Genomic DNA, 57,671 nt, shown 5'->3' with positions numbered 1-57,671 from the left:
GAACCGTTTTAGTTCGTCGATACATTCCGTACTGAACCCGCGCAGGCCCGCGAAGTCCAGCAGGACACGACTGTCGTTCACGACGGAATCTGCCAGATGCGAGAAATCAGAGCGGAGTTCAATAGAGAGCTGCGAGTCTAAGCATTCTTTCCGCTTGAACTTGACGTGGATCATTTTCGCACTTCGTGAAGCGACCAAATGCTGGAACGTCCACGACTTTGGATCATCAGATTCAACCTCGTGACGAGTCGACCTGGAAGACAGCGCACACGCCGCTTCCTCAAGAAAGTCAAACATTTCAAAAGTTCTATGGCGGTATTTTGCCATCTTGCGCTGTCTCGATTCTCGAGGAATTCAATAACGGCAATGGGGAATAGCTCCGACTATCTCACCATACGCCCAAGAGAATGGCGTCCGATCTCTTAAAGAATCGTTGCACGCGTGATTTCGGCACGCTGAAAACGAGACTCCGACCGCTCGATGCCCCGCCGATCTAGTTGACACGGTGCAGAGACAAGGTCCAAAGATAAGTTCAGTCTACGCATAAAAGAACATCCTACAAGTGCTCAAGCACGTGCCAGCCGGACCGCAACGCTCTTTTGCTGCGCCTGCGAACTCGAATCCATGGGGGAAATAGGCTTCCTCCCGGACGATTGTGGCTTACCCCGTTCGCCGTTTTTGTAGAATGCACAACAAGAATCGGGGAACGCTGGTCACCTTTCGCCCACCTTTCGCTCGACGAGCCCGCAGCGAATGCATTGATTAATGCATGAATCACATAGCGATTGCATGAAAACACAGGGTGAAATTGAAGCCGCGGTCTGCAAAGGACTGTCCCATTTCGAGCAGGATTACATGGGGCGGGGCCCGAAGGATATACGGGCTCATTTAATTGACGACTTGCTAGTGGTTCGATTGCAGGGCGTCTTGACGGCGGCCGAGCAGCATCTGGTAACAACTTTCCCCGCAGAGAAAGGGCGAGACCTGCTGAAACAGGTTCGGACCCAACTGATCGAAACCGCTCGTCCAGCGTTGGAGACATTGATTCAGGATATCACTGAAATCAAGGTTCGCAGCCTACACCACGATATCAGTACCCACACGGGTGAAGAAGTCGTCATTTTTACGCTCGAAGAGGCCCCCACATACCGCGATTCAAAGAAGAAATAGGCATTCAGCGTTTCGCATCGAAATACAAAACGTCTAACGGCCCCACCATCACGATCCACAATTCTTCGCCACATAGTCCACGTTATCGGACGCTGAAGCATGACGCAGCCGGTAAGATCGATATGTCCGTTTAATTTGAGGCAGGATTTCAATCCGCGGAATGCTATCAGCTCGATTAGCTGGCACGATTCGATGACTAGCAATCTCTCTGGAATAGGCCTGCGTCACGCATGCGTTCAAAGTGCATGGTCAGTTTTTCTGCCAGAGCGTGTTGCTCGATACGCAGGCCGACTTCGATGTTTCTCTGCTGGCCGGCTTCTGTGAAATTGGCCGAAGAAACGAAGACTTGCTCTCGATCGACGACGACACATTTTGCGTGGAGCGATGATCTAACGGGGGCATCGTCGGCAACACTTCTCGGATCGAAGTAGATCTCTGGAAGACAACAGCCTGATGGCCACTTCTTGGACTTGAATCGCTGAATAAATCGCGAGACAAGGATATCCGATTTGTTCCGATCACGATCTGGACGGGCGATGTTCAAGAAGAACCTGACGTCCAAATCGGGATTTGATTCCATGCGATTCGCGAGTGCTTCAAATACCTGTTGTCCCTGAAATACAGCGTAGCCAACCACCAAGACGGACTCGCGTGCGTGCGCGAACATTTCCCTCACAACGACGGCCGTTTCCCGATTGGTGATTCCTGCAGCCTCCGGGCCCGAAGTGACCAACTCGAGTTCAACTTCTCGGCTCTTGCGATGATTGCGATCTGCTCGAATCAATTCCAATGTGGCGACCAAATGCTCTGATTTGAAACCAAGTGAATGCTGAGAATTGATCGCGTCTACGACGCGATCGACCAAGCCCGTCGAGATCAATCGGCTGATCTGCAAGCTGTTCGTAGGCAAAGTAACACGACGAGCCTCTAGCCCATCGATCAGGCTTTTCAGATCACTGTCTCTCAGTAGAACGAGATCGTTGAACAATGGGATGGCTCCGATTCTTAGCTGCGACCGAAGAACTCGATGCCAAGGCTGTCGACAGTGGGAACCACGAGTGCCCGATCAAGAAACTCCTTGTGCTGTTCACAGGATGTTTCCGAGATCAACAAGCATCCGTGACAAGCCGCTCCATGAAGATAGCGTCGTTCGTGCTGGTTCGCTGGATCATGCTGAGCACAAACGGGATCGTTGGAACACAGTTCCCCCATGTTTAGTGCCGTGCGGATGTGTTCGTGAATGCGACGCCCAACTTGTACAAGTCCACCAAGGGTGCCCTCCGCGTCCGACGTGCCCGTGAACAGCAAGACGCCATAACCTACATCAGGGATTGCATAGATGCGTTCACGGATCGAACTCGCGGGATATCCGCATTCGAGCGAAACCGATGTGACCAGCAAGTGTGCAAAGGAGTGCAACATGACATATGGCAGCAGCCCACCTTCCTCAACAAATTTCTTCTGAGCTCCGTTTCGTTCCGCTTTCCAAGCTTCGTAGCCGCCGAGAAGCTTGAGTCCATGTTCCTGAACATCAGGGCGTGCTGCCCAATTCTCAATTGCTTCTGTGTCAAACTGAATGAAAACACCTTCGCCGCGATGATCGCCCAGCCAAGGCCAACGGAAAAGAAGTTAACAGCCAGCGAGACTTACCTACCCGGTTCACGCCCGGGGCCACGAATGAAACCCATTGCGCTACAATGTAATACCGGGGAAAAAAACCGTTAGTGCAGCATCCATCATGGAAGACCATCCAGATCGAATTCCAATCGAACAATGTCGCCACGGGCGGCTTTATCGACTCTATTCGCGAAATCTCAATCTTGGCGTTTACCGGGAGGACGATCACGGGTTCATCGGTATTCGCCACAAGATGGGAACGCGATTCCTGTTCACTGAATTCCATTGGGATACCGGACCACCGCATGGAACGGCCAACCCGCTCGAAGCATTATGCGAATGCCCGATCGAGCGAATAGATGAGTATTTGGAACGGGACGAACAACGAACTTACGAGGACAACACGGCGCTCTTCGCATGGATCGAGGAGCAAGGTACAAGGCTCGGAATCAATCCGGAAAGTTGCTGAGAACTGCTAGGGTTACATTCGGCCCGTCGAAAGAGATCAGCCTGTGAACCATTTGTCTCTGTTAATCAGAGAGAGTGAGAGGTTTTGTAGCTTTCTCTCGGGGTGCGGGTGTGAACTTGGGGGTCACAAGGTTCTCTCGAACGAGACGGGTTCGAACCCGAGAGCTTTTGGCGGCGGGAGAGAGATCGCGGCAGGCCGAGAAAAACGGGGCCAAAACGAGAAAACGCCCGGCGGCCTGATCTTGGCTCCCGGGCGTTAAGTGGACGGTTGCTAGTTCCGTAGTTTTTTAATCAGCTCCCCGTACAAAACCAATTCGGAGAGACTCAGCAGATATTGCGACCTTTATCACGCTGAATCCCCCTTTTGCAATGCGGTTGCCGTCCCTTTCGATTGGTCCTCTGTTGACGCAAATCCGAAGTTTATGGGGGACGTTGCTGTTAACCGACGCTGCTGTTTCTCGTATGTCTGCGAGTGGTTAACAGGGAGAGAGGATGTCGCCCAAAACGACTTCACGACTGGCAGTTTGTGCTGGTTACTCTGATCGACGCAACGACAATCTGACTGGCCCGACACGGATCAAGACTGGGCCATTGCGGCGGACGAATCGTTCAGTGGGCTCGTCGTTTCAGCGGGGTAAAAAATGATGCCACCCCGATTATTTCAGGAACTGCAAGGGAATCGGCAGCACGAATGGCCGCGTTGTTCACCCGCTTTTGACACTGCTCGCATCGCTAACTTGGCAGGAATTAGCCCAGCAAGTGACGTAGTTGAAAGCGGAGAATGCAATCCTTGGGAGTAAGTTACCCGATCGGATAACCCGGAACAAACAGGAACGCCGCCGATTGGTTGCTGACCCGAAAAGCACTGACTGCAAACCCATGATTCGTTTGATCAATATCACCTTGGCACTGATGGCGTTATACGGCGTCTTCATTGCCTTCCGAGAAGCACGTCTTAATGAACGATTAGCCGAGCAGCATCGAGTACTCGCTGCCGAAAACAGGGCAAATGGAACATCATCGCTTTATTGGATGACACTCCTGTGATTGAAATCACCGAACCCGTCGATTGGAATCCCGGCCATGGCGGTGTTGGTGGCGGTGCGTGGGAACGACCCCACAAGCCGAGAAACATTGCATGGCCCGTCGAACTGTGCCGCGTTGTCTTCTCCGTGGACAAACCGAACCAGGGATTTGCTTTGCCAGAAGGACCTTCCAATGGTGTTGTGTTATGGTTGCAGCCAATGACAAACAATGAAACGGCTGGAGGTGAAAGCGATGATTCAAGAATACGATGAAGGTTTTATGAAGCAACCGCTGTCTCGCGCCCGCGAACCCTTTTGCCCGCGGATAATCCAGCTAGCGGGTGAAATCCCTTCTGGAATCCGAACCCCAGATGCGCGTCCTTGAACACCAGAATTCCAACAGAGGTACGAAGATGAGAATTGCGTCTACCGTGATGGCCCTTTTTCTACTCCCAATCACCGCATTTGCGGATGGGCGCGACCTTCCGGCAATCTCTAGCACGTGTGTCGTTCGATCTAGCCCAGGCGGTCGGGACGGATCAACAGTCGAATACACTTGGAAGATCATGGCCAAAGCGAGGGAACGGCGCGTGATGTCGGTCGTGCAGTTGCGTCGCTCGGTCCTGGAGAACCTTGGTGACGAGCCCTGGATGAAGGGGTGGGAAAAGGTCCTCTGGTGCGATCCGGGTTCAACACAGCAAAAAGAGATTACGCTCGAGATCGACCAGGCCCCCGATGGTGGAGAGCGGGCATTCTGGTTCGAAGGGTTTGTCGTCCAGCGGAACGAAGACCAAGCACTCCCCAAGTCCGCCAGCGTGTCCGTGACGACTCGGGAAGTCCACGATGAGGAAGAGCCAGGTCAATTGGTCGATATCACGGTGTCGGGCGAGCATGGACGAGAAATCAGTCGGCATTTTGTTTTCATCCGCTATGCCAGCCCGGCGGATTACCCGGAGTTCGCCAAGAAAGCGGACGTGGACCCCACCAAGCAGATGAAAGCGACCGTCTGGCAAGATTTCATGGATCCAACGGAAGTTAAACGGGCGTTTCGGCGGTATGAGTCGCTCAGCAAAACCGGCTCGGATTCGTAGGGACTTTTGCGCCTCGAGGACGCTTGGTGAAGCAAACACGCCTGGACGCACTTTCGGAGACTCACCTGATGAAATCGAAGAAGACGGTTGTCGTCCTTGTGGTAGCGATCACGGCAATTCTATTTTGCGCAGCGCTGACCAACATGCACTACATTTCGACGCCACGTTTGGTGATTCGATTCGAAGGCAAACCCGCAAGCAACGTGACACTGATTCTGCCCGACGGTGGCGCTGGCTCGTACCAACTGGACGGGGACGGAAGCATCACGGCCCGAGAGATCGGCTGGACGGAATCACTCATCCTGCTTCCTAAGCTGGACGGAGGTGGCGTTTCCGTAGGCTTTCCGCAGCATGGAACGAAAGTGATCGATTTCCAAGGCCGCATGACCACGACCACGATCGTCCAATACTTTGGCTTGGTGTCGGAACAATTTGAATCGTTTTCTCTGACCGACGCAGACATCGCGGACATCGAAAGCGGCCAGAAGTCGTCGGCCGAGATTGTAGAAGAAATCCGGCGAGCTAATTGATTAGTTGGCTTTCGCAAATAGTCCCTAACGAACGGTGAAATTCAATGAGCAAAACTGTGTCTTCAAGACCATCTGCGATTGCGTGCACAGTGGTTTGTGTTGTGTCGGCAGTGGCTATCGGTACCGGAGCATCCCCGGAAAGCTCTCTGGCACAGGAAAAGCGGAACGGCTCTTCCGACGCAAAAGTTGAGCTATCCGACTTTGGAAAAGCTATGGGTAATGCAAAATGAGTTGGCTAAGAAATCTTCTAGTATTCCCCGACGACGTTTGGGAAGAGGCGGCACGCGAGCTAGGCGGCGATTTTGTGAAAGGGAGGTGGCTTGCCAACAGCAAAATCAAGCTCTTGCATCGCGAACATCCCATCACGCTCGAGGTTGGATTCGGTACGGGTGACGATGGCACACGGTACACTAGGGCGATTCCAGGGGCATCTTTGCGTCCTGAGGTAAAGCTTCAACTCACTCCGAAATGGAAGGGAGTCTTGGGGTCGCTGGCCGGTGGGCTACTAGCGAGAAGCGGCAAGGCGAAGGCGATCGATCTTCCTGTTCTGGATGACGATTTCACCGTGTTTGGCAACAAGGCAGAGCTTGCCAACGGACTATTCGGCCAACCCGATTTCGTGTCGGCCTTGAGGCGCGTATCGCCAAAGCCCACAGTTAGGGTCGGAATGAGCATGAGTGTCGACGAGGACGAAGAAAAATTCTGCGTATTCGTCCCCCAGGTGTTGAAGAATGTTCATGAGTTGATTGCCATAACCGACCTAACCAAGGTTCTACTGGATCTGCTGGAAGAGAACCGTTGCGTGGAATAGATGCTCGGACGCGCTGGCCACAGCTACCTGGTCCCAAGCCAATGCAATTTCTTCATCAGTTGCAACCTGGGTTGGCCCAGACGTGCGAAGCCAAGACATCGCATGTTCGTGGACATGCTGTACGTCGATGCGTTCCATTTCATCGCCACAGAGCGTTTCAAGCACTGACTTTACATTCTCTGCCAGGTTCTTTGTGAAGGTAGTGAAAAGGACACGCATGTCAGACTGGATGCTCGATGCAAGCTTTCGAGCCCGATGCATCGCGACAATGGTTTTTCCAGTTCCGGCTCCCCCAAGTACCAGGGTAGGACCAGAAAATGACTGCTGCGTCATCTGCTTCTGCAGCGGGTGCAGAAAGACACGCCATTGCTCCAGCGGGGCAGACAGAATTCGATCCAACTCGTCGTCGCTATCGACACGGCTAAATCTTCTCGCCGACTGGTTCTCTGCAATTGAAGTGTCTTCTTGACTGAGCTCCGCAGAGGCTAATTTACTTTCTTGCTCGGCGAGCATCCCAACGTACTGCCTGACGTCTTCAACCGACTCTCCCTCTGCTAGCCATACGAGAGCCTCGTACGCTTCTATGGGCAGTACGCCCTCGAGTTCAGATAGTTGAACCTTTGTTCGCAATTGACGGACCGCGGGCAGTAGGACGGCTGGAACACCAAACGACAAGATCGTGTCGTCGTCATTGGCAAATAACGATTTCACCGGTGGTGGCGCAGCTTTCGCCTGATCAACCGCTCGCTGTACTTGTTCGACGTTCAGTATCTGCAAAGACTGAGTCTCTGGATGCACCTCAAAGGTTCGGTTCCTCGCCCAGTCCATTGCCTCATCATGGTTGTCAACCCATACAAGCACATAGGTGTTGCCTGTGTCGGGGTGCAAGACAACGGCGCGATACTTCTGGTCGATCCGCACAGTCCGAACACGATCGTCGGCCATGTTGTGGATCTTCTCATAATTGATCGCGGAAGATTTCGGATCGGCCCGGAACTTTTTTGCAAATTCCTGTACCTTCTTGCGTTGAGATTTCGGAAGCTTTGCCAATGCCTCCATAAACTCATTGCTTATTGCCAGCTGCGGACCGCTCATGAAGGGTTACTCCCGCCGGCGGAGTCGCTCCCTTCAATTGCCTTTCGGATGGCGGCGAGATCCGCACTCAAGTCCTGGCCAACGATTACAGTCCATTCACGCTCCTTGAATTGATCTGCGGATGATTGATCGCCTTCGCGAAAATAGGCCACAGAGAGATCGGGCCATGCCAGTTCACATTCTGCGATGGTCACGCCATCTTCGTCGTCAAGTGGATACCCAGGCTCGGGAACAGCAATGCCTTCCGCAGCAAGCTGGGAAACCAATTGACTAACTTCACCACCAACGAGTTCCAGCACTTCTTCATACTCAGAAGACACCTTTGCTTTGGGGCTCTTTTTTTCGACTGGCACCGGAGTTGGTTGCGGTCGGTTCTGTGATGATTGCCCCAAAGCGGCATTCAGATCATTGTTGTCATCCAGTGATTTCGCAAACTCTTTTCCAACGAGTATTCGGCCAAGCTTCTTCAGATATCGCCGCATTGCTCCGCTATCATCCAGATCAACGCGAGTGATCTCTATAACGTTGTATCCTTTGCTCCGTAGCCACGACCTAATTTCATTGTCCTGAGCAGCGGTCCTGGCATTTCCATGAATGTGATCACTCATGCCATCCAAATAGATACACACCCCCATGTCATCAGGATCATCTGGGTCGGGATCAAAAAAGACGTCCGGTGTTGTACTACTCAGGTTTGGGCTGGGTCTAAATTCATACTGAAATCGGATCTGCTGTTGAAAGCTGCCAGTAGAAAACCCTGCCATCGCCAAAAGGTGCTTCAGTTTGGCCTCTGCGTCGTTAACCTCTCCGGCTGGCGAAATCGGGTTGTTCTCGGGCGAAGGCTGCAACGACGGAATATCATGTTCTTCTGCTAGTCGGTTTCCGGCTCGCTCGAAAAACTCGAGCCCGGCATGACGATCCAGGTATCTGTGGTAGTAAGCATTGCGGAAGGTTTGAAGGCAATGGTTACAAGAGCTTCCACAGTCCATCGGGCAGCCAGCCAGCATTTCTGCTGCAGTTGAAATGATGGTCGGGAAGTTGTTTAGCATTTGAGTCAGCAAACCTGAACCGCCAGGCATGGGGTCCCACAGATTGCCGTCGACCTCGTCACGATCAACGTGTCCGACAATTAGCACTTGCAAGTCATCAAGGTGCATATCCAAAACTGACGCAGCCGCTTGCCGGATCGATTCAAGGACTGTGTATGCGGTCGTTTTGTCCTGCATATTCACCATCGTGATCGCATCAGCAACCACATCCGCGTAGAAGCCAACGTTGGCCGGTTCTTGCCCGCACCATTCCTGATGTTTGTCTCGGAAGTTCTGAATCTGACGAACCGAAGCCAGTGGCGAAACGCTCTGGCCGCAGATTTGGCACACTGGATAACCCATCTCAGGTGGCGTTCGGTCGACCAGAGAGGAAGCACCGACGTTGACCATGCGGTAGTGCACTCCGCGGCGAAAGTGCAAAGGACTTCCGCCCCAACCAAAAGCTTGTCCACCATTGTGTCGCCCCTGTTCTCGACCATAGGTGGCCACGGACAGCTGAAATCGATTTTCCTCTTCATCCGATATCTGTGACATGTGCACGAGATCAACATCGCACACAGGAATTGCCGTAAGCTCGATATCGCTCAAACTGCTAGAGGTGCTGCTACGATCGCTCTCGATGATCGCCTCACGATCGATATTTACAGCAAAAACGGGCGTGTCGACTTCGTCCATCTCAGCTTCACGATGAAATCGTCTGGCTACGAATCTATGCCCATTTGCATAAATCAGATTTCCAGGAACATACGCAGCATCAAATCGGCTTGCAGCACAGCGAAAATTCGACGCCCAAACGAAATTTCGCCAGTAAGGGGCGACAGGCTTCAACGCTCGCTCCAATCGAGTCGGAAGCAATCGCGGATGCCCAGCCCCGAGCCTGTCGCTGGTCGCCGCTGATTGATCCGACAAGGAGGTCCCCAATGGAACCTGCACGCAAGTTATCCCTCTCACACCAGCGTCAACGATTGATCGAAACGCTGCAACGCATCAACTTCGGCAAGATCGAACGCATTCCATTTCGTGACGGCCAACCGGAACTGAGCGACGCGTCAAAGGTCTTTCGCGAACACAAATTCCGAAGCGAGAGCGGACCCAACAGGCATCTCGCGACCGAAGATTTCGCCATCAAACGACAGTTGGTGGAGCTGTTCCACTACTTCGATGAGCAAGTCGACGGAGAGATCGAATTGTTGGAAGTCCAAAACGGCCTGCCTTTCCGCATGACCGTCATCGAATCCGCGGCGTAGCACACCCTAAACACTTCATCACTCTTCATTTACCTGACATTCGGCCGGCCGCAAAGCGGAGGCGATTGTGGGCGACACCAAGTTCTCTTGGTTCGACACAGTTGCCTCCGCTTTTTCATTGGCTCGTCGTCCGTCGTCCACGCCTCAGCAAGTCTCCGGCCAAGGAGACTCCCATGACTCAGACGACGATCAAATTCAATCCTTACGAAGACTCGTTTACTCGCAAATTCGTCGAAAAGAAGACCAACGGCCTCATCGGTAAGTACGGCTACCAAGAAGTCGATCGAGACGATCGGTGTCGGATTCGTTTTCAGTGCTGGCGACACGCCGCGCCCCCGGACCTTTGCGATTGAAGGATATGGCCAGTTCGATCTTGATCTCATCACTCATTCGGGCGTCTCCGCCAGAAGCCGTGATTCAATCGACTTGATGCCCGCCATGTGAAAGGTGATGGCAATCCTCTCGCTCATGCCGTCATACTCGATCTGGCGGATCAACATCTGCAGCGTCTCGGCTTGCTCTCGTGGAACAAGCGTGTCCCACAATTCATCGAAGGACGCGAGTGCCTCAGCAGCTTCGTCGGGATCGACCATGGTCTTCCGCAAACCATCGGAGTCGATACGAATCTCCGAAAGACGCTTTTCGTTCTCGCGTATTCGATCCTGCAAGTCGGCCAAGATTCCAAGCAGGACGGAATCCTCATCTCCGGCCGGCAACTTACGAATCACATCGGCGAGTTGGTTCTGCCACTGAGCTAAATTGCGTTGGATGAGGAGTTCTTCGGTGGCTAGTGCAGCGATTTGTTCACGCACTGATGCCGAAGCTTTCTCGATTGACTCCCGTGCTAGCAAACGGTCGCGGCCAATCGCACGGACTTGTTCGACAACAAAGCGTTCAATCTCGCCAGCTGGGACAGACTTCGTCGGACATTTATCCCAACCTCGCTTTTGTGCCTGAAGGCAGACGTAGTAGCGATAGCGTTTATTGCCAGCCTTCGTCGAATGGGATGGCGTCATCGAGCAATCGCAGGCTTTGCAACGCAGGATTCCCTTGAGGAGTGCGCCATGCTTGTTTCTAACTTCGCTCCCGCCTGAGCGACCATTTCGATTCAGTCTCGCTTGGACCTTTTCAAAAACGTCGGGATCGACAATGCCATCCTGCTCACCCTCGTGTACCTCATCCTTGTAACGAAGCTTTCCGATATACGTGACGTTGGTCAGCAAGCGATGCAGACTGGTCTTGTTGAAGGGCTTTCCGCCGCGATGCGTTCCCTTCTTGGTTGTCCACTGTTTTGTCACCCAGGCTCGATGGTCCAATTCATCTACGACGGAGCTCCCTGTACACAACCAATCCGGAGAGAGTCAGTGGATTTTGCAGGCTCTTTCTGCTTTAGGCGGCTGTTTTGACGCGATTCCCGTCTCTTTCGATTGGTCCAGCGACGAATCAAATGCGAAAGCTGTTGGTTGCTTCGCTGTTAACCAAAGCTGCTTGTTCTCGCAGTTCTGCGAGTGGTTAACAGGGGGAGAGAATGTGCCCGCAAATTAGCTCCACCAGTGGTAGTCTGTGCCGGTTACTTTGATCGAAGCAGCGACAATCTGACTGGCCCGACTCGGTTCAAGCCTACGGCCATTGCGGCGGGCGAATCGTTCCGTAGGCTCGTCGTTTCAGCGGGGTAAAAAAATGATGCCACCCCGATTATTTCAGGAATTGCAAGGAACTCGGCAGCACGAATGGCCGCGATTGTTCACCCACTTTTGACACTGCTCGCGTCGCTAACTCGGCAGGAACTAGCCCAGCAAGTGACGTATTTGAGAGCGGAAAATGCAATCCTTCGGAGCAAGTTACCCGATCGGATCACGCTGAACAATCAGGAACGCCGCCGATTGGTTCGCCACGGCAAAAAGCTTGGCCCGCGGATCAAAGAGCTAATCTCGATTGTCAGCTACTCGACCTTCCGCCGCTGGATCCGAAAGATGGAGGACGGGCCGACGAAAAGGCCGAAATCCAAGTCGGAGGGCAAACCTGGCCGGCCAAAGATCGACGAGAGCATTGCCGATACGATCATCCGAATTCGGAAGGAGACTGGCTGGGGTTACACCAAGATCGTTCAAGCGATGCGCCGGCTGGGTCATCGGATCTCACGCCAAACGGTCAAGAACATCCTGGTCGAAGCCGGCCTTGGTCCCGATCCTAGCGACCATCCCGACACGTGGTCGGACTTCCTGAAACGCCATGCCGCGACCATGTGGCAGTGTGACTTTGCGTCGAAACGGAAGTGGACGGTCAAGGGCATGGTCGATCTCTACTTCCTCGTCTTCATCCATGTTGAGACGCGGCGCATTTGGATATCGCCATGCACAGCCAATCCGACTGGTGAATGGACGACGCAGCAAGCGCGCAACTTCGACATGTTCCTTCAAGACGAGGGACTGCCGTGTGCGATACTGCAGCGAGACCAAGACTCAAAGTACGTCGACTCGTTTGACGAAGTCTTTCGTTCATCTGGCTGTGATATTAAGAAGACGCCAGCGCGATCGCCGAATTTGCAAGCATTTGTCGAGCGAGTCATTCAAACGCTCAAGCACGAAGTGCTGAACGCGTTCTGCGTGGTCAGCGAGCAGCACATGGACTACATCCTTCGTGTGTCAGAAGACTGGTACAATCACCGACGTGGACATTCGAATCGAGATCATCTGCCACCAGTTCGCGACAATGACGCGCTGCCGACGGTTGATTTGAAGTCGAACCGCATCGTTTGCCACATTGAACTCGGCGGACATCTTAAGTCTTACCGTGCCGCTGCGTAGCTATCGAATCTTATCGCCCGTTAAACGGCCATATGCTTAGAGCTGCGTGCTCTAAACTCTCAAATTGGCGATCATGCCCAGATCGATAGCGAAATCCTAACGATGTGCAATGCCAAGCCTTACGCCGACTGGAACCCGCGATGCACCGAAAATCAAGACGTGTCAAAATGGTGACATTCTTGTACCGCGCGAGTTGGCTCAGCAAGTGTCAACTCAAAACGGAAAGTGCAAGAACGAGCATGCCCAGCGTCCGATAGCCCAGCAAACACAATAGGATCGCACCAATTATTTTTCCAATCTCGCGTAATCGTTCCAGTGTTTCTGGATCATGTTCGCTTCGGTTGCGTTCGATGTCACTAGGTAGCGGTAGCGGGAAACGTATTGCTTTCCTGGCTCGATTTTGAATGCACCCTCAACCATCGGAGCAAAGCAGAAATAAGGTTTGTTTGGATGGATCCGTACGGGCTGTGGCGCTCGGAAGTTCTTCGGACTGCAAAACACGGCAGCGGATACGTCCTGGTCATCGATCTTGCCGGAGAATGCGACCCAGTTGGGGCGAGTGTGATTGCCTTCCCAGCGATCGTAGCCTTCACTCGTTAGAAACTTCAGCTCGCCCGGATCGATGCTGTGATCTTCCTTTTCCTTCAGCCACTGATAGTTACCGCGAATGGCCATGCCGCCGTAGTGATACTCCGCCAAGCCCAGCGGTTTGTCGGACGCACATTGCTGAACGCTGACGATGTCGAAAAGAAAATGATCCGCCGGCGTCTGGTGAACGGTGACGGTCCAAGTCTCGTGGAGTGCATCGATCCACTTGTCACCGTCCTTTACCATGAACGCGTGCTTGACGGTGAAGGCGACCTTTCGCTCCTCTCGACGCAGATTCACCACTTCGCGAAATTCGATTCTGCCAAGATCCTTTGCCTGATTCCAAAAGTCTACCTTCTGACCGTTAAACTTGCTCTTCACCCAAGCGAAAAACAGAGCGTGTTGATGCGCATGATCTGCCGGATAATCGCCAGTGAGTTCCTGACCCGTCGGCGTGTAGACCGGATGAATGTAGCCGCTACGCTTAAAGTACTCCGGAGTCCCTTCGGGAACTGGCTGCGCTTTCTTGATGTACTGGAGAACTGGTTTTCCGCGCAGCATGACGCGGATCGTATCATCCGTCTCGGTCAGTTTTAGGTCATCGCCAGCGGTTGCCTGCGTGGTAACACTGAATGCAGACAGCAGAAAGAACAGAGCGATTGATGTTTGCTTCATTATGGCACGGCTTTCATTGTTGTCAAAACTTCAAAGGCTTCTTCTTTTTGGGTCCCGAACAGGCGGGAATTTGCGCACGTGTGGCTACCGTTCATCTTCTTCCAGTGGCCGACTCCCTTTGAAGGCTCCCCAGTCTTTTCGCTTTCGGTAGTCTTTGTCCTGCTCATAAACCTTCAGGTCAGCACCAGGGTTCAGCTTGGGGATTCTGGCTCCGACCTTTTCAAAGTAGGTCATCATATCAGTGTAGAGCTTCTGGTGTTTGTCCGGATGCCGCGCGGCGATATTGGTCACCTCGCCCATGTCGGTGGACAAGTCAAACAGCATCGGAATTTCAGGGCGATCGTAGAAATGAAGCACTTTAAGATCGCCGGACACGACGGCGGAGTGAGGCATGCTCGATCGGTAGTGCGGGTAGTGGAAATAGAGATTCCGCTTGAGAAAGACTTCCGTCGGGGGCCGCCCTTTCATGTAGGAAGCGAGACTTACGCCGTCGATGTTCTTCAGTGCGGTCGGATCGCCGCCGGCCCAGTCGACGAATGTCGGCAGGAAGTCGTAGTTGACGACATTGCCCGTGAAGTCAGAACCTGCCTTGATGCCGGGACCTCGGACGATCATCGGGACGCGGATGCCACCCTGCCAGACCCACCACTTGGCGGCATGGTGTGGCTGAGTCAGCCCCTCCGTCAACTGAAGTTCTTTGTGTCGGTACCCATTGTCCGACACCAGTACGACATACGTGTTGTCCTCGATCCCCAATTCGCTGATGCGCTGGAGCACGGCTCCGATGCGTCCGTCGAGATCGTCGCCCATGCCCAGCCAGATCGCTGGATCTTCCTTGCGTTTTACGGTTTCGGCTGTCTTCCCGATCTTCTGGTAGTAAGCCTGCACGAGAGGGTGTCGCGTGTATTTCTCGCGTGTTGCCGGCAGACACTCACGACCTTCGTGCATCGCATAGTGGGAGATCTGCAGATAGAACGGCTGGCCGGCTTGTGCCTGCTCGGTCATGAAACCGAGCGCTTTCTCAGTGACGCTGAACATCAGCTTGGGATCGGTCAGGTCGTCGGGCAGGCGTTGGTTTGCGCCAGCGGGCAGCGTATTGCCTGGCTTGTTGCTGGTGTCACCGTCGTGCAGCACGTAGCTTTCGTCCGCCGGATCACCTCGCATGTGCCACTTACCAATGTGCGCACTGACATAACCCAGCGGCTTCAACGCTTCCGGGATCGTCACCGCGTCTGCGTCGATCGTCATGTCCGAGATACAGGGAACGACGGGGAAATTGGGATACCCCTTTTCGTCAAAGTAGTCCTGTCCGCGGTCATTCATGAACACGGTGAAGCCGTTCCGCGGGGAGGATTGTCCGGTCTGCACGCAGACTCGCGACGGAGAACACTGCGGCGAAGCATACGCGTTTGTGAACTTCATACCCTCACGAGCCAGCCGCTCGACATTCGGCATCTGCAAGATCGGCATACGCGAGTTTTCCATACCGTCGCGCATCGGAATTGGCGTACCGTTCCACGCCCAATCGTCGATGAAAAGGAGCACGATGTTTGGCTTCTCTGCGGCAACACAGTTGCCGGCCAACAACCATCCAACGCATAAGAGCAAAACTGCTGGGGTGATTCTGGTACTACTCATTGCGGCTTCCTGACTGGTGCTGTGTGCAAGGCTATTTTCATGGTTGGTGATATTCACTCGTTTGGATTGTCGCTCGCGATTATTTCTTCTCGATCCGACGGACGCGAATCGACCGAAACGAAACGTGGCGTGCTGTCTCCGGTGACTTCTTGACACCGTGTACCTGCAGTGCGATCACACCCGAGGGATACTTCGCGTAGGCTTCGGAATCAGTGACATCCCCCACCTGTTTGCCATTGATCCATGTTTGAATTCGCGGCCCTTTGGCCAAGACTCGAAGTGTGTTCCAGTGGCCGTTCACCATCGCTTCATTGCGAATCAGTTCTTCTTTCGGCGTTATCCATGCGCCGTTTCCCTGGTCGAAAATGTAGCCACTGCGCCCGGGAGATTTTCCAATATCCACCTGTGGTCCGTGCATGGATGCACGAACTTTTCCGTTATCGCCCGTTCGCGTCAGTTGAGTCCGAATTTGAATGCCTGAATTAAGGTCCGTGTCGTGGAGTTTGACTTCCAATTCGAGTTCAAAGTCGCCGTACGATTCAACGGTGTGCAAGAACTGAGTCTGGCTGGAGCTGGTGCCAACAATGACTCCGTCGGACAACGCGAATTGTGTGTTGTCACGTGATGGTTTCCAACCTTCGAGGCTCTTGCCATCGAACAAGGTCACCCAATCACCAGCGAACGCGGAGCCACTGCAGAACGAGCTCACAAGAAGTACGAGGATGGAGATATGGCGTTGCGTCGTTGAACGAACAGAGCGCCCCAGTAAATCTGCAGTCATTTGAATTCCTGTTGTTAAACACTAGGGAGAGAAAATTCAGGACGTCGTTCCTTGGTCAATATTGCATTGGCTGCCTTATCGCCGATGATCTGCTCGTTGTCCGCGTCCCAATTGATCGTGCGACCGGTAATCCGACAGATATTGATCAGGTGCGCGACGCTGCTAATCAGATGGCCGACTTCCACCGGTGCATTGGGCTGTTCACGGGTTTCGATGCAGTCCAGCCAGTTTGCGACGTGCGATTCCGTTTGTGACCCGGTGAATGGAGCGAGTAAGTCCTTCGGATTGCACGCAAAGCGTCCTCGATTGATTTCGAGTTTGCCCTGCTGGCCGATGAATATGCCGCCGAACGCGGGACCATCCGTACTTTCCAGCCGAATGACAGTGCCGTCGGGATAGTACAGTCGAACCCCACGATCCCAGTAACTCTTCGCTTCGGTGGTGGGTTCGATCCGCGTTGGCGCGACGTTCTCCCACCCCATGGCAAGGTGAACCATGTCCAGTGCGTGCGAACCACGATCGCAAATGGGGCCGCCTGTGAATGCGTCGTAACTCCGCCACCTACGATGAAGTCGTTCGTGATAGTCAAGCAGCTTCGCTTGGTCACAAAAAAGATTCCAATCCATGCCTTCGGGAATGGATTGCTGCTCGAGACCCGTCGCAGGTTGAGAGCCCGAGTAATTTTTGACGAGGATCGTATTGACGTTTCCGAGTCCACCTTCGCGGACGAATTTGCAGGCATACTGGTTGATCGGCGTGCTGCGTTGTTGCGTACCAACCTGCAGCACACGTTTGTGTTTTCGCACTGCTTCAACCAGTGCGCGACCTTCCGGAATGCTGAAGCTGAGTGGCTTTTCCGCGTAGATATCCAGCCCCTTGGCACAAGCGATAATGGCCGCACGCACGCGCACGTGATCGGGCGTCGCGATCATCACCGCGTCGAGTTCTTCAGAATCGAACAACTGCTCGTAGTTCTGATAGCGTTTCCAGGAATCACCGGCCCGCGGATCGTTTTTGTTGTCAGCCGCAAGGGCATCGATCTGCGGCAGGTAGCAATCGCAGACGGCAACCAATTTGGCTCGATGGGATTCGCGACCCAAGGCACGCGTCAGCCATTTGGCTCGCCCTCCGGCGCCAATTAGTCCGACACGTAACTTGTCGCTGCCGGATGTTGACGGTGCGGCATAGATCATTGATGGCACCAGACCGGACGCAGCCAGCGTGGTGGTCGCGCCGATCGATTTCAACGCCGTTCGACGTGAAGCGTGATAAGGAGGTGAAGGGTTCATGTTTGATCCTGTTTCTTCCGCTTGTTTTTATGATGTGAAAGGACTGGATTATTTCGCCTTCGCTCTTCGAGACTCCCTGCGCTTCTTGGTCAGGGCGGAGGGAAGGGGGTGAGCGGCCTCGGCGAAACTAGGGACCAGGCCGCGAAGTTTCTTGATGGTGGCGGCGTAGTCCGGGTTGACGATCTGGTTGGTCCATTCGTGAGGATCCTTGGTCGTGTCGTAGAATTCCTCTTCTTTCGCCCCGTAGCGGGAGTAGCGTCCGAGTTCATTGCGGATGCTGATGTAGGCCAGGTCCGTTTTGCTTTTGTCGCATAGACCGGTGATGGCGGTGCTTTCCCACGGGGCCTTTGGGTCCTTGAGCAGCGGAACTAACGAGCGTCCATCGATGTACGCGGGCGGCGTGAGGCCGCAGAGTTCCGCAAGAGTCGGATAGATGTCCATCAGGGAAACGAACCGTTCAGACAGACCCCCGGCTTCGGTGACTCCCGGCGCGCGAAACATCAATAAGACGTGCGTTCCCTCCTCCCAAAGAGTTGTCTTTTGCCAGTGATGTTTTTCACCGAGGTGAAACCCGTGATCGGTGAGAAAGACCACAATGGTGTTGTCCTTATAGGGGCTCCCTTCGAGGGCATCGAGGACACGTCCGATCTGCGTGTCGACATAAGTGGTCGTCGCGAGGTAAGCCTGCACGGCCTCTTTGTGTTTGCCGGACTCGATCACCTTGTCGGCGAAGCTCCCAATCCCATCGCTCACCGCTTTGGCCAGCGGAGGAAGGTCATCCAGGTCATCCTCCTTGAGTTCGGGAAGGACAATCTGGTCCAGGGGGTACATGTCGAAATACTTTTGCGGCACATACCAGGGCATGTGAGGATTGAACGTGCCGTACGCCAGAAAGAATGGCTTGTCGTGTTGTTTCTCCAAGACCGCGATGGCCTTGTTGGCCCCGCCGGTGTCATTCATTTGCTCTTCAGTGAGATGGATTGTTCCCCAATCCTGTTCACCGCCACTGAGTCCTGCCAGAGGCGCGCCGGGAGGAGCCGGGTCCCTTTTGTGGCCGACTTTATCGTCCCAGTGTTCTTTCTGGTCCCAGCCGTGAGTGATTTTGCCGTACCCGAAGGTGTTGTAACCGTCGCTCTTGAACAGCCCGGCCAGCGACAGTACGTCATCCCGGTTCACCACCTCACTTTTGTTGATCGTCTGCGCGTTGTTGTAGATACCCGATTTCCAGGGCGCTACGCCAGAAAAGAACGCGGTGCGAGAAGGCGAACAAACCGGCGCTGCGGTGTAGGCTCGCGTGAAGTTAACACCACTGGCGGCAAACTTTCGCAGATTGGGGGCAACGACTTTGCCCGCGTAGCGATCGGCATCATCCAGCAGCCAACTGTTCAAATCATCGGCAACCAGAAACAGCACGTTCATCGGCTTGTCCGGCTCAGCCGCATCGCAGGCCGAATGTGTGGAAAGCGACATGATCGCGCTGGCGAAGATTGATAATACGAGCGTGAAACGCATTTAATGTTTAATCCTTTTCTTGACGTTGTTCTTTGTTTCGGGAACTGGTGCACCCGGGAGTCTGCCGATCGGTCGGCTGTTGGCTTCCAGTTCCCTGACCGCTGCGTCCATCCGACGACGCAGGTCTGCGACGATTTCGGGATGGTCGGCTGAGACGTCTCGCGTCTCACCTGGATCGTCCTGCAGGTTGAATAGTGATCCTGCCGGAGCTGATGGTCGCTTTCCCTCGCGTCCACTTTTGCCTCCTGGCTTCAATTCTCGAACAAGCAGCTTCCACTTACCGTGACGAATCACCGAGCCGGGGACGACGAATGATTCGTGAATCGGCTTCTCAACCTGTTCACCCCTCAGGTAAGGCAGAATGTTTCGGCCGTCGATCACACGGTCGCCCGGCGCGGCGACGCCAGCGATCGCACAGAACGTCGGCAGCAGGTCGATGATCCCCGTGATCTGACGGTTCGTCGAACCTGGCGCGATCGTACCCGGCCAGCGCATAATGCACGGGACACGAATGCCACCCTCGAAATCGGTCCACTTGCCGTCGCGAAGCGGGCCAGCATCGCCGCCGTCGATCCCGAGCACTGGGCCGTTGTCCGACGCGAAGATGAACAAGGTGTTCTCAGCAATACCCTGCTCGTCGAGAACTTTCATCAGTTCACCGACCTGCCAGTCGATTTCGCGAATCACGTCACCGTAGGTGCCTCGCCGCGACGTACCTCTGAAACGCTCATTGGGAATCCACGGCGTGTGCGGTAGCGGCGATGCGCAGTAGAGAAAGAACGGGTGTTCTTTGTTTTGCTTGATGAAGCCAACCGCGGCGTCGAGCAGTTTCGGCGAATGCTGTCCGTCGGTCTTTCGCTTGATCGACTCAATCCGCTCGAGGTTACGATAAATGCCCGTGCCCTGATCGAGATCGATCATGAAGCCGTAGAAGAAATCGAATCCGTGCCGAGTCGGGTTAAATGCGTCCCATTCACCAAGATGCCACTTGCCGACGATCCCCGTGGTGTAGCCGGCTGTTTTCAGAAGCTCGGGCGTCGTGACTTCATCGGAGTGAATTCCGATGCGGTCTCTGTTGTAGATGACTTTGGTGCAACCAGCACGATGCGCGTGCGAACCCGTCATGAACGCCAGACGAGTCGGCGAGCACCGCTGATGCACATAGAAGTCCGTGAACATCATGCCTTGCTGACACAGCCGATCGATGTTCGGCGTTTCAAGCGAATCGGAGCCGTAGCAGCCCAGGTCACCGTAACCCTGATCGTCGGTCAGAAAGACAACGATGTTCGGCTTATCAGCAGCTTCGACAAGCCCCGGGAATGCCAGAACAACGGAGCAAATCACGTGTTTGGAAATGCCAATATTCATTATTCGCTCGCTACTCCCGCCGGACGTAAGTTCTTTCTGAGATCTGTCTCGAAGGTTGAAAGCTGTCGTTTCAAACGCTGGGCGATCTCGGGATGCTTATCGAGAAGGTTCGTCTGCTCGCCGAGGTCGTTGCTCAGGTTAAAGAGTGTCTCGACGTTGATCTTCTTCGGCTTGGTGTCGCTGGCGGCCTTTCGTTCTGATTTCTCATCTTTCGGCGACTTCTCAGTAGCAATGCGATACTTCCAGCTGCCAATACGGATCGCCTGAACTCCTCGACCTCGCAGATAGTAGACGGCCTCGTGAGGCGACTTCGCGTCAGGCTTGGCGGCGAGCAGCGGCCAGATGTCTTTTCCGTCAATCACTCGGTCGTTTGGAACGTCGCCGCCCGCGAGTCTGGTCAGCGTCGGCAGCAGGTCCATGCCGGTGATGGGTTCATCGGATTCAGTGCCTGCGGGAATTGCCTCCGGCCAGCGAGCGACGAACGGGACTCGGACGCCTCCTTCGAGTGTGGAACCTTTGCCGCCTTTCAGCGGTCCGGCGCTGCCGCCTTTGCCCGTGTTGGGGCCGTTATCCGATGTGAAGATGACCAGCGTGTCGTTGTCGAGCCCCAGTTCTTTCAGAGACCGCAGAATCTCTCCGGTGCTCCAGTCGAGTTCCTGGATCGTGTCGCCGTAGATGCCTCGCTTGCTGCTGCCTATAAACTTTTCGGAAGCATGTAGCGGGATGTGCGGCGTGTTATGGGCCAGGTAGACAAAGAACGGTTTGTCCTTGTTTCGGGTGATGAAGCGTATCGTCTCCCGCGTGTACCGTTGAGTGAACTGCATCTGGTCGGCGGGAACTTCGATGACGACGTTGTCGCGAATTAGTGGACATGCAGCCGTTTCTCGCTTAAGTATCCCATCACACGAATAGCCTTCACGATATTTGCAGTCCAACGCATACGTCTTGGTATTTGGATAGTAGAACTGGTTGTTGGAGGCGGGGGTTCCATACCAATAATCAAATCCGTGCTTAAGCGGCTGAAACATGTCTTGGTTGCCGAGATGCCACTTGCCAATGATGGCCGTCGCATAGCCCTGATCCTTCAGCAACTCCGGAAGCGTGATCTCGTCAGGATTCAATCCGTGGTTGTTCCGAGGAAACATGACACCACCGATGCCAACGCGAGTCGAATGGCTCCCAGTCATCAGCGCCGCGCGTGTCGGAGAACAAACGGGTGAAACATAAAAGCTGTTAAACTTCGCTCCCTCAGCCGCCATGCGATCAATACTTGGCGTGGCGATATCGTCGGCCCCATAGCACGAAAGATCACCATAGCCGAGATCATCAGCGAGAATCACGATGACATTGGGTTTCTGCGATTCGGATTGAGCATGCGAATGCGCGGCCGCCAAGCAAAGTACGGCAACTGCTGAAAGAATTCGATTCATTTGTCTTGTTGTTCTGTACCAATTGTGTTCGCGTTGACTCATCGCTTCCGGTTCAGTCGTCTGAATGTGTCACAACTAAGCGGGAAAACGAAACCCGAGCACCTTCGCTCACTTCTCCTGCGTTGTCCTGAGGGTAGGCGCCGGCTTTGAAGTAGAAAGTCAGGTCTGCCCAGGCCCTGTCGTTTTCCAAAACGTTCTCTTCCTGTGTTGTGCCATTGACGGTGATGGCAAGCACACCGCCTTGAAGCCTGATTGTCCAATCGATGTCGCTGCCTCGCTCAACATCAGGAAACGTGAGCTTTTTGTCTTTACCATTGGTCGGGCTTTCCTTCACCAGAGCTTCGATGCGGCCTTTGTAGTACTGAAGCTTGACGAGTGGTTTTGACTTGCCCGTGTAGCTGTGGATTTGGCCGATGACCACCTTGGGATCGCTGGGAATCTCAAGCACCCGACAGCGCGCGGTCATTTCGTGCGAACCTGTGAACGACCAGTTATTGCGCGGGTTACCTGGCTGGAGCATTTCACGCAGCTCGCTTCTGGGAAACTGCGTGCCTTCTGTCGTTGCCCCAACGACGGGGCACCAAAAGACCATCGCTCCGCTTGAATCCGTGTAGAAGTGGGGGTCTTTAAAACTATCGCTGAGTGCTGCTGCGGAAATCTCCTTCGGATGTCCACCGTAAGTGTTGTCTGCACTGGTCGGCAAAGTCAGTTTCCAATGGCTCAGATCGAATCGGCTGCCGGGATGCGGCCCTGTCACGTTCGTGGTCGGCGCTTCGATGACTGGTCGATTTGCCTCGGTCGTGGCTGCGTCCTCGTCTGTTTTGTTTGCCACCTTTTTCATGGCCTTTTCCTTTTCTTTGGCCGCCTTCTTTGCAGCTTGCTTCTCTTCGCGGATTCGCGCACGTTCGATTTCACGCGGCGTCATGTTCTTGTTCTGGGCGGCAACATCGGCTGGCTTCTGGATCCCATCCTTGCGTTTGGGACCGCCTTTGATTGGATTCGCCATTTTTTTAAGCCATTGGTCAAACGCGAGGCTCAGTTCTTTCACCTTCTCAGGATTGCTGTCAGCCAGGTTCTCTCGCTCCGAAGGATCTCTCGCGAGATTGACGAGTTCCAGACGGCTCTTGATCCAGTGCAGTTTCCAGTCGCCTCGGCGGACGGCCCATTCGTTGTCCGGTCCGATGCCCCAGAACAGCGTGTCGTGGTGCAGTGTCGATTCGCCGGTCAACAGCGGCAGAATGCTCTTTCCCGCGAAGTCGTGTGTGACCGGCCTCGACCCAACCGCATCGAGGGCCGTGGGAAGAATGTCGAAGGAAATGATCGGTGTATCCACCGTTCGACCACCACTGAACCTGTCGGGCCACGAGACGATAAAAGGAGTGCGAATCCCGCCTTCATCGAGTGTTTGCTTGAAACCACGCAGCGGCGTGTTGTCAGCGCTCATTGATTTTGATCCGCCGTTGTCGGTCAGGAAGAACAGGAGCGTGTTGTCAAAGATGCCCTTGCGTTTCAATTTGGCGACCACTTCGCCGACACCGTCGTCAAGATGCTTGAGCATGGCCATTAGGACGGCGCGTTCCTTGCTAAGCTGCGGGAACTTTGACTGAAAGGCCTTGATGTCTTCCTCCGGTGCTTCGGCGGGAGCGTGCACGGCGTTGTAGGCGAGGTACAGGAAGAACGGTTTCTCCTTATTCCGGTCGATGAACGCGACCGCCTCTTCCGTCAACCGAGTTGTCATGTAGCCTTCATCATTGATCCGCTCTTTGTTGCGGTAGATCGGTCCCATGAACTTACCGTCGACATCGCTCCTCAGATTGAAGTAACTGTGACCGCCCCGGCCCATGAACTTGTAACATTCATCAAAGCCTCGATTCAACGCGTGCCATTTCAATTCGGGATAGTCATCATCAACCCCCAGATGCCACTTGCCGATCGCCGACGAGACGTAATCATCGGGCAAGTATCCAGGGAAGATCTTTTTCTTCGGATCGAATCCAGCCCCACCGTCTGAAGCTGTATAAACACCAACACTCTGCGAGTAGCCGCCGATCGTGATTCCGGCTCGAGTCGGCGAGCAAACAGGGCCGCCTGTATAGCCTTGGGAAAAGACGACACCGTCTTGCGCCAAAGCATCCATATTCGGTGTGGAAACTTCCGCTGCGTGATGCGGATTCAGGCTGATGTCCGCGTATCCCTGATCGTCAGTCAGGATGACGACAATGTTGGGACGTTCGGCAGCCGTTGATTTCGCATGACTCAATGTGAATGCGAAGGCGAACAGTAAGAAGCAGCAAGTGTATCTCATGATTGGTTTTCGATGGTTTTGAAAATTCATCGGTAGTGGACGAGGTTACGAGTCCTCGCCATGGCTCTTCGCGAAAGGGACTCGTGACCTCGTCCACTACGATGGGAAAGCCTTGAGCCCCGCGCCTGCATGCTTTCGCAGGTACTCAACACTCTTGAGGAATTCGTTTTGCTGGTGCTGTTGGTCGAATTTCTTTTGATCCATCCCGGGCTCAGGCTTGTCGATCTCGATTTTGTGACCGCGACGCACAAGCTTCAGGAAATCGACGATGTCGGCGGCAGCCAGTTCTGGATAGCCCTGCCAGTGTTCGTCGGTGAGAAACGGAATCGGGCGTGCTGAGTTGGAAATCGACTCGACGAATATCGGCATCCCTGGATTTGCCTTTGCCAAAGTTTGCACGTACGACGGAACATCCATGAGACCTTCACCGACGGCCGTCCATTGGAAAGTTGCTCCCTCTTCCGATTCCCAGACCATATAGTCTCTCAGGCTGTTGCAGACGACGTGCGGCACGAGTGCTTCCAAATGCACCATCGGATCTTCCATGGCCCAGAGGCCGTTGCCAGGATCAAGCATTTCCCCACACACCTCAGTCCCGATCTCCTCGATCAGCTCAAGCAATTCATCAGATCGCAGGTCTGCGGCGTGATTCTCGAAACCGAACGTCAATCCTGCGTCCATCGCACGTTCTTTTGAGGCCTTCAGGACTCGTACGGCTTCGTCGATGCGCGGCTGAATGCCGCCTTCCAAAAATCGATCGTCAATGCTGCCGATTCGCACATTCACATTGGGTGACCCGAGCGCTGATGCGACTTCGATTGCCTTCGCAACAAGGGCTTCGGCATCACCGTACTTGTCAGAGAACTTCGCAGCGTTGGCACAAATACCACCAGCACCGATGTAGATCGCAATTTCGTGCTGCCCGGCCAAATCCCTCAGCTTCCGAAGATGCGACGTTTCCAGGCTCTCGAAGTAGTTCAGGTTGTTTAACAGCACGGCGTCGAGCCGCTGTTCGGCTGCGAATTCGATCAGCCGCGTTGCCTTCCACTTCATCCCACGTAGGGAATGGCCATCCAACCCGAGTGGAATCCGATTCGCAGATTTGCTGTCGTCGGCCATCAGTGACTGCGAACAGATACTGGCTGCGACAAGGCTGGAACCTGCAGTCGAAAGAAAGTCACGTCTTCCCAGTGTATTGTTTCCCAGCGTCTTGTGATCATGGTTGGTCGGGTTCGGCATGAGGGTCATCCTTATGGGCAATCAGCGTTGGTCAAGTGAGTCGACAAAGGCTCTGTACTTCTTGCGAAGGTCCGAAACAACTTTTGGATGGTCTTCCGTCACATCATCTTCTTCCACGCGATCTACGGAGAGATTGAATAGCGGTGTTTGATTCTTGAATCGCTTCGGCACGACTCCCGGATACTGCATTGAAGTCGGCTGTTCCGTCTGGGCAATAATCGTCGTGCCGTTTGGCGTCTTGGGGTCGACGTAGTCTGGATTAAGATCGCGGGCGGAAAGGTATTTGGGCCTGGTCAGGTAGAGTTTCCATTTTCCATCTCGGATCGTCATGATCTTTTCATCGTGACAGGTGACGATAGGAGCATGCTCTCGAGATTGTCCCTTAAGCACGGCGGTGATGTCCTGGCCGTCAATCAATCGGTCTTTGGGTGCATCAAGCCCGCACAACGCGAGCAAAGTGGGAAACAAATCGAGCGACCAGATAGGCACATCAATCACGCTCTGCTGAGGAAATGCATCCGGATAGCGGATGATGAAGGGCACGCGAGTTCCACCTTCCCATGGCGTTGCCTTCTTACCCTTCAGTCCGCCGGTGCTTCCGCCATAGTGAGGTCCATTGTCCGATGTAAAAATCAGGATCGTGTTATCAAGAATTTTACGGGCTTCGAGGGCCTGACGCACTTTTGCGACGGACCAGTCCAGTTCTCGAATCACGTCCGCGTAGAGGTCATCCGGAGTATCAGGCGTATAGTACTTGTCGGAAACCGCGAGTGGCTTGTGCGGCATCGCGTGAGGGAAATAGAGGAAGAACGGCTGGTCTTCACTCGTGTTGATAAACTCGATTGCCTTTTGGGTGTACTTTGTCGTGAGCGTTCTCTGGTCAACTGGGTTCTCAACAACCTTTTCGTCTTCAAGAATCTGAACGGGCAGCATGTCGTTGGAGTAGAGAATTCCGTAGTAGGAATCGAAGCCGTGCCGCGTCGGATAGAAATGCTCCTTGTGACCGAGATGCCACTTGCCAATACAAGCCGTTCGGTAGCCTGCTTGCTGGAACGCTTCGCCTAGCGTGCGTTCGGACGGATCGAGTCCGACGACATCCGCCTCAGGAGTCGTGTCCGGGTGCGGATTTCTAGTGACTCCATTTCGTAGTGGAAATCGCCCGGTTAGCATCGCTGCACGAGAAGGCGCACAGTAGGGAACTGGCACATAAAAGTCGGTCGCCTTGATGCCCTCAGCTGCGAGGCGATCGATCGCGGGAGTGCGATAAGACTGCTGTCCGTAGCACGACAGGTCCCCATATCCCAAATCGTCCGCCAGTATCAGAACGACGTTGGGTCTCTCGCCCGAAGCAATCGCGCCGAAAATGAACAACGTGCAGAAGAAGGCTGACGCAGCACACATCATTTTTCGCTGCAAGGAATCTCGAAAGTAATTCGTCATGGTGATTTGGCAATTTCTTCGTGTACCGGCAGTGACTTTCAAAAGAATGCCGATCGCCTGCTGATATCGTTAACGAGAAAATCAGGAAAAGACTTTCATTGCAATGTCCCCGGCCTTCCAGCCCCCATGACGTCGGCCGAGCGCCAAAACGAAAGAATAACAATTACTGCGACGCAACTCTTATCTAATGCATTCCACACAATGACCGATGGGTGGTTTCGATGGTTATGATGAAATTTAAAGAATGCGGACGTGTACTGAGTAGGCTTCCCCTGTGGTTCAGCACATTAATCGACAAGCCGTATTGCTTTTTCGGCCAGTCGTTTTCCGAATTCTACGTAACCAGCTCTGGTGTAGTGGACTCCGTTGTTCTCTCCGTTCACGTCATCCGTATTAACCCATTCCCAATCAGGATTCGCTTCGCAGAGGCTCTGTTGAATTCTACGGATTTCTACCCAACCAGCGCTTTCCATTTTGGCGTCGCTTAGGCGGCCAATGACAACGTTCACTTTTCCAAGCTTTAGGTCTTCCTCTAGCTGCTGAACCAGTCCTTTGAGGCACTTTTCGTAAACAACATAGTGCTTCCCTGAATCCGCTTCACCCTGCATCCAAACAAACGTGACTGTCTTGATGGTCTTCCCGGTGATTTCCGCATCGACCTTCTTCATGAGCCTGTCATAGAGATCGCCGATGGTCGATGGGTCAGCACTTGTATCAGGCTTCATGCCCCTGTAGTTCTTCACATCCTTCCACTTCTTGTACCAGCGTCTGATCGATTGCCCACCCTCGGCATCCTTGACCACGATGACACCGCCTTCGCCGAATGCTTTTCGGACCGCTGGCGAGAATGACGCTTCCGGATCCAACCGCTTCATGTTGGATTGGCCTGACAAAATGAAGAGGTGCTTCTCTTGCGCATAGACGCTCGATGCAGTACTGAGCGCTAATAGTGTCAACATAAGGCGGTTCATGGGGTGTATTCCGATTAGGTTTCTGTTGCTTCGGGATAACTTGATCTGGTAGGGGACGAGACCATGAGTCCCGGTGAGGCTGCGGCGAAGATCTGCTTCCCGCCCTTGGTTTTGGAGTATTCCCTGGGGCAGGGCCGTTACTCAAGTTCTTGACTTTTCTGGAAAGTGCGTTCGGAGGTTGCGAGCTCGTCACCTCGGCGGTGGGCTACTGCTGCTCGGGGTCAGTTTGTTCGCATCTTTATTCACCGAGCTGAGCCATGCGTCGAGCGCGGTTGATAAACGCTGCTTTTTGTTTTCATCCTTCAGCGAATCTTCACCAGCCAACTCCGTTGGGTTCGTCGCGAGGTCGACGAAGTTGTGAGGAGGGATGGATTTGCCGTCGACTGACTTGACGGGCTTACCATTTCGAATTTCTTTCAGTGTTCCCCGACGTACGGCGTTGAAATTCCCACGCCAGGACCAGTAAAGCGTCTCGTTGGGGCACTCAGCTTTGCCTGTCAGCCATGGCAAAAGGTTCTTGCCGTCCAAAAGAGGATGCTCAGCACGCTTGCCAGCCACCGCCGTAAACGTCGGCAGCAGATCAAGCGAGATGACAGGTCCGGAGACGACTTTGCCCTCGGCGAGTGTACCGGGCCAGGATGCAATCATCGGCACCCGGACGCCTCCTTCAAAGACATCGCCTTTCACGCCGGAAAACGGGTCGTTGCGAGATTTGTTCTTACTTGTCGGTCCGCCATTGTCGCTGAGGAAAACGACCAGAGTGTTTTCACGAAGGCCCCGCTGATCGAGATGCCCCAGCAGCCGCCCGATGTTGTGATCCAAACAGGTCATCATCCCGGCAAAGATACGCCGGTTTGGATCTTTGATATGTGTGTTTGCTGCAATGTCCTTTTGTTTGGCCTGCAGCGGAGTGTGAGGCGCGGTATAGGCGAGATAAAGAAACCAAGGCTTGTTGTCCGTGCTCTTGATGAAGGCAATCGCCGCGTCGGTGAGGAAATCGGTCTTGAAGGCGTTGGCCTCACGCTTGTAGCTTTCAGGTTGCTGAGCAGTGCCGTTGAACGTGAAGTAGTTGGAGCTCGGATTGTTTACATGTCTTTCGCGGAAAGGAAAGTAGTGGCCGCCGCCGCCGACAAAAAATAACCCTTCATCGAATCCTCGTTTCCAGGGCTCGGCGGCCTCAACGCGTTTTGGCGAGAAAGCGTCCGTCTTCCGAACCTTGCGATATTCGTCTCTCTGTGTCTTGCTCAGCATCGATTCGGTGCCCTGACCGAGATGCCACTTTCCGACGAGACCGGTCCGGTACCCCGCCTGTTTCAGATATTCGGGCATCAAGGGAAGGATGTGCGGATCAGGAAGTCCATGGTTGTTTTCATTGTCCACGTAGCCAAAGCGGGACTGGTGAACTCCGGTCATGATCCCGGCTCGCGACGGACCGCATTGCGGAGCAGTGACATAAGCATCGGTGAAGCGAAGGCCTGAAGCTGCAAGCCGGTCGATGTGAGGCGTGCGAATCTCCTTGCTGCCCTGACAGCCCAGGTCTGCATACCCAAGGTCATCCACCAGAATGAAAAGTATGTTGGGGGGGCTTTCTTCTGTTGCCGACACAAGTGACGACAGTAAGCAGCCGATGAGGGCAAAGAATGTTAAAGATTTCAGCATATTCGATTTCCGTTGATGGATCTCTTTTTCGTTGTGGGCGAGATCTGAATCCCGCTTTTGCGTTCGTGCCTTACCGGGCATCCGTTGAAAAATCCCACTGGACCGGTTTCCCGTCCTGGGCTTTCCAGCGGATCGAGCGGATGTCGAGACCGTCAGTGGCTGGGACATACAGACGAAGCAACTGACTTCGTCCCTCGACAGGCACTTGCACTGTGATGTCTTGCCAGGTTGTCGACTCAGGAACTTCGAAGTCCACCGTCTGGCCGGTTGCAGGAAACTCAGTCTGTTTTTGGGTTCGCCACTGAACACGTCCCGTCCCGCTCTTGCCATCGACGCCCCGAGCTTGCAGGCGCAGCGTGATCGGTCCGTCCAGTTTCACTTGGGCCGTTCCCAGGAAGGGATTCTTCCCCTGGGCAATCACGCGTATGCCGCCGTCGATCGACTCGAGCTCGCATTGCTTGGGAACCAGCCCGTGCGTCGGGATTCTCGAACCTACGGATGTGGTCGTTCTCGGTTGAAAGTCTGGATTGAGTTTCGGGGGAAGGCCGCCGGTGCGTTCAAAGTGCGTTTTGATGAACTGATCAAGCTCGGCCACTTTCTCCGGCATTTCGGCAGCGAGATTCTTCGATTCGGCGAGGTCATCCTTGAGATTGAATAGTTCGACGAGGCCATCGTAGCTGTCCGGTTTGCGGGTGTAACGCCTGATGAATTTCCAATCGCCGTCACGCACCGAGATGCCTCCGCCGTGATACGGAAAATAGCTGACGCTCGTTTGGTCCGTTGCCTCAACGCCCTCTGTGAGCACCTTCGCGAAGGACTTCCCATCGATGACATGATTCTCAGGTTCGGCCTGGCCGGTCAGTTCAAGCAGCGTGGGATACAGGTCGATATTATTGACGATTGTCTCGCTGACCGAGCCCGCAGGAATGTGTTCGGGCCACCGAACCATCAGAGGAACACGTTCGCCGCCCTCATAAAGCGATCCTTTTCCATCGCGGAGACCGAGATTCTTCGTCGGATACTGCAGACCAGCGTAGTCGTTGTAAATCTTCGTGTAGCCATACGTCTTGCTCTTCGGATTGGCCATCTTCCGCTTCTGTTCGCTCGCACTCATGCTGTGGGTGTTGCCGCCGTTGTCGGAAAAGAAAACAACAATGGTGTTGTCGGCGATACCGAGTTCATCGAGCGCCGTCATGACTCGTCCGAAGTTGTCGTCCATCGTCTTCAGCATGGCGGCGTAGACCGGGTTCGTATGACCGTCGGGCTCAGACTCCTTCCTGGCGAACTTCTGAATGAGATCCTGTTTCGCTTCCCAAGGGCCGTGACAGTCATACATCCACAGATTTAGGTAGACTGGTTCGTCCTTATGTTCGGTGATGTACTTGATTGCCTCGGTACCGAGCCGGTCGTCGATGTGTTCGCCTTCTGGTCCGTCGACAATATTGCCGACTCGACGTGCCGCACCAGGCTCACCGTCAGCGTGAACTCCGTGCGGTGAGAAATAGGTGCTGCCGGGAGGTCCGGGATCTGGTGCGGAGTGAAACGTGACCTCGAAGCCGTGCTGGTCCGGCCAATGCTCTTGAGTCAAGCCCAGGTGCCATTTGCCCATGTGAGCCGTGCGGTAGCCGGCACCGAGAAAAGCTTCGGCCAGCGTCGTGGCATCCGGATCCAGGTAACGGCGACTCTTGGTGAGCAGGTATTCGTCTGTTGGTGTAGCAGCCTGATAGACCTGCGCGCCCCACGGCTCTGGCTCCTGATGTCCGTGGGCGGAAAGGATGCCGTGGCGAGATTCCTCCTGCCCGGTCAAGATCGAGGCCCGACTGGGCGAGCACAGCGGATGCGCATAGGCGTTGGTGAAACGCATCGCTTGTTTGGCAAAGGCATCGATGTTCGGCGTCTCGTAGTATTCGCTGCCGAAGACACCCCCGTCCGTCCAACCCATGTCGTCGACCAGAAAGAGAATGACGTTCGGCGGTCGTCCCGGTTCGCCATTCGCCTTAGCTGACAGGCAAACAAGACCAACGATCGGCAAGAGGAGCAAGGCGTGATGAAGTTTCATAGATTTTCGTCTTTACGGTTCGTCGTTTCTAAATTTAGGCAAGCTGCTTCGTAGTGGACGAGCTTTACCTGCTTCTCACATCTTTCTTGGAGTATTCCGTGGGCAGCGTGGCGGCCCAGGCTTTGACTTTTCTGGAAAGCGTTTTCACGACGTCTGGATGCTGCTCAGCGACGTTGTGACTCTCGCTGGGGTCAATCGACAGGTCGTAAAGTTCTGGTTCACCGCGTTGTTTGCGTGGCAGATGCAACTTCCAGTTGCCCTCCCGCATCGCTGGCGTCGCGCCGACTGCACTTGTCTTCCAGAATAGTGGCTTTGTTCGCTCACGATCGGTACCGAACCAGATATCGGAGATATCTTCGCCGTCAATTGGCTTCGGTAATCCGTCGACTCCGGCAATCGCACACAGCGTCGGCAGCCAGTCGATGAACGAGCAGACGTTTTGCGTATCGACTCGACCGGCTTCGACTTTGCCCGGCCAACGGACGATAAACGGGACGCGCGTGCCGCCTTCGTATTGTTCGTGTTTGCCGCCACGAAATTCGCCCGCGTAGCCGAGCATGTTGTTCGAGTATTTCCGAGGTTCCTGCTTGCTGAGAATCACCGGCGCTGGCCCATGGTCGCTGGAGAAGACAACGATCGTGTTGTCGCTCAGTCCCAGTTCGTCGAGCGTCTTCAACAGGCGATCGACGTTGCGATCGATCTGATATACGTCGCCGAGGTACTGCCGCATCGACTCGTCCAGATCGCCGCTGATCTTCTGGCTCTCATCGAACTTGTGCTGCATTGTTGGTGAGAAGTCGTTGCGGTCTACGGTGACATCGTTGAACTCAGCGACGAGTCCTTCAGCCGTGTTGACGGGAAAATGTGTCGCGTGTCCCCACACGTTGACGTAGAACGGCTCGTCTTTGTTTTTCTTGATGAAGTCGATCGCCGCCGAATACAGGTCGTCGTCGCGTCCGGCGTCACCAGTCGTCTTGTCGCGGCTCTTGCCGATCACTTTCACGGTGTCGATGCCGTACGTGCCGTTCTTTTCATCCGGACCGATATGCCACTTGCCGAAGTGGCCCGTCCGATAGCCGCGTTCCTTTAGCAACTCGGTGATCGTCAAACGCTCACCAAAACCAAAATCGGCTGCGTACTTTGGGAATCGTGCGGGGAACAGGCCTGTCATCAGCCCCGTACGGCTCGGATTACAGGTCACGCCCGTCACATAATATTGCGTGAATCGCGTTCCTTCTTTAGCCAATTGGTCAAGCGCAGGCGTCTTTGCATACGGATGCCCGTAGCAGCCGAGGTCGCCGTAACCAAGATCATCAGCGAACATGAAAACGATGTTCGGCCGCCGATCATCCGCTGCCTGAGTTCCTGCGGAAAAGGCAATCACCAGCAGGAATGCGAGGAGCAGTTGTGATATGAATGAAAGCAGGTGCTTGTTCATTTGGTGTTTTCTCGTTGAGACGTTCGCGTTGATGACCTTCCTTCGTTGCGCAGCTGCTCAAGTAAACTTGCCAACCGGTTCGCGGCATCAGGATATTCGTTGATAACGTTATGTTTCTCGCCCGGGTCGTCCTGCAGGTTGTAGAGCTGAGCGTGAAGCTCGTCTCGCCGCGGGATGCGTTTCAATGTCGGGCTCGGTTTGCCTTCAATGTACTTCCACGGGCCACAACGGATTGCAAAGTTGCCGTTGGGGCTGTGAACAATCATCGACGGCCGAAGCGGTTCCTGGTGTAGCGTGCCGAGCATTGCCGGCAGCACATTGAAGCTGTCTTCGGCGATGTCCTCGTCCAGTCGAAGCGGCTGATCGATCACCGCGGCAAGCGTGGCGTAGATGTCGACGAGGTTGATCGTTTCGTCACAAACGGATCCCGGCTGAACATGTCCCGGCCAGCGAACAAGAAACGGAATTCGAAAACCACCCTCGTAAATGCTGTGCTTGCGACCGCGCAAGTGGCCGTTGCAGCGTAGCCCCGCTCGATACGCTTCCGCCTCGGGACGTGTCCCTTCGGTCATCAGTACGCCGCCATTGTCGCTGGTGAAGATGACCAGCGTCTCTTCGGTCGCCTTCATTTGCTCGATGGCGTCGAGAATCCGACCGACGGACTGATCCAACTCATGAATCCAGTCACCATAGAGACCGGTTCCACTTTTGCCCTTTGTCTTGGCTGACGGCGTGTAGGGAAAATGGATCGCAACGGGCGCAAAGTACAAAAAGAAAGGCGTATCGGCCGTCTGCTTGTCGAGCCACCTGACGGCATCGGTCGTCAGCTCATCCATCACGTTTTCATCGACGCGTTGAGGGGCATCGAGGCCCATAAAGTCTCGACCGTAGGGTGACTTGCCGACGGGAACATTGCGATCTGAACGCAAGCCGACGACTTGCCGATTGCGGACGTAAACTCCCGAAGCGTCGCCGTGGTTCTGCGGCACGGCAAAGTGATAGTCGAAGCCAATGTCCAGCGGTCCTGGTGTCAGCGGTTTCGTGAAGTCCGCCTTCGTTGTGCCGTACCCGAGGTGCCACTTCCCGATCGCGGCCGTGCGATATCCAGCAGACTTCAGAAGCGACGCGATTGTTGAACGTGATGTGTCGATATGCAGCGGGTCGGTCGTGTTGACAACGCCGTGCTTCTGATTCGTCCGCCAGTCGTATCGCCCTGTCAGCAGCCCGTAGCGAGTTGGCGAGCACACCGAGGAAGGAGTGTTCGCGTCGGTGAATCGTCGGCCCTGCTTTGCCAGCCGGTCGATGTTAGGCGTTGCTATGAGCGACTCATCCGCGTCGTAGCTGTTAAGGCTTCCGTACCCAAGGTCATCCGCAAGGATGATCACAATGTTGGGCCGGTCGGCCGCCACCAGCAACGACGCACCAATGACCGGCAACACACAAAGCGCGGCTGCCAAAGCTCGCGCCAGAAGCTGAGGCCATGGCTGTTTCCGGTGATTCGTCATCATGTTCTGGCAATCTCCTCTTGGGCGGTGCGATAGAGCGCCGCGACTTCTTCTTCAGTAAGTGCCCGGTTGAACAACGCCACCTCGTCGAGCCGACCGTCCCATACCCGCGTCGCTTCGGCGTCCGTTCCGAACCAGAACGTCTCGGAGTCGCTGGCTGCCATTGCCGCACAAGGTGTGGACGCAACAAGCTTTCCGTCTTCGTAGAGCTGCAAGTATTGACCGTCAACGGTCACGACAACGTGTCGCCATGTCTTTTGCGGTAAGACTGATCCGCGCGCGATGGTCGATGCCGCTCCATCGTTGCTCCTAATGGTTGCCTTCAGCACTGCGTTCTCATCGATCGACACGTCGAAGTTTCCACGCTCTCCTTCTAGATTCGTGGCGACCGATGCGTTTCGCGTGGGCGGTTCCAGATACACGAACGCGGTCAGCGAGAAGCGTCCGGTGCTCAATCGCGGTGGCGAATCAACGCGTCCACCCCGACCGCTTGAGTCGACTCCAACTCTCAAAGAACCGCCGGCGAATACACCCTTGGCATGCGGAGGACGTTTGCCTTCACCGGTTAAAACCACACCGGAGTATTCGGGCGGTTCAGAAACCAGCCCTCGGTCGCGGATTGGCATTCGGTAGTAAGCCAGCGGCGATAACCGCTTGACCGCGCGAGCGTAGTTCAATCTCGGTTCGTCAAAGTTGCGAATGAACCTGTCGGTCGCGATCGAGATGTCTTCGGGCTCAGTCGCCCCATCAGTAATCCGCAGGGCCTGCGACGCCTGAAGCTCAACTGACCGGGAGGCATCGCGCCAGTTGGATGCCCCGGGATGGACGCGCACGAGCCCATCAAACACATGCACCTCACTCGCGCCGCCTTCCACATCGACGGAAAACTCAGTGCCAAAGTCAACGACTTCCGCTTCGGGAGTTTCCACCGTGAACCCGATCCCTTGGGGCGGCACGTTAGCCGACAGTCGCCCGCTATGCAGCACCACACGCTTTTCGTTGACCGCGTCGAAGCGGGCAGGAGCCTCAACGTAAACCATGACTCCCCCGCCAAACTGCAGGTTCAGCAGGCCTTTCTTTAATTCGTAATTGCCCACAGGGAGTTGTGCGTCGTTCCAAGTTGAACCGTCTTTCGTAAGCACCCCGCTGACGTGACTGACAACGGAAGCCACAGAAGCCACGGAAGCGTAAGCAGGGACTGGATCCCTGTTGCTTTCAGGCTGCACGAATGCGATGAGTATGCAGGCTGCCATCACGAGCGCGGTTACGGTCAACGCCAACAACTGTCGCGAGCGGGGAATTGGCGATGCGAGTTGCTCCCGCGACGAAACAGCGTCAGTGACGAGGCCGTCTGTACCCCCATCCAGCGCATTCTTCTGAATCTGTCTGCGCCGCAGGGAACGCCGCAAGTCCGAATGTAGCTCGGCACGAAGCGCAAAGCGTTCGAGGTTTTCGGGAACCTTCAGCCACGTCTGAAACTCCACGGCCTCTTCGTCGGACACCGCTCCTTCAAGAATGCGGTCGATGAATCCATCGTCTACGGACATCACGCATTCTCCACTGCGAGGCGTCGCTCAATGCAACTGGCGAGCACCGTCCGCACGCGCGACAGCAGAACTCGCACCGAGCCACTGGTGGATCCGGTTTCCTGCGCCATCTCGTCGGCTGACAGTTCTTCGACGTACCGTAAATCGAGCAACCGGCGCGACTTTGGCGGCAGCTCCTCCAAACAGGCTTCCAGTGCTTCGCGACGGTTGCTCCGACCATCAGCCTGAGCCGCGATTGTGTCAGCGAGTTGGCCGAGCAATTCGTGGGAAAAAACGACCCGCGTGCGATGCTCAGCCCGGTAGAAATCAATCACGCGCGACTTTGCAATCCACAACGCCCATGCGACGAACGGCCGATTGAAGTCAAATTCATCAAAGCGTCGCGCCAGCTCTTGAGCAATCCGCTGAACAACGTCTTCAGCGTCATGAAACCGAGAGACGGATGCGAAAACATACGCGGACACCGCCGGCTCAGCTTTGAGCCAGCATTCTGTAAACAACTCTCGTTTCTGATCTTCTTTCATTGACTCGGCCCACGTGAACATCTTTCCGTCTACCGTATGCCGAATGCGAACAGAAATCGTTAACAAGAATCTTGAAGAATCGTCAAATTCCAATTTTTGCTACTACTTGGCGACGACTTCATGCCGGGTTCCCACGATACGCGATTCGTCGGGAGGCCTCGCATCCGTCCCGGAGTTTCTGCAGGTTGCGAATATCGCGTCTGAAAACATTGCCATTTGCAAGCTGGCGACAGGCTCAACTGAAAGCAGGCCGCACAGCCGCTACAGCCCGCAACCATTCGCTACATAGCGAGGGTTATCTGACGTTCACGCTATCTCTAGTCCGTACGACCGGCAGAACCGATAAGCTTTTTGAACTGGCGGCGCTGCTTGTCCCAGTTGGGTTCGGCGGCGATGGGGCGGATTTGACGCTCGGTTAATGGCGCTCGGCCGCTGAAGTACGGCTTTAGGAAGAGCAGCTCTTCTTGCAAATCTGGGGCAAGGTTACAAAGGTTCATGATCTGGCTGAGGCGAGCGCGTGTGACTTGGCCGACTCGCGCTAAGTCGGCTTGCGATCGGAGGCGGCCCGATGCCATGGCGTTTTCGAAGTGGATGGCGAGCGCCATCAGCCGGGACAGTCTCGGCAGTTGGCCCGTTCTGGGCCGCGGTGGGGCTGTTCCGCCGCGTACCTCGCGGGCGCCGCGATCTACGCGGGCAACGTGAAACGTGCGGCGTATCGCCGACGTGCGCGGCGGTGTTTCGGTTGAGTTGTTCGATAGGTTGCTCAATTCAATGTCTCCGTAATGTGTCGGGCAAAATTGCCGTCCTGGCCGAGTGACGCGAGTCCGGCGGGCTGGAAGGTGATATCAAGCGTGCCTTCAACGCCGTCGTAGTCGATCCGTTCGATCAACAATTCCATCAGTCGGCAGCGTTCTCTCGGTGGAATCGTGTCCCAGGCTTTATCCAGTTCACCGAGGGTCTTGCGAATCGATGCGTGGCTGACGCGAATCGGCCGATGGTTGTCGATTGCTTCACGTAGCTCTTTCAATCGTGTTTGGCTTTTATCAATGCGTGTTTGCGTTGCTTCAATCAAGTCAGCGCTAGCGGCCGTTGCGACAAGGTGAGTCATCTCGGCGTGGTCCTCTTTGAGAAACTTCGCAATCGAATCGGCTTCACGTTTTTGCGAATCGACGTCCTCGCGGTTCTGCTCATGACAGCGTTCGTAGATGTCACGGATGAGTTGGTCGTCGTTTGCGAACACGCGGAGTTCGTCGACGACAAACCCCTCAATCTGCCTTGCGGGAATCGAAGGCGATGGACAAGATTCATAGCCTTGTTTTTCGGCTTTGCCGCAAACGTAGTAACGATACCTCTTCGTGCCACGGCCAGAGGAAGTGTGCCGCATGGCTCGATTGCATTTTGCACACCGAAGGATGCCTCGCAGCATTCCGTCGAAGCTGGTTGAAGCTCGTATCATGCCGCTGCGGCCATTCTTTCGCAGCGACTCTCCGACTTCGGCAAAGACCTGAGGATCCACGATCGCCTGGTGCTGGCCTTCATGGATCTCGTCCTTGTAGGTCAGCTTGCCAATGTAGGTGACGTTGGTCAGCATCTGGTAGATGCGGTTCTTGTCATACGGCAGACCACCGCGAGTTGATCCCTTCTTGGTCGTCCACTGCTTGGTCCGCCAGCCACGACGATTGGCTTCCTTGGCCGTTTCCAGCAGGGAATGCGTGCGACGGTAGAGGTCAAAGATCTGCCGGACGCGTTCGGCTTCGTGGGGCACGACCACGAGCTTGGTTTCTTCGATCGTGAATCCGAAGACCGGCACGCCACCGCACCATTTACCTTTGCGTCTGGTCGCCGCGATCTTGTCTCGGGTGCGTTCGCTGATCATCTCGCGCTCGAACTGGGCGAAGGAAAGCAGCACGTTGAGAATCAACCGGCCCATCGAGCTAGCGGTATTGAACTGCTGGGTGACCGAGACGAAGGCCACGTTGTGTCTCTCGAATGTTTCCATCACCCGAGAGAAATCGAGCAGGCTGCGACTGAGCCGGTCGACTTTGTAGACAACCACACAGTCGATTCTGCCGGCCTCGATATCGGCCATGAGACGTTTCATGGCGGGACGTTCAAGATTGCCGCCGGAGAAGCCGCCATCGTCGTATCGTTCTTCGAGACATTCCCAGCCTTCGCTTCGCTGGCTGGTGATAAATTCAGTGCGGAATAGGTAAGCAGTTGTTTGGGGTCAGCCATTGGTAAGTCTGTATCTCAGTCCGTTCTCAAAAATTCAGTTACATCTGTTCTGGATCCGGCTACATCTGTTCTGGATCCGGCTACATCTGTTCTGGATCCGCCTAAATCTGTTCCGGATCCATTGGGAATCCATTACGACGCTTGGTTCCACGGAGCTTCTGCATGACCGACTCGGGGATAAAACCAAGTCGGTTGTTGATCTTCCTGCAGGGGTGACAGATTCGGTTCCCCGGACCACGCGACGAAAAATCCTTCCCGCATCGCAGGCAGCGACGTCTTGCAGGCCGTGAATCATTGATCTGAAATTCCATGGAGCGTCCCTCGGGTGCTTAAAGCGTCTCGATGCGTTCCACATCAAAATTTCCATCCCGGTCGCTGGTCACCAGGTAGTGACGGAAGCTGAACTGGGCGACGAAGCGTCCATCGCGTGGAAGGTCGTTGCGGAGAGAGTTGCAAGCGTCCGTAAACGCCTGAGACGCTGTCTCGAATTCAGCGGAAGCCCGGAGGTAACGTTGCAAACTCAGTGACAGCGAGACTCTTTGGTCGATGTCTGTTGGGCACTTGGTGCTATCTACTTTCTTGATCATTTCATTCATCCTTTGTGATGGGTGCCTATCTATAGGCCTTAGGGATTTGTGTCCGAATTGACGTTCAATTCTGGAAATATTTATGGATTTCTCTTTCCACCAGCTTCGCGCGGATCTGTGACATCCAGCTGCAAAGGGTGGTGCGTGGGACGTTCATTTGGCGTGAGACTTCAGAGAGACTGTGGTGACTGCACAGCTCGAGCATTTGCTGCCATGCTTTGGGTAGCTCGGAAATGACTTCAGCCAGGTCGATCCGCAGCGAGGAGACTTCTTCTTCAGAGAGCCGGCGCTCACGACAAACCCGTCTGTCGCCATCGCAGAGAGAAAGTGTGGCAATCAAATCTGTGGTCCGGCCGTCATCTGATTCGGCAGCGACATTCAGGCTTGAGACACCGGCGTTGTTACGCTTGCTTGCCTGCTGTCGTTTGCGAATGGAGGAGACTTGGCGTTCGACGATTGCCGTGATGTAAGGATTTCGATGGCCGATCTCGTCATCGATGTTTTCAGCCGACGCGGCGACCGCTGACAGAATTTCTTGATACAGGTCATCGCGGTCCGCTCTGGAGAATGGCCGTTTACTGGTGAGTGCCGTGACCTTCTTTCGGATTAAAGAAGTGGTGTATGGATCCCTGCATGGATCAAACCGGGCTGCTGGTGTTTTTCGTTCCATCGTGAGACTCGCCTCCGTGGCGTGGGGTGCTTTCAGCCACGTCCGATGCGTGGCACACCCTCCGGCGAGATTTCACGAAATCAAATAGAAAAAGCCCGTGAACCGATTTGAGTCGGTAAATCACGGGCTTTATGGAAGTGAAATTTCAGATTTCAGTTTCAGGAAATCAAGTGAAGTGAAATTCAGGTTGAAATTAGCGACGATTCTTTGCGGCCAGTTTTCGCCACTTCATCACTTCGTAAACATCATCAGCCGCATCCCAGAGGATTCGCAGCTCTGGAGCAGAACGATCCTCCATGCATCTACTCAGCGTCGGCGCGGAGACGTTGATTCTGGCAGCTAATTCAGCCTGCGTGGGCCTGGGTAGTAAAACCGGCGTTCCGGTTCTGGCCTCGGTGTCGAACGCATGATCGGCCGCAGCCACAATGTGGGCATTGAGTTCTTGGCGTAAGGCTTCAATCGCTGCTGCACGCGTGGATCGCTTCGGCTTGGATTTGGTTGGCTTCGGCAGAGTTTCCAAAGAACCAAACCGGCCATTGATGGCATCATCATCCAGTAGGAACGCGTGGTCCTGCCAATCAATAACGTCCTCCAGGCCAATGACCACGCAGCTCAATTGCTGGGACAGTGTTCGGCTGCTTGCCCGAGTCGGCGCGAACACGCAACATTTGCCATGGCTCCCTAGTACATCACACACTGTGGACACCGCGCCACGCTCACAGGATCGAACGAAATAGACTTCGCGTGATCGATCAGCGATCTTCCCGCGACCAACTCGCCAGAGACCAACTGGGTCCAATCGTTCAATTGAAAGGCGATAGCTGCGAAAAACGGCGTCAAGGAGATTGCCGGTATCAATTTCATACCGCCGGAGATTTTCGCTGCGAACTTCCATCGGCCCACAGCGTGGACATGCCGCAAACGTACGCTGACCGCCACCAGGCTGGTCTACATAGATAAGCCTGCACACCGATCCACAGTCTGCACAGTCCCATGTGCCCACAGGTGTACTTGGAACGAGAACAGCAGCATCAATCAACCGGTATAGAAATTCTGCCTGCGGCCGGCGAAAGTCATACGCATCAAACCGTGGCGGCTGTAGCTCCCAACGTGTGAGAAGCCGTCTGAGTGGATCGTCCACAATCGATGTTCCACCGCCTGAGATACTTTTGGATGATTTCAATTCGTTCGCTACGCTCGCTTCGCACGTTGCATGTATTTGGGAAACTAACAGTGATGGTTTGACGGCCAGGTTTACGATCCGCTTTGGGTAGAAACTCGAAATGGATGGCCACAGAGATGATATTCCACTGACTAAGACTTCTCACGTCACTCTGCAGAGTCTCCTGGATTGCACGGTAGATCGATTCACCGGGATTTGTGCGGTCAATAGCAACGTCCAGCTTCCTGCCGTTGGATTGGTGGGCGATCCGCATGCGTACCACCTGTGCAGCCACACAGTCCTGTGGATCGGTTTGCAGGTGAAAATCAGGATCTTTCAGCTGATTCATCTCAAACGTTTTAGTGGGCGATTGATCCGAGAGCGTACCACCGAGGATGCAGGCCGCAAAACAGTTTTCCAGCCCTTCCTTCATTCGCTTGGGCAGCTTGGCATACGTTTCCAGTGATCCAGCACTTTGGTCATACGCAAAAACCACCTGCATTGTTTTATTGATCACCACAGGTATTAGGTTTCCCGCATCATCGTGCTTGTGAGCCGTTTCGCTGTAGTCGTCGGGGTAAGCAAAGAAGTAATGCACGTCTCCGCGGCGATAGGTCTCTATCGTGCACAGTCGTCCTCTGCCTTGATCTTTCAGTAAACATGAAATCCCATGCTCTAGCTGCCGGATCGTCTCGGGGCTTACGACAGGCTCTGTAGCCGGTAGATCATTACGCTTTCGCCACCAACTCAGGTGGTCAACCTCATGCAGTAGCTGTGCCGTGTTGAACACCTCTGGGTAATTCAGCCGTGTCCACATTGCCCGCCCATGCACACTCATTTCTTGTGGCATTAACAGCGGCAGATCACCGACACCATGCAGCTTGGCGGATTCTGTAATCGCCGACATGCCCGACTGACAACTCAGCTCATAGACCGCCTGTAGCTCTTGGTCGATTTGGGCTGCCTGCGATGCTGGCAGGTCGGTGATGTAATCAAGCATTGGATCCAGTTCACGTTTACCAAGCTGTGGCCAACACGGATCAAACTCACTGTGGCCAAGGATAACAAAAAACTCTTGAAGTAACTCATTGGGGACCATACGCAGGATGGTCGGTATCGAAAACTGTCGTGACATATCTCTCCTGTCTGCTCGAACCTCTTGTTGATCTGTGAATGATCTTCAATGGCCCTGACACGTCTGGTCCATCGCCAGGGAGAAATCTTTTGAGAGTCGTTATTTCGGCGATTTAGATGAAATCCAGAGAATCCTTCGTCAGTTTGAGGCCAAAAGGAGAAGGCCTATAGATAGCGGACAGCCCGGTTAACACCACGATCGACAGATAGGGAGTTTTATGGATTCAGTGACAACCGAAGAATTGCAACTACGCCGAGAACTGTCGGAATTATTGAGCCATGCGGTCATCAAGGCAGTCGGCAAGGAGCGAAGAAAACACGGGAAACAAAGTGAAAGCGAGAGAAAAAGAAAACAGTGCAATTCTGCGATAAGCAGCGTGGCTGAGGGGCTTGATCACACGGCAGATTCACGGCTCAGTGTGTCCACAGTGGTTTACTGAATTTGAATTTGTTTTCTCTCTTACCCACGGAGACCCGATGACTCTCAACATCAATCAAGCAGTAGCCGAGATGGAGCTGATGACGACCCGTGAGCTACGCGAACGTTACACAGCGGTCTACAACGAAGGGACTAATGCCCGCAATAAAAAGTGGCTCATCAAACGGATCGCATGGCGTATTCAAGCCAATGCCCAAGGCGGCCTATCCGAGCGTGCAAGACAGCGTGCACTGGAAATAGCCAATGACGCCGACCTAAGGACGATGCCACCTCGCGGTATTTCTCAACGCGGCGCCTCGCAGTACGACGGCAATGCACCCACCGTGGTCCATCAACCCAACATCCAGCCCAGCCGTGACCTGGTCCCCGGAACCGTCCTTCGCCGCATCTACAAAGGCCGGCCTATCGACGCACACGTCTCAGGCGACGGTTTTATCTACGACGGCGAGCATTACAAATCCCTCACCGCTGTGGCCAAGGCCGCTACCGGTAAACACTGGAATGGCTACCACTTCTTTGGGCTACGCAAGAAGGGAGCCAAGTGATGAAACGGGAAAAGAACCAAGCACCCTTCCGCTGCGCCATCTACACAAGGAAGTCCACAGAAGAAGGTCTCGAGCAGGAGTACAACACCCTCGATGCACAGCGTGACGCGGGCGAAGCCTATGTCAAAAGCCAACAGCACGAAGGCTGGACTTGCCTGCCCGAACGTTACGACGATGGCGGTTTTACCGGAGCCAACATGGAACGACCGGCACTACAGCGCCTGATGCAGGATATCCAAGATGGCAAAATCAACTGCGTGGTCGTCTACAAGGTCGACCGTCTCTCCCGCAGCCTGATGGATTTTTCACGGATCATGGAAACCTTCGACCGCCACGGAGTCGCCTTTGTCAGCGTCACGCAGGCATTCAATACCGGTTCCTCCATGGGCCGGCTGATACTCAACGTCCTTCTCTCCTTCGCACAGTTCGAACGAGAAATGATTTCAGAGCGGACCCGTGACAAGATTGCCGCTGCACGCCGTAAAGGTAAATGGGCAGGTGGACGCCCGGTACTCGGCTACAACGTTAAGAAAACAAAGCTGCAAGTCAATCGTGAAGAAGCAACCCAGGTCAGAGAGATCTTTCAGCTGTACCTCGAGTACAGATCCACACTGGAAGTCGCCAGGATTCTAAACGATCGTGGCTGGAAAACCAAACGCTGGGTGACCGGCAAGGGCAAGGTGACCGGTGGCCGTGAGTTCGATAAGACCCATGTCCACAAGTTACTCACCAGCCCCGTCTACATCGGCAAGGTGTGCTACAAGACGGAGGTCCACGAAGGAGAACACGATGCCATCATCGATCCAGACGTTTACGAGAAAGTCCAGCAAATCCTCAAAGGTAACGCAACAACCTGTGGACTGGAGAATCGCAACAAGCACAAGGCTTTACTTCGGGGTCTCGTTCACTGTGCAGCGTGTGATTGTGCGATGAGCCATAGCTTTACCACCAAAGGCACAAAGGTCTATCGCTACTATGTCTGCCAGAAGGCTCAGAAGCGTGGCTGGGACAAGTGTCCCGCGCCGTCCATCCCCGCCGGCGAGATCGAAGAATTTGTCGTCAACGAGATTAAGGCTATCGGCAAGAACGAGGGGCTGATCCAAAGCACGATCGATGTGATAAAGAATCAGGCAGACGACTCCATCAAGAAGCTGGCAGGCGAGAGAAGTAGGCTGCTACGGCAGTTAGGCCAAGACAGCGCCGAGCTAGGTCACCTTGCACAGCATCTCTCCCCAGATAGTGACAGACTCTGTCAGCTGAAATCACGGATTGAATCCACCGAGAGACGCATCGCGAAGATCACGCAGGAGCAACAGTCTCGCACCGACAAAGAGATCCAAGATCAAGACGTCCACGACTTGCTGAGCGACTTTAGCCGGCTCTGGAGAAATCTGCACCCGCGCCAGCAGTGCCGAATCATTGAATCACTCATTACGCAGGTCAGCTACGACGGTGAAGCCGGCAGGCTGTCGATTACTTACAAGCCAGCGGCCATGAGCCTGATGTCCACAGAGAGACAGGAGGTACTGGCGTGATGAAGACACAGCATGAAGTCTATTTTACACGTGGACCGTGTGGACACCGTGAACTCAAAACGGGTGAACCACCAACGTCCAATCGCGGACGACTGCAGCGAGTCACCAAGCTAATGGCGTTGGCGATACGGTTTGATCAGCTGATCCGAGACGGCATCGTGGAAGATCAAGGCGAGATCGCACGCCTCGGGCACGTGACGCCTGCACGACTCTCACAGATCATGGGGATGTTGTCTCTGGCTCCGGAGATACAGGAGGCGATTCTGTTCTTGCCTCGTGTGGACAAAGGTCATGATCGTGTGACCGAGCGTGAAGTGCGGCGGATCGCTCGGGTGATGGACTGGGTTGTGCAGCGGGTGACATGGCGGGAGTATCTCTCGCCGGAGCGTTAGATGTTTCGATGCGGATGGTGACCTACCGCACGCAGACTTCGTCTCCATTCCTGAGCTAGTTCGCTGCACGGACACGGAGCAAGGCTTTTTTACGCGCGTCTCCCAAGGGTCAGGATCCGGCCTGGTGATGTTTGGCTGAAGGATACTTAGGCGAAACGCTCATAGCAAATGACCAGTATTCGATACGTTGTGTATTAAACAGCGCCGATGAACGTAAGTCTCCGCATCGGGATTGCGAAATCGAGATGACAAACCGATTAGTTTTTAGGAATTCAATCGGGACGTTGTTCCACCAAAATTCCCGAAAAGTTGTTAACTTCTCCTTCCATTCCGATCATCGATTATTAATGTACGGTTCTTCCCTAATGTAAGCAATTTAACAATTTAGACATCAACAACAGCTAATCCAGCAGACTGACCTATCGTCCATTGGGTGTACGTCTCCACTGATTATCACAGAATCACCCCCCCCGTTTTGCGTGCACGATTCGATCAGAGCAGAACACGATTTTCCTCTCAGTCACTCACCCTGAGTACCCAAAGCACCCAGAAAACTGGCAAACATTGAAATGAACATGAAGATTTTTTCTAAGGCTAGCTTCACCTCGCTGGCCATCGCGTTACTTTTTTTAAGCCAGCGTGCAGAAGCAGGAATCATTGTTGATATTGTTGAGGCTTCCGATGGAAACTCAGTCACCGTTAACGCCAGCGGCACACTAACTTTTGCAGCATTTAGCACCAATTTTGGTAGTGGAGTGGGCCAAGGGCTGCGGGCACAGGGATCTTCGGGAGTTATGCAATACACGCCACAAGGGAATGAATACGCCCAGAGCTCATCGTTTGGCATTGCGGACTTTTCTAACTGGACAGGTGACATCAATCCAGTCGTCGCGACGTTGACGAATATCACGGGCGAGTCGGGGTTCGGATGGAGATTCACAAGTTCCGGCATACTGTACATCCATAAAGACTACGTGAGTGGAGCACAGTACGACTCATCAGCGACTGTCAACATCACATCGTCGTCCGTTACCAATGGTTCTTTCGCAACATATACGATGACGGGGGGGGATACTGTTCGATTCCAGTACAGTGTCGCGAGCTCGAGCAGCGCAGTCCCCGAGCCCAGCACCGCCATCGCGATGGGCTTACTCGGCATCTTAGGCTTTGCAGGTAACCGCAGGCGTCGTCGTCAAGAATCAGTTGCTTAGCGAACTGACCAAGGCCACCGGTGGCCCACTGTTTCCATCGTCTCACGTCACCCTCGATCATCGCTTGATGGATCGAACCTTGCTCGTAAAGCCTGGTCACGCGTGAGACGAATCGCTGTCTGGTTTTCTTAGCCACTCGCAGCTGAACCGTCAGTCCACAGCGGGTTGTCTATTAACCAGCGTGTCACCGCCCAGCAGAGAGCGTGAGAGTCTGTGGCCAGAGAAGCCAAAACCGAATCGCACGTTTTTGCTCACTCTGGAAAGTGAGAGTACTCTCAGAAAGTCGCCAGCTTCTCAAGGACCGCAAAACACAGCGAATCAAACGACAAAAGCCGAGGCGGTAAACCTCGGCTTCTAGTTTGTCTGATTCAAGCGGACGGTACCGCTCTCTGGAGCAAAGCTCCCCGAACCAGACGCTCTCGGCAACAAGTCTCGGTTTGTAGGTTTCGCGTAAGCATCATGCGGCCGTGCGTTTACGTCAAATCCGTCCGGTTCGGTCTGGCCGTTTAGCGAACTAGACGTCCACGAACTTTTTCGCACTCGGTTAACACGGTCGTGTTAACCGAGAGAACATTTGTCTTTTTGAAAAGACAAATCCGCGTTTGGTTAACAAGCCCGAGAGCTTTTCGGTCAGCTTCGCTTCGACGACTGATTACAGCTGACATCGATCGCGACCGAAAATCCGACTATATCTGCCGACGCAAAGTCGGATTTCAATGGCCAAAATGTTCGTTCCAGTTTTTGACCCCACGGGACTGGCTTGTCTCAGGAATGCCCAGTGACGACGGAGACGGGCTGCGCTGCGATTCGTTTCGCTACCTTTGCGTTTCTTAGTCTGTCTTCGAGGACCTGGGTTGCCATGTCATGTGGCAGGCATTTGCTGAACTTGAGTCCGTCGATGGCTCGGTCGCTGATTGCGGGACGGACTACGTTGAAGTTGGTGTTCTTCAGTGCTTTGATCGCCTCTTCTACTTCCGTGAGCGACTTGGAAAGATCGATCGAGATCTTTAAACCGTCGCTCTTAATGTCGACGCCCATTTGCTGGTTGAGAGCTGCTGATAGCGTTGCGTTTCCTTGGGTTCCCCCAAACGTCCACCATTCGACTCGATTCTCGTCGCCCAGTGTTAAAGTCGATCCGTCTTGCTTCAGCCAGGCATGATCCATCCGCATCTCGAGCATTTGGTCGACGACACGCTGTGACCACCAGTCTCGGCGGAAATCTTGAGTCAGGATTGCCTTGTAGGATTGGCAGAGTTCGTATCCGAGGTGCGGTCCGAGTCCATACCAGCGAGATCGACCAGACGCTTGGGCCGGTTCGACGAAAGCGACCTTTCGACGCCAATCAATATGGTTCACCTTCCAAGATCGACCAGCAAGCAATATGTACCAGGGTGGCTCTCTTTTTTGGGCGAACGTCATTGGATCCACATAACCGACGTCTTGTCGCCCATGCCGGATCGTGAACAAGGGTGGCGTGCAAAACACTGACACGAGATCGATGAAATTTCGGCGACCGTATTCGTCATCGCCCGCGCGTCCCATCGAGATCACTCCCTGGTCGGAGAAAACGATCTCTTCCTCGATCATCCAGTTCAACAGATCCGACATCTTTCCTTCTTCAATCCCTGAATAGGAGATAATCTCCTCGGAATGATGAATCAGGTCCGTCGCGGGGGAGCCGTTACATTGCAACGACAGCGCGAGCATCTGCTGCGCAGCGATATGGAGCGGTGACGCCGGCGCCAACGCCGGTTCGACGTATCCCGATCGCCACAATTCGATCAAGGCCGCCGCTCTGGCCATCGATGGCAGTTTCGTCGCCAGAAACAGATAATTCCGGGTCGTGCCGGCGCGTCGGCCAGTCCGACCCATTCGTTGCAGGAATCCGGCCACATCGTTCGGTGCCTCGATTTGGATCACCTTGTCCAGCGACCCAATATCGATACCAAGCTCGAGCACGCCCGTCGCGACAATGACGCAGTTGCTTCGTTCGGCAAACGCCTTTTCGGAGAGCAATCTTTGCTCACGACTCAGTGACCCATGCGTCACGAACGCATCAACGTCTAGTTCACGCAACTCATTGCCGAGTTGTTCCGCTTTGCTACGACTGTCGATAAAGACCAGTCTCTTCTGACCACGGTGGAGTCGCGAAATCACAGTCGCTGCGTTATCGATACTGCCCACGTAGTCCAACGTGACGTCGGCATTGCCTAAGGCTTTCGCCGGCTCGGGCAAGTAGATGCGTTGGGTTCCCGCACAGCCGACAGTCAACCATTTCATCAAATCCTCGGGATTGCCGACCGTTGCCGACAACCCAAGTCGCTGCATTTCGCGCCCCGCGACTTCGCGGATTCGATTCATGACGAATAGCAAATGCCAGCCGCGATCGTCGCCTGCGAACGAGTGGATCTCATCAATGACGATCGCTTGGACACCTGACAGAAACGCTCGATGATCCTTGTTCGGCGAGATCAAAATGCCCTCCAGAGACTCCGGAGTCGTCAGCATGACGCTGGGGGGATTCCGAAGCATTTCGTTCTTTTTCGAAACCTTCGTGTCCCCGTGCCACACCCCGGCTTCCCGGCCGATAAACCCCGAGTACTGTTCGACACGTTCATGAAGGTTGTTTAGCAGGGCCCGCAAGGGACAAATGTAGAGCACCGACAACCCACTCCAGTCCTCGTTTGCCATGCGAGTCAACAACGGAAAGAGTGCGGCCTCAGTCTTCCCGCCAGCGGTGGGCGCAAGGATGATGTGGTGCTCTCCCTGAACGATGCTCGGGATCAGGTCGTCCTGGAACGGCCGCAGGTCTCGCCAACCGAGTGCGTTGACGATGTGATGCTGAATCGCAGGATGGAGGTACTGGAAATTGCTCACAGATCCAGCTCGATGTCATCCACGTGATCTGCCGAGGCAGCTTGCCGTTCGACTGCTGTCAATTCCGACTCATCGATTGTTAAAGCGTAATGCTCCCGAGGATTGAAATCGGGAAACTGATCGATTCGATCCAAGACATCGGAAACAAGCTTTTTCAAAAAGACGCGCGGCGCAATCCCCACCTGGCCGCCCAGTTTGCCGGCAACGGCATTTGCCAAATCGCCAACGTATTGATCGTCACACAGCTCGCGGATCCTGTCGGGAGCATCAGCGTGAGATGCGTAAATGTCTCGGATCCGAACACCAACTGCGACCAAACGTTCCTGATCGAACGCGGGCAATCGAATCTGAGGCGCACGCGGGTTGTCAAAACGAGCATCCGTTTGAAAGTCGACGTGTAACCTTTGAGCCAGCGGTTCGAGCCGCTTGATGCCTTGCGGCCCGTCATAGAACGCAGTCGTGCCAGTGATCAACAGGTACAGGCCCGGAAAGCGGCCGCCGTCGATTTCGTCGATCAACTGACGCAGCGCGTTCAGGCTCTTCTCGCGGACGTCACTACGCATTCGCTGGACCGTTTCGACTTCATCCAGCACGAGGAGAAGACCGGAATACCCTGAATCACGAAGGATCGCCAGAACACCCTGCAGCCCCGTCAATGCTCCAAAATGGTCAATGTCGCCCTTGATTCCGGCAAATCGTTTTGCAGCTGCTGCGACATTGGGTTGCCCGGCCAGCCAAGCGGCGATCCCATCCGCCATCGCCAATTCGTTCTCCGATTGCGCCTTGCGGTAACCTCGCAGAGCCAGACTGAAGGTTTGCGCTATTTCGCCCAGTGACGCCAAACGCTGTTCCATCAGTTCGTTGGTCTCTGAAACAAGCATCGCTTCATCGTTTTCATCGATCGTTCCTTCCGCCAAGAGATCTTGTTCCAGGGTGAAGAACCAGGAATCAACCACATTGCGAAACGCTCCGTCCGGTGTATCCGAGGTGGCCAGTCGTTCGTTGATTCGGCGGTAAACTTTCTCAAGCCGATAGAGCGGAGTCTCTGTCTCCGAAATCTGTACTTCGGAAGTTGCGAACCCCATTCGTTTCGCCTGCTCGGCCATCCAGCGGGCGAAGAATGTTTTGCCACAGCCGTATTCGCCTCGCACGGCCTTAAAAACCGAGCGACCGCTTTTGACGTCGGCAAACTCCTGGTCGATCGCATCGTGGAAGTGATCCAAACCAACAGCGAAGGCATCCAAGCTGCTCTTAGGAACCGTGCCGCGGCGCAGTGCGCTGATGATATCGAGACGTCTTTGTTTGCTTAAACCCATGAAAGTTCTTCCGAAAGATGATTCCGCTAAAGCGAGAATTCCTGTCTCATCAGTGTTTCGTTCAATTCAACCGAATCCGAAGTCCGTTCGATCTGCAGAATCTGTTGGCCGTCCAGATTCAAAATTCGTTGGACAGCGGAGAGCATTCCACGCAGCCTGAACCCTGGCACATCCACACGTTCGGCAAGCGCGGCCAATGTCAATTTCCCGTGATGATCGATCAATGTCTCCAAAATCCGAATAACAAGATCATCGGCTGGCGCCGATCGACCCGCGCGGTCTTTTTGCACCAAATAGGTCGTCGTTTCGCACATGACTTTGAGCCAGTGGGGCGAATCGGATGAACCGTCGGCGCCGGGAGCTTCGGCTGGCGATTCGTCCGTGGGCGTCTCCGTCGCCGAGTGAGAGACCTCCTCCGAGCCAGAAGCCGAATCGCTTGTTTCTTCCACTGCCGTCGATGAATCGCTCTCTTCTCGTGATTCCTCGATCCTCGCGGGCTCTCCAACCTCAACCGTTGCCTCGGCTTCCGTGGCACTCGCTGCCGGCGAGGTGGCGGGAGAGTTCGCCGGAGCTTCCAGAGCGGGCGCCGCGGCAGCAACGTCGATGATCTCCGATTCAGCGGTCTCCACAACCAAATCGCCCACTTCGGAAAGCGAATTCCAAAGCAGCAAGACCGTTTCCCGAACACTCTCCATTTGTCGCAGCATCACGTCGCGTTGGGCCGTCTTGCCGATCTCTCGCAATCGGGAAACCGATTTGCGTAGCTCTCCCGAGGCCGAATCGCCGTACTGCTTCATGGAAGCGACGGTTTTTGATTCAAGACCACCAACGGCTCCCGAGATCATTCCATTCACCTTGGCCCACATCGATTGGACATTCGCTCCGGCGCCGTCGCACAGCTTGGTGCGCATTCGTTCCTGACACCCGGTCCCACTCTCGTTCTGAACGATGCGGTAGGTCTGTTGCATTTGTTCCTGGATCGCCTGGTAGGCAGGTTTACGGATCGACTCCACCTCTTGAATCGCCGCATCCACTTCACGGCGTAGATCGTCCAGCTTCGATCGTGCGATCGTCGAGAGGTTCGTGACGATTGCATCGATGGCTTCCGTTGCCGCCGGTACATCCGTCCGCGACGCCGCCAAATCCAATTTCATCAGCAACTCCGCTGCGACATCATCCGCAATGGTTTGCGTGCTGGAGCGAATACAGGTTTCGCGGTAGGTCGTCCAGCTTAGAATCAAATCGTCAACAAACAGCGAACAGATATCCTGGTTGAAATCCATGAACTCACCACGACTCGTCGTGTGGATTCCCGCTTTCCGACACGCCGCCTTGATGGAGTTCCAATAGTAATGACGCCACTTCGCTTGTCGCTGGGAAAGCAACGCGTCAATGGATGCCGCAGTGCTCTGCAACTGAGTGGTGATCCCTTGGGACGAATCACCGGCCAGCTCTTTGAAAGAACGGATGCCCTTGGCAACCGAGCTCTCCAACCAGGGGACGATAGTCTGATCAATTTCGTCAACCAACTCCGCTATCGCTTGGCTGCCGCCACTGAGCTGCGCGTCAAGCGTTGTCCATTGTTGGCGAAAAAAGCGGACCAGCCGGTCCACCTCCGTTTCCAACTGACGTTCCATATCGTTGTAGTAGAATTCTGCCAGATAGGTTTCAGCCATCTCATTAGTGAAGTCATGTAGCGCGGGTATACCGGTCGCTTCTTTGTCGCCACCAAAAAATTCGATGTACCTTCTCTTTTGCATGGGAAGACCTACGAGTCGTCCCTCGAACGCCTCATAGGCCGGCGCTGAGACAAAAACCACATTGATCTCGTCAATCCGTTTCAACATCTCATCACGCGTCTGCCTCTGTTCTTTTGAGTCTCCAACGGGCAACAGCGGTGACGCGATCCGGCGGAACATCTCTCGGTAGGATTCCGTCTGCTGCTGCTTGTGAAGCTCAAGGGCGTCACGAAAGACGCGTTGCTCCGATCCCTCATCGTTCGGGTCAATCTGAGACTCATCAATCTCTAAGTGAACGGAATCCAGCTTCGTTTTGATGATAAAAAGATGCTGGCGCGACTGCTCGGTCGCCTCAAGGAAATTGCCCAGCACGCTGGAGTTGCGGAGCCAGGATTGGATGTCGTTTCCAAGATTGCTGTCGCTGGTGCAAATCGCAACGGCCTTGGCCGTTTCTCGCAATTGATTGGTGATCGCTGTGCGTTGAGGGTCCGTGTCATTCGTACCAGGGACATCGACGAGTCGGAGGTTGGGGTGCCAGTTTTCAAAAGGGCCGCTGATTTCGCATTCACTGACGATCGTCCAGTAGATATCCTTTGTCGACAGATACTTCTCGACGATTCGTTCCATTTGCTGGAGGTCGTTGGACTTTGGCGTTGCCTTTTGTCCTAGCAAACGCTGCACCGCATCGGGAATCTCGGCCGTATGCACCTCCTGAATCAGTTGGTCTGGCGGCAGATTTGAATCGATCCCGAAGAGTTGGATGAATCGCTCAAGGGTTGAATGCAAATAGTGGGGATCGTCGGGCTGTTCGTCCCCCATCATCTTTTTCGCCGATCGCTTCAGATAATCGACGGCATCTTGGACCGCACGCGCTCGCTCTCTTTCCAAACGCTCCTTCTTGATAAACTCGATTCGAAATCCCCAATCGTCCTCCCGTTTCAGGCTGACGATTGAAGCGGTGCAGGGTTTGACGTCGGACGTGGGCAGCATCGTGCAGCCAGCCAATGCGTTGAGCAGCGTGCTCTTTCCATGCCGGCTCGGTCCAAGCATCGCGACGCTAATTGCCGGAACTTTTTCGAGTTCTGATCCGATGTTTTGGATCGACGCCTTCAATTGTTCGATCGCTTCGAACGCGCCATCGATTTTACTGGCAGAGCTGACAAACTCAGGTGCGCAGAGCGATTGATAGATGCTGCCGATACGCTTTTGAAGCGTCGCGCGGCGATCGATATGCGATGAAGAAGTCCCCTGCCACGATGGAACAGGTGGGAGGGGTGTCGATTTGATTAGATTCCCAGGGTTTTCTTGAAGGGGCGGAGTGGGCATGTCTGAACTTCGGGTGTCCGACTGGGGCGATGATGTCGAGTTAAGTGTGCTGTGTGTGGGAGGCGGGAGAACTGGTGGCGCGGACGACACTATGCTGCCACTAATTCGCGAATCGGAAGTGCAATACCATTCGCCATCTTTATTCTTCGTTACATGACCGGCGAGCGAGCCATACAGGAGGCGACCGACAGCGGCAAAGTCGACGTGAATTCCGCTGGCAATCTCCTTCGCTCGCGATAACGGATTCCGACGTAAGAACTGAAGGATTCGGTCTTCCAATTCATCCCCGTGGTTCTCAATTCGGGTCTCCCCGAGGCACGCCAAGCACCGGTCTCCCCTGATGCAAGGTCCACATATCTTGCGTCCGCAGGTTTCGCAGGTGGGCGGAACGGGCGTTGTTTTTCCGCACGATTCGCATTTGACGATTTCAAAAGCCACGTTTCTTGCCCCGGTCAGGATTCACTGTTGTTTCTCTCTCAGGTTGCGTGATTCATCTTCCAATTACCGCTTCGATTTCCTCGAATCGTCTGCGGCTGGTGCGTTTTGGTGGTTGCCACGCTTTGATCTCTTCGAGGGTCCATCCGGTTGTCGTCACCTCTTCGCCTTCATCATCGGCAATGAATTCAAAATTCGACCAGGTGCGGTAGGGCTCGTGCTCTGGGAATCTTTCCCGAACAAATCGAGCGTCTCGCGTTCCCAAGGGAACTGCGACTCGCCAATCGTTATCCAGTTGCTGCCGTCGGACACTCGTTGCCCCATTCCTTCAATTCAAGTTGATCATCATGCCGCATCACATCGGGCGGTACTCTTACCGCGGCTTTCTTGGTTGCTTTTTCCTAGGCAGTTCGTCGTTTAGTTTCGCAAGCAGCGCGTCAAGCTCCTCCGGCTTAAACAACCGATAGCCATTCACCGGATGTCGATACGCATCGATTTTGCCCGCATTTTCCCAATTCCGAAGCGTCTTCGACGAAACGCCCAGATACTCAGCCGCTTCCGAAATGCGAAGAAAGTCTTTCAGTTTGTCCATTAGTTTCTGTCTGTAGCGACCTCGAACCGCAGCCCCGTGACCTTCTCTAACCTTACCTAACCATGCCCACTGCGCCAACGGGGGGTGCGTATTGTCACACTCGGTTTCTCCCAAGGTCAGGAAGTCAGTTTCGAGATGCAATCAGCTACGATGTCGCCCGTAAAGCCATCGCCTAGCTCTCGCCATTGTCCCACGCGATATTCGAGCGCGCCGTCAGCAGTTGTCGCGAAGGATCTGGGTTGGGCTGCCGCAAACACCTTGCCCACGGGCGGCACCGTCGCAAACAAGGATTTCCGAGGCAATAATCTACGATCGGTTTAACGCGGTCGTGTTAACCGATGGAGCGTTTGTCTTTTTGAAAAGACAAATCTACATTTAACACAATCGTCAATTACGTTTGGGGCGGTCTCACCTCAGGAGGCAACTACCCACAAGACCTCTTGGTGCACGGGTTAACAGCCGGTTCTCAACTCCGAGGCACCGAGTTAGGCATCTTCGTGAATTGGTTCGTCCGCCAAGTCGAACACTAGGTCGATGAGTCGCGTGTCAAACCACTCTTGGAACATCGTAAAGGTGCGTTTGCCAGGCCATAGTTTCTCATCTGCGCACCAGGACGACAGTATCTCGTCGAAGATCGATTCCCAGTGGCGCCGCAACGAATGCTCAGCCTCTTCGGCTTCTTCGATGAGATAGACCGAGGTCAGCTCTTCGGATGGCACCTCATCGATGCTTGGACCATCGTCATCATCTAAGCGTCGAGCCCAAGCCAGGTAAGGCTCCCTTGGAGTCACATCGACGACGATAATCTTCGGATCGACAAAGTGCTCCTGGAGCGACTCGACCAACCGATGACACGACCACGGACGATGGATGGTCTTGATGCAGAACGTGATGTCGTCCGGTGAAAATGGCTTTGCTTCGCTCATGGTCTCACCCGTGCTTTCTGAGTTCGGGGTTCACGTGCGCGGTGGCCGATGCGAGCTCCTCTTCGGTTGGTTCGATACCAAGGAACTCGACCAGTTCGCGGATGACGCGTTCTGGGTCGGTGGTCAGTTCTGGGAATTCAATCCCGTGTGGTCAAAAAACTCCGCCGAACTCAAACCTGCCCGACGAATCTTGAGTTTACATCATCAGACGAGATCGAGTCGTATTTCGAAGAAAAGTCCTATGTGAGCGATGGCGACGAGAAAATCGCAACTTCACAAACCGAGTACTTTTCACAAACTGTCCAGAATCCAGTGTTTTCAGGCACTCAAGAACACAGAGAACGATTTCGAGGAGGGTTCGTCTCGGGGAGCTTTGCTCCAGAGAGCGGTACCGTCCGCTTGAATCAGACATGCTAGAAGCCGAGGTTTAACGCCTCGGCTTTTTCGTTTTATTCGCTGTGTTTTACAGTCTTTAAGAAACTGGCGACTTTCTGAGAGTACTCTCACGTTCCAGAGTGAGCAAATACGTGCGATCCGGTTTTGGCCTCTCCGGCCATAGACTCTCACGCTCTCTGCCGGGCGGTGCCACGTTGGTTAACAAACAACGCTGTGGACCGACGGTGACGCTGCGCGTGGCTAAGAAAACCAGACAGCGATTCGTCTCACGCGTGACCAGGCTTTACGAGCAAGGTTCGATCCATCAGAAGATGATCGAGGGTTACGAGAGACGATGGAAACAGTGGGCCAGAGGTGGCCTTGGTGAGTATGCTAAGCAACTGACACTTGACGACGACGCCTGCGGTTACCTGCAAAGCCTACGATGCCGAGTAAGCCCATCGCGATAGCGGTGCTGGGTTCGGGGACGGCGCTGTCACCCGGGCCATTAAATGTTGCGTAATGCAAATACTGGACATCGGAGCCCACAATATTGGTGGCTTGTCCCATATCGTAGTAGTCATCGTCGGTGTTCCATACGTCGTATTCGTTAATTGTCTCTGCGGCGTAAATTGTCAGGTAATCTCGCTCACCATATGCGAATAAGTATATCGCACCTGTGTCCAGTGTGCTTAATGGGACGTAATTCCTTATATGATTAACTAGTATTTCGTTAAGTGCCCTTGCGGTGTCACCCTGTGGGGATGCATCCCACCATGGCGTGAAATTGATCAGCCCGGTACCGATTTCTTGATAACTTCCTTCGATGAATGATACGTTGTAGGTTCCGGGATTGCCCGTTGCGGCTCCAATTGGAATTGTAAGTTCAGCGTTCGTGATAACGCCGTCACTATTTACCACTATTCCGGCGCTGCCTTCGCTTACGGTTAACAGTGCTAGTATTAATCCAACTATTGGTATGATTATTTGTTTTAACACGGTTGATCCTGCTGATATGCAGAGTGGGACTACCTGCGGACCTGTGGGAGGGGTGCTGATAGATAGTAAGGGTTGAGCCTGACCGCATGGTGTATACGGCATGAAAATCAGCATAACCCGAATGATAATTTGAGGGTGTTGTCACTCAAGCTAATCTTTGTCTTTTTATCCGATTTACTTTCTCGATTCACCGGGCTCCGCTAGTTGGGTTGTCTGCCCTGTCATGCGGCCCCTAATGAGCATTCCGCATCCCGTTGTCTTGGCTTTCAGCCAACGCCGAATAGTGGAATAGATACAG

At 54.3% G+C, this 57,671-nt stretch carries 48 protein-coding genes; 13 read left to right on the top strand and 35 right to left on the bottom strand.

Going from position 1 to position 57,671, the window contains the following annotated elements:
* The first annotated feature begins 765 nt into the window (after positions 1–765).
* Complete coding sequence (locus SV7mr_RS23535) at positions 766–1,170, top strand: Na-translocating system protein MpsC family protein (protein WP_419187839.1); 405 nt, start codon at positions 766–768, stop codon at positions 1,168–1,170.
* Positions 1,171–1,366: 196 nt separating this feature from the next.
* Here SV7mr_RS23535 and drmC read toward each other — a convergent pair whose 3' ends face one another.
* A complete protein-coding gene (drmC, locus tag SV7mr_RS23530) occupies positions 1,367–2,158 on the bottom strand; it encodes a DISARM system phospholipase D-like protein DrmC (protein ID WP_145277296.1) in 792 nt (263 codons plus the stop codon).
* A gap of 17 nt (positions 2,159–2,175) precedes the next feature.
* A complete protein-coding gene (drmB, locus tag SV7mr_RS23525) occupies positions 2,176–2,778 on the bottom strand; it encodes a DrmB family protein (protein WP_145277294.1) in 603 nt (200 codons plus the stop codon).
* Between the two features lie 130 nt (positions 2,779–2,908).
* On the opposite strand from drmB, the gene SV7mr_RS23520 reads away from it, so the two are divergent.
* From SV7mr_RS23520 to SV7mr_RS23505, 5 genes are all read left to right on the top strand, one after another.
* Entirely contained in the window at positions 2,909–3,256 is a 348-nt protein-coding gene (locus SV7mr_RS23520) for a hypothetical protein (protein ID WP_145277292.1), read from the top strand.
* An 878-nt stretch (positions 3,257–4,134) separates the two neighbouring features.
* A complete protein-coding gene (locus SV7mr_RS25790) occupies positions 4,135–4,302 on the top strand; it encodes a hypothetical protein (protein ID WP_419187838.1) in 168 nt (55 codons plus the stop codon).
* A gap of 544 nt (positions 4,303–4,846) precedes the next feature.
* Positions 4,847–5,371: a hypothetical protein gene (locus SV7mr_RS23515; protein WP_145277290.1), complete on the top strand. Its 525-nt coding sequence runs from the start codon at positions 4,847–4,849 to the stop codon at positions 5,369–5,371.
* 68 nt (positions 5,372–5,439) lie between these two features.
* Positions 5,440–5,901, top strand: coding sequence for a hypothetical protein (locus SV7mr_RS23510; protein ID WP_145277288.1), 462 nt, complete (start codon positions 5,440–5,442; stop codon positions 5,899–5,901).
* Between the two features lie 226 nt (positions 5,902–6,127).
* Complete coding sequence (locus tag SV7mr_RS23505) at positions 6,128–6,712, top strand: hypothetical protein (RefSeq protein ID WP_145277286.1); 585 nt, start codon at positions 6,128–6,130, stop codon at positions 6,710–6,712.
* On the opposite strand, the gene SV7mr_RS23500 is transcribed toward SV7mr_RS23505, so the two are convergent.
* Together SV7mr_RS23500 and SV7mr_RS23495 are read right to left on the bottom strand one after the other, a co-directional pair.
* Positions 6,674–7,807 carry a UvrD-helicase domain-containing protein gene (locus SV7mr_RS23500; protein ID WP_145277284.1) on the bottom strand — a complete coding sequence of 378 codons (1,134 nt, stop codon included), beginning with the start codon at positions 7,805–7,807 and terminating at the stop codon, positions 6,674–6,676. The two genes, SV7mr_RS23505 and SV7mr_RS23500, sit on opposite strands and share 39 nt — an antisense overlap.
* Positions 7,804–9,531, bottom strand: coding sequence for a DUF1998 domain-containing protein (locus SV7mr_RS23495; protein ID WP_145277281.1), 1,728 nt, complete (start codon positions 9,529–9,531; stop codon positions 7,804–7,806). The genes SV7mr_RS23500 and SV7mr_RS23495 overlap by 4 nt, the downstream gene beginning before the upstream one ends.
* A gap of 245 nt (positions 9,532–9,776) precedes the next feature.
* Here SV7mr_RS23495 and SV7mr_RS23490 point away from each other — a divergent pair, with 245 nt between their 5' ends.
* Both SV7mr_RS23490 and SV7mr_RS23485 read left to right on the top strand, forming a co-directional pair.
* Positions 9,777–10,103 (top strand): hypothetical protein, encoded by a 327-nt coding sequence (locus tag SV7mr_RS23490; RefSeq protein ID WP_145277279.1) that lies wholly within the window; start codon positions 9,777–9,779, stop codon positions 10,101–10,103.
* Between the two features lie 173 nt (positions 10,104–10,276).
* Positions 10,277–10,456 (top strand): hypothetical protein, encoded by a 180-nt coding sequence (locus SV7mr_RS23485; RefSeq protein WP_145277277.1) that lies wholly within the window; start codon positions 10,277–10,279, stop codon positions 10,454–10,456.
* Positions 10,457–10,489: 33 nt separating this feature from the next.
* On the opposite strand, the gene SV7mr_RS23480 is transcribed toward SV7mr_RS23485, so the two are convergent.
* Positions 10,490–11,401 carry a recombinase zinc beta ribbon domain-containing protein gene (locus SV7mr_RS23480; RefSeq protein WP_419187837.1) on the bottom strand — a complete coding sequence of 304 codons (912 nt, stop codon included), beginning with the start codon at positions 11,399–11,401 and terminating at the stop codon, positions 10,490–10,492.
* A gap of 432 nt (positions 11,402–11,833) precedes the next feature.
* Here SV7mr_RS23480 and SV7mr_RS23475 point away from each other — a divergent pair, with 432 nt between their 5' ends.
* Entirely contained in the window at positions 11,834–12,910 is a 1,077-nt protein-coding gene (locus tag SV7mr_RS23475; RefSeq protein WP_145277273.1) for an integrase core domain-containing protein, read from the top strand.
* 285 nt (positions 12,911–13,195) lie between these two features.
* Here the strand turns inward: SV7mr_RS23475 and SV7mr_RS23470 are convergent, their stop codons facing one another.
* The 23 genes from SV7mr_RS23470 to SV7mr_RS23360 all read right to left on the bottom strand — a co-directional run bounded on the left by SV7mr_RS23470 (position 13,196) and on the right by SV7mr_RS23360 (position 42,667).
* Positions 13,196–14,173 (bottom strand): DUF6807 domain-containing protein, encoded by a 978-nt coding sequence (locus SV7mr_RS23470; RefSeq protein ID WP_145277271.1) that lies wholly within the window; start codon positions 14,171–14,173, stop codon positions 13,196–13,198.
* A gap of 84 nt (positions 14,174–14,257) precedes the next feature.
* Entirely contained in the window at positions 14,258–15,811 is a 1,554-nt protein-coding gene (locus SV7mr_RS23465; protein ID WP_419187836.1) for a sulfatase-like hydrolase/transferase, read from the bottom strand.
* 79 nt (positions 15,812–15,890) lie between these two features.
* Positions 15,891–16,592, bottom strand: a complete 702-nt coding sequence (locus SV7mr_RS23460) for a 3-keto-disaccharide hydrolase (RefSeq protein ID WP_419187835.1) — start codon at positions 16,590–16,592, stop codon at positions 15,891–15,893.
* A 14-nt stretch (positions 16,593–16,606) separates the two neighbouring features.
* Positions 16,607–17,881 carry a Gfo/Idh/MocA family protein gene (locus SV7mr_RS23455; RefSeq protein ID WP_145277269.1) on the bottom strand — a complete coding sequence of 425 codons (1,275 nt, stop codon included), beginning with the start codon at positions 17,879–17,881 and terminating at the stop codon, positions 16,607–16,609.
* Between the two features lie 48 nt (positions 17,882–17,929).
* A complete protein-coding gene (locus tag SV7mr_RS23450) occupies positions 17,930–19,393 on the bottom strand; it encodes a sulfatase (RefSeq protein ID WP_145277267.1) in 1,464 nt (487 codons plus the stop codon).
* Positions 19,394–20,761, bottom strand: a complete 1,368-nt coding sequence (locus tag SV7mr_RS23445) for a sulfatase-like hydrolase/transferase (RefSeq protein ID WP_145277265.1) — start codon at positions 20,759–20,761, stop codon at positions 19,394–19,396.
* The gene (locus tag SV7mr_RS23440; protein ID WP_145277263.1) at positions 20,761–22,191 is read right to left on the bottom strand and encodes a sulfatase family protein; all 1,431 of its coding nucleotides are present in this window, start codon (positions 22,189–22,191) and stop codon (positions 20,761–20,763) included. Before SV7mr_RS23440 ends, SV7mr_RS23445 begins: the two co-directional genes overlap by 1 nt.
* Before the next feature lie 52 nt (positions 22,192–22,243).
* A complete protein-coding gene (locus tag SV7mr_RS23435) occupies positions 22,244–24,496 on the bottom strand; it encodes a polysaccharide lyase family 7 protein (protein ID WP_419187834.1) in 2,253 nt (750 codons plus the stop codon).
* Positions 24,497–24,592: 96 nt separating this feature from the next.
* The gene (locus tag SV7mr_RS23430; RefSeq protein WP_419187833.1) at positions 24,593–25,735 is read right to left on the bottom strand and encodes a sugar phosphate isomerase/epimerase family protein; all 1,143 of its coding nucleotides are present in this window, start codon (positions 25,733–25,735) and stop codon (positions 24,593–24,595) included.
* A 21-nt stretch (positions 25,736–25,756) separates the two neighbouring features.
* Positions 25,757–27,175, bottom strand: a complete 1,419-nt coding sequence (locus SV7mr_RS23425; protein ID WP_145277259.1) for a sulfatase family protein — start codon at positions 27,173–27,175, stop codon at positions 25,757–25,759.
* Between the two features lie 287 nt (positions 27,176–27,462).
* Entirely contained in the window at positions 27,463–28,146 is a 684-nt protein-coding gene (locus tag SV7mr_RS23420; protein ID WP_145277257.1) for a sialate O-acetylesterase, read from the bottom strand.
* Positions 28,147–28,335: 189 nt separating this feature from the next.
* Positions 28,336–29,805 carry a sulfatase-like hydrolase/transferase gene (locus SV7mr_RS23415; protein WP_419187832.1) on the bottom strand — a complete coding sequence of 490 codons (1,470 nt, stop codon included), beginning with the start codon at positions 29,803–29,805 and terminating at the stop codon, positions 28,336–28,338.
* Between the two features lie 70 nt (positions 29,806–29,875).
* Positions 29,876–31,864 (bottom strand): sulfatase, encoded by a 1,989-nt coding sequence (locus SV7mr_RS23410; protein ID WP_145277253.1) that lies wholly within the window; start codon positions 31,862–31,864, stop codon positions 29,876–29,878.
* Between the two features lie 64 nt (positions 31,865–31,928).
* Positions 31,929–33,302 (bottom strand): sulfatase family protein, encoded by a 1,374-nt coding sequence (locus tag SV7mr_RS23405; protein WP_419187831.1) that lies wholly within the window; start codon positions 33,300–33,302, stop codon positions 31,929–31,931.
* Positions 33,299–34,810, bottom strand: a complete 1,512-nt coding sequence (locus tag SV7mr_RS23400; protein WP_145277251.1) for a sulfatase family protein — start codon at positions 34,808–34,810, stop codon at positions 33,299–33,301. The genes SV7mr_RS23405 and SV7mr_RS23400 overlap by 4 nt, the downstream gene beginning before the upstream one ends.
* On the bottom strand, positions 34,807–36,354 hold the full coding sequence (locus tag SV7mr_RS23395; RefSeq protein WP_419187830.1) for a LamG-like jellyroll fold domain-containing protein: 1,548 nt from the start codon (positions 36,352–36,354) through the stop codon (positions 34,807–34,809). Before SV7mr_RS23395 ends, SV7mr_RS23400 begins: the two co-directional genes overlap by 4 nt.
* The gene (locus tag SV7mr_RS23390) at positions 36,354–36,944 is read right to left on the bottom strand and encodes a sigma-70 family RNA polymerase sigma factor (RefSeq protein WP_419187829.1); all 591 of its coding nucleotides are present in this window, start codon (positions 36,942–36,944) and stop codon (positions 36,354–36,356) included. The genes SV7mr_RS23395 and SV7mr_RS23390 overlap by 1 nt, the downstream gene beginning before the upstream one ends.
* A 251-nt stretch (positions 36,945–37,195) precedes the next feature.
* The gene (locus SV7mr_RS23385) at positions 37,196–37,645 is read right to left on the bottom strand and encodes a hypothetical protein (protein WP_419187828.1); all 450 of its coding nucleotides are present in this window, start codon (positions 37,643–37,645) and stop codon (positions 37,196–37,198) included.
* On the bottom strand, positions 37,642–39,069 hold the full coding sequence (locus tag SV7mr_RS23380) for a recombinase family protein (RefSeq protein WP_419188501.1): 1,428 nt from the start codon (positions 39,067–39,069) through the stop codon (positions 37,642–37,644). Before SV7mr_RS23380 ends, SV7mr_RS23385 begins: the two co-directional genes overlap by 4 nt.
* Before the next feature lie 373 nt (positions 39,070–39,442).
* Complete coding sequence (locus tag SV7mr_RS23375) at positions 39,443–39,700, bottom strand: hypothetical protein (RefSeq protein WP_145277244.1); 258 nt, start codon at positions 39,698–39,700, stop codon at positions 39,443–39,445.
* A gap of 64 nt (positions 39,701–39,764) precedes the next feature.
* The gene (locus tag SV7mr_RS23370) at positions 39,765–40,370 is read right to left on the bottom strand and encodes a sigma-70 RNA polymerase sigma factor region 4 domain-containing protein (protein WP_145277242.1); all 606 of its coding nucleotides are present in this window, start codon (positions 40,368–40,370) and stop codon (positions 39,765–39,767) included.
* Positions 40,371–40,563: 193 nt separating this feature from the next.
* Positions 40,564–41,265 carry a hypothetical protein gene (locus tag SV7mr_RS23365; RefSeq protein ID WP_145277240.1) on the bottom strand — a complete coding sequence of 234 codons (702 nt, stop codon included), beginning with the start codon at positions 41,263–41,265 and terminating at the stop codon, positions 40,564–40,566.
* Between the two features lie 187 nt (positions 41,266–41,452).
* Positions 41,453–42,667, bottom strand: a complete 1,215-nt coding sequence (locus SV7mr_RS23360; protein WP_145277238.1) for a hypothetical protein — start codon at positions 42,665–42,667, stop codon at positions 41,453–41,455.
* A 476-nt stretch (positions 42,668–43,143) separates the two neighbouring features.
* Here SV7mr_RS23360 and SV7mr_RS23355 point away from each other — a divergent pair, with 476 nt between their 5' ends.
* The 4 genes from SV7mr_RS23355 (at position 43,144) to SV7mr_RS23340 (ending at position 46,788) form a co-directional block, all read left to right on the top strand.
* Positions 43,144–43,650: a DUF2924 domain-containing protein gene (locus SV7mr_RS23355; RefSeq protein ID WP_145277236.1), complete on the top strand. Its 507-nt coding sequence runs from the start codon at positions 43,144–43,146 to the stop codon at positions 43,648–43,650.
* Positions 43,650–45,185: a recombinase family protein gene (locus SV7mr_RS23350; protein WP_145277234.1), complete on the top strand. Its 1,536-nt coding sequence runs from the start codon at positions 43,650–43,652 to the stop codon at positions 45,183–45,185. Before SV7mr_RS23355 ends, SV7mr_RS23350 begins: the two co-directional genes overlap by 1 nt.
* Entirely contained in the window at positions 45,185–45,577 is a 393-nt protein-coding gene (locus tag SV7mr_RS23345) for a hypothetical protein (protein WP_145278894.1), read from the top strand. Before SV7mr_RS23350 ends, SV7mr_RS23345 begins: the two co-directional genes overlap by 1 nt.
* Positions 45,578–46,146: 569 nt before the next feature.
* The gene (locus tag SV7mr_RS23340) at positions 46,147–46,788 is read left to right on the top strand and encodes a PEP-CTERM sorting domain-containing protein (RefSeq protein ID WP_145277233.1); all 642 of its coding nucleotides are present in this window, start codon (positions 46,147–46,149) and stop codon (positions 46,786–46,788) included.
* A 765-nt stretch (positions 46,789–47,553) separates the two neighbouring features.
* On the opposite strand, the gene SV7mr_RS23335 is transcribed toward SV7mr_RS23340, so the two are convergent.
* The 7 genes from SV7mr_RS23335 to SV7mr_RS23305 all read right to left on the bottom strand — a co-directional run bounded on the left by SV7mr_RS23335 (position 47,554) and on the right by SV7mr_RS23305 (position 57,373).
* Positions 47,554–49,665, bottom strand: a complete 2,112-nt coding sequence (locus tag SV7mr_RS23335) for a DEAD/DEAH box helicase (RefSeq protein ID WP_145277223.1) — start codon at positions 49,663–49,665, stop codon at positions 47,554–47,556.
* Positions 49,662–50,981: a BREX system ATP-binding protein BrxD gene (gene brxD / locus SV7mr_RS23330; protein WP_145277221.1), complete on the bottom strand. Its 1,320-nt coding sequence runs from the start codon at positions 50,979–50,981 to the stop codon at positions 49,662–49,664. The genes SV7mr_RS23335 and brxD overlap by 4 nt, the downstream gene beginning before the upstream one ends.
* A 26-nt stretch (positions 50,982–51,007) precedes the next feature.
* Positions 51,008–54,046, bottom strand: coding sequence for a dynamin family protein (locus SV7mr_RS23325; RefSeq protein ID WP_145277219.1), 3,039 nt, complete (start codon positions 54,044–54,046; stop codon positions 51,008–51,010).
* An 808-nt stretch (positions 54,047–54,854) separates the two neighbouring features.
* Positions 54,855–55,073 carry a helix-turn-helix domain-containing protein gene (locus SV7mr_RS23320; protein ID WP_145277217.1) on the bottom strand — a complete coding sequence of 73 codons (219 nt, stop codon included), beginning with the start codon at positions 55,071–55,073 and terminating at the stop codon, positions 54,855–54,857.
* A 485-nt stretch (positions 55,074–55,558) separates the two neighbouring features.
* Positions 55,559–55,999 (bottom strand): hypothetical protein, encoded by a 441-nt coding sequence (locus SV7mr_RS25785; protein ID WP_419187827.1) that lies wholly within the window; start codon positions 55,997–55,999, stop codon positions 55,559–55,561.
* A gap of 4 nt (positions 56,000–56,003) precedes the next feature.
* Positions 56,004–56,126: a hypothetical protein gene (locus tag SV7mr_RS23310; protein WP_419188500.1), complete on the bottom strand. Its 123-nt coding sequence runs from the start codon at positions 56,124–56,126 to the stop codon at positions 56,004–56,006.
* A gap of 641 nt (positions 56,127–56,767) precedes the next feature.
* On the bottom strand, positions 56,768–57,373 hold the full coding sequence (locus SV7mr_RS23305) for a PEP-CTERM sorting domain-containing protein (protein ID WP_419187826.1): 606 nt from the start codon (positions 57,371–57,373) through the stop codon (positions 56,768–56,770).
* Positions 57,374–57,671: the final 298 nt, after the last annotated feature.

Source organism: Stieleria bergensis, from assembly GCA_007745635.1.
Classification (GTDB): Bacteria; Planctomycetota; Planctomycetia; order Pirellulales; family Pirellulaceae; genus Stieleria; species Stieleria bergensis.
This window is presented reverse-complemented; position numbering and strand designations above follow the sequence as displayed.

What these genes read in the sequence shown, in the direction of transcription:
- SV7mr_RS23535 (WP_419187839.1), top strand. Translation starts at nt 766, where the DNA reads ATGCATGAATCACATAGCGATTGCATGAAAACACAGGGTGAAATTGAA.
- SV7mr_RS23520 (WP_145277292.1), top strand. Translation starts at nt 2,909, where the DNA reads ATGGAAGACCATCCAGATCGAATTCCAATCGAACAATGTCGCCACGGG.
- SV7mr_RS25790 (WP_419187838.1), top strand. Translation starts at nt 4,135, where the DNA reads ATGATTCGTTTGATCAATATCACCTTGGCACTGATGGCGTTATACGGC.
- SV7mr_RS23515 (WP_145277290.1), top strand. Translation starts at nt 4,847, where the DNA reads ATGGCCAAAGCGAGGGAACGGCGCGTGATGTCGGTCGTGCAGTTGCGT.
- SV7mr_RS23510 (WP_145277288.1), top strand. Translation starts at nt 5,440, where the DNA reads ATGAAATCGAAGAAGACGGTTGTCGTCCTTGTGGTAGCGATCACGGCA.
- SV7mr_RS23505 (WP_145277286.1), top strand. Translation starts at nt 6,128, where the DNA reads ATGAGTTGGCTAAGAAATCTTCTAGTATTCCCCGACGACGTTTGGGAA.
- SV7mr_RS23500 (WP_145277284.1), bottom strand. Translation starts at nt 7,807, where the DNA reads ATGAGCGGTCCGCAGCTGGCAATAAGCAATGAGTTTATGGAGGCATTG.
- SV7mr_RS23495 (WP_145277281.1), bottom strand. Translation starts at nt 9,531, where the DNA reads ATGGACGAAGTCGACACGCCCGTTTTTGCTGTAAATATCGATCGTGAG.
- SV7mr_RS23490 (WP_145277279.1), top strand. Translation starts at nt 9,777, where the DNA reads ATGGAACCTGCACGCAAGTTATCCCTCTCACACCAGCGTCAACGATTG.
- SV7mr_RS23485 (WP_145277277.1), top strand. Translation starts at nt 10,277, where the DNA reads ATGACTCAGACGACGATCAAATTCAATCCTTACGAAGACTCGTTTACT.
- SV7mr_RS23475 (WP_145277273.1), top strand. Translation starts at nt 11,834, where the DNA reads ATGGCCGCGATTGTTCACCCACTTTTGACACTGCTCGCGTCGCTAACT.
- SV7mr_RS23470 (WP_145277271.1), bottom strand. Translation starts at nt 14,173, where the DNA reads ATGAAGCAAACATCAATCGCTCTGTTCTTTCTGCTGTCTGCATTCAGT.
- SV7mr_RS23465 (WP_419187836.1), bottom strand. Translation starts at nt 15,811, where the DNA reads ATGAGTAGTACCAGAATCACCCCAGCAGTTTTGCTCTTATGCGTTGGA.
- SV7mr_RS23460 (WP_419187835.1), bottom strand. Translation starts at nt 16,592, where the DNA reads ATGACTGCAGATTTACTGGGGCGCTCTGTTCGTTCAACGACGCAACGC.
- SV7mr_RS23455 (WP_145277269.1), bottom strand. Translation starts at nt 17,881, where the DNA reads ATGAACCCTTCACCTCCTTATCACGCTTCACGTCGAACGGCGTTGAAA.
- SV7mr_RS23450 (WP_145277267.1), bottom strand. Translation starts at nt 19,393, where the DNA reads ATGCGTTTCACGCTCGTATTATCAATCTTCGCCAGCGCGATCATGTCG.
- SV7mr_RS23445 (WP_145277265.1), bottom strand. Translation starts at nt 20,761, where the DNA reads ATGAATATTGGCATTTCCAAACACGTGATTTGCTCCGTTGTTCTGGCA.
- SV7mr_RS23440 (WP_145277263.1), bottom strand. Translation starts at nt 22,191, where the DNA reads ATGAATCGAATTCTTTCAGCAGTTGCCGTACTTTGCTTGGCGGCCGCG.
- SV7mr_RS23435 (WP_419187834.1), bottom strand. Translation starts at nt 24,496, where the DNA reads ATGAGATACACTTGCTGCTTCTTACTGTTCGCCTTCGCATTCACATTG.
- SV7mr_RS23430 (WP_419187833.1), bottom strand. Translation starts at nt 25,735, where the DNA reads ATGCCGAACCCGACCAACCATGATCACAAGACGCTGGGAAACAATACA.
- SV7mr_RS23425 (WP_145277259.1), bottom strand. Translation starts at nt 27,175, where the DNA reads ATGACGAATTACTTTCGAGATTCCTTGCAGCGAAAAATGATGTGTGCT.
- SV7mr_RS23420 (WP_145277257.1), bottom strand. Translation starts at nt 28,146, where the DNA reads ATGAACCGCCTTATGTTGACACTATTAGCGCTCAGTACTGCATCGAGC.
- SV7mr_RS23415 (WP_419187832.1), bottom strand. Translation starts at nt 29,805, where the DNA reads ATGCTGAAATCTTTAACATTCTTTGCCCTCATCGGCTGCTTACTGTCG.
- SV7mr_RS23410 (WP_145277253.1), bottom strand. Translation starts at nt 31,864, where the DNA reads ATGAAACTTCATCACGCCTTGCTCCTCTTGCCGATCGTTGGTCTTGTT.
- SV7mr_RS23405 (WP_419187831.1), bottom strand. Translation starts at nt 33,302, where the DNA reads ATGAACAAGCACCTGCTTTCATTCATATCACAACTGCTCCTCGCATTC.
- SV7mr_RS23400 (WP_145277251.1), bottom strand. Translation starts at nt 34,810, where the DNA reads ATGATGACGAATCACCGGAAACAGCCATGGCCTCAGCTTCTGGCGCGA.
- SV7mr_RS23395 (WP_419187830.1), bottom strand. Translation starts at nt 36,354, where the DNA reads ATGTCCGTAGACGATGGATTCATCGACCGCATTCTTGAAGGAGCGGTG.
- SV7mr_RS23375 (WP_145277244.1), bottom strand. Translation starts at nt 39,700, where the DNA reads ATGATCAAGAAAGTAGATAGCACCAAGTGCCCAACAGACATCGACCAA.
- SV7mr_RS23370 (WP_145277242.1), bottom strand. Translation starts at nt 40,370, where the DNA reads ATGGAACGAAAAACACCAGCAGCCCGGTTTGATCCATGCAGGGATCCA.
- SV7mr_RS23365 (WP_145277240.1), bottom strand. Translation starts at nt 41,265, where the DNA reads ATGGAAGTTCGCAGCGAAAATCTCCGGCGGTATGAAATTGATACCGGC.
- SV7mr_RS23360 (WP_145277238.1), bottom strand. Translation starts at nt 42,667, where the DNA reads ATGTCACGACAGTTTTCGATACCGACCATCCTGCGTATGGTCCCCAAT.
- SV7mr_RS23355 (WP_145277236.1), top strand. Translation starts at nt 43,144, where the DNA reads ATGACTCTCAACATCAATCAAGCAGTAGCCGAGATGGAGCTGATGACG.
- SV7mr_RS23350 (WP_145277234.1), top strand. Translation starts at nt 43,650, where the DNA reads ATGAAACGGGAAAAGAACCAAGCACCCTTCCGCTGCGCCATCTACACA.
- SV7mr_RS23345 (WP_145278894.1), top strand. Translation starts at nt 45,185, where the DNA reads ATGAAGACACAGCATGAAGTCTATTTTACACGTGGACCGTGTGGACAC.
- SV7mr_RS23340 (WP_145277233.1), top strand. Translation starts at nt 46,147, where the DNA reads ATGAACATGAAGATTTTTTCTAAGGCTAGCTTCACCTCGCTGGCCATC.
- brxD (WP_145277221.1), bottom strand. Translation starts at nt 50,981, where the DNA reads ATGGGTTTAAGCAAACAAAGACGTCTCGATATCATCAGCGCACTGCGC.
- SV7mr_RS23325 (WP_145277219.1), bottom strand. Translation starts at nt 54,046, where the DNA reads ATGCCCACTCCGCCCCTTCAAGAAAACCCTGGGAATCTAATCAAATCG.
- SV7mr_RS23320 (WP_145277217.1), bottom strand. Translation starts at nt 55,073, where the DNA reads ATGGACAAACTGAAAGACTTTCTTCGCATTTCGGAAGCGGCTGAGTAT.
- SV7mr_RS25785 (WP_419187827.1), bottom strand. Translation starts at nt 55,999, where the DNA reads ATGAGCGAAGCAAAGCCATTTTCACCGGACGACATCACGTTCTGCATC.